A 57,671-nucleotide genomic window follows, 5' to 3' on the forward strand; every position below is an offset into this window, starting at 1 on the left:
CGCAATAAACCGTTATTATTTGCCTTATATTGATTGCCCCCTAAAAATGAACCTTGCACTACAGAAAATGTGCTATTGCTACCACCAGAAGCATTAACAATAATATTACCAGCATAAGCTCCGCTATCATTCCCAGAGGAGTCTTTTACTTGAAAATCAAGTGGTTGAGCCGTACAGGTAAGCTGTATACCTTGTAAGGGGGATAAAGATAAAGAGTAATCATTAGTGGGTGGAGGAGTGACATTACAAGTGTCTTCTGTTCTTTCTATCCCTGTACCATTCATATCTATAGTGTGCGCGGTTATAGAGCCATGTAGTACTGCGCCCCCCGTCAACGAAACCGTACCTCGACTAAAAATATTGGCATTAAACGAGGTATTTACTGATACCGTGACTTCAGCCGATTTATTTGATTCATCCTCCGCCCAAATAATTAAATCTTCAGCCTTACCACCGCCTGCTGATGTTATGCTAGAACTACCTAGAATAGTAAAGTTATTTACTTTAATAAATGTATCGGGTTGAACAATAAATTTCGCCGAACCTTGAATCAATAACGTATTAATTTCGTAATACTTACCTGTCATTGTATAGGTGTTATATCCACCACTATCTATGACATCATATCGCCCCTCGGGTATAGACAATGTTTGGTCAGTAACAAACGGTAAAAAAGGAGCATTCGATAACGGATTTACTGCGGGTTCTGCAATCAAAAGGCTGGGATCACTTTGACATCGATTTGAATCACAGGCTCTTTGCCAGCTACCCCCATTAGATACAGACGAAAATCCAACAAAACCTTTCCCGTCGGCCGTCCCCGTTATATACGCACCACCATTACTGACATTTAAAACTGAAGATGTCCCCCAAGACTGCACTACATTAGGAAACACATCACATTGATCTGGAGAGTCATCTGGCGGATCTATTGGCGGAAGTTCAACCGAATCCCCACACTGTAAATCACTAATACCTGTACCTGTCCCATCTAAGGCTCCATTATGCAAATGAACAGACTTGGTTTGTTTTAAAACCGTCACTCCATTCTCTACCCAATAATAGTGCGCTGTACTTAGCTTATTTCCTTGAGCACGGTCTATTTCAATTCTAATGGTATAAGTTTGACCTAATGTTAAACCTTGCTCATTAAATACAAAGTGGGCTAAGGATCTCTCTTGTTCTGTATACCATAAAATATCAGTTTCATTTCCTCCTGAAAGCGCTATTTGTTGATAGTTCGTTGATCCTACAACTTGAAACTGAACGACAAAATCATGATTACCCGTCACATTGCATGTAGTTGCGGCAAACACTGACTGAGATAGCATCGAAAGTACAAAAAATAAAAGTAAAAATAGCCGTCTATTCATCTTTAATGCCTCTCACCCATACTGTTTGCTCTCGCTCTACCTCAAAAACATTACCACTATCACAAACCGCTCGAGTTGAAATTTGAATATATTTCAACTCGACAGGCGTTGTGGTTGGCGACTCTGTACAGGTAATCTTTTTTATGTGACATGGAATATCAGCATTTTCAACCAACGCCTTACTGGCATCCACTGCACTTGATCCAAGTGAACCACACCGCGTAGATAAAGAAGCGTAGCCATCATCTTCATCAAGAGGAAATAAATACGTCACCGCCCACTCGTTACCTGAGCGTGCCAGTAGCGCGGCTTGTTTTCCAAGGACTTCACGGGTGAGAGTGTCTTGATTAGACCAAGATACTCTCGTTAAATTCATCGCAAGCATCCCCATCACTACAATGACGAAAATAGCGACAATATAGACGTTACCTTGCTGTGATTTTCTCGATGTATGATTATTACGGTACATTACTCACCTGTACATCATGCTTATATTGACTCTTCTCATCACCATTTTGAAACAACAAATCAAGATGAACTAAGCCACCTCGCTGTAATGAGGTTTGATCGTAGCTAAAACTGCTTTCATTAAATGCCACACCTGTGGCGACTACTACACCAACGTGAGTCTTTATATCTCCTAAGTAACGCAAAATTCTTGCGCTATTGTCATTGGTGTTAATGCGATTGATACAGTACGTCGTCACCCTGCTATCTTGATAAATAAAGTGACGATGTGCGCTAGATTCACTGGTTAAGTTCATCGCCACCGAAAAGTAATGACCATCTGTCGCAGTGGTCGTACTTTCTAAACCTACAGACTGACCGTCAGATTCTAAGTCTTCTATATGGCTAGGGTTGATGACTAAACGTGTACCTGCGGGAAAAGTATGTGGGTGTGTATAGTTTTCATTAGCAACAACAAATTCCACCTTTCCGGTAGATTCGTTTAAGGTGTAAAAACCGGAGTATTGAATAGGATAAAAAGCAATACACTTATTTGAAGCATCGTCAGTACTAACAAAGCTATTGGGCACGGCATATTGAATTTCTCGGCTCATTTTATCAATAGCAAAGCGAGCTTGATTTTGTAGTCTTTGTCTATCAATAGATTGGGTATACCCCTTAGTGCCAAATTCGACAAAGCCTGCAATACCTAAAAATATAACAGCGAGCACCACTATGGTGATAATCAGCTCGATAAGAGTAAAACCACGTTGTTTCATTAGTAGTTCCCCTTATGAGCCACAAAAGTAAAATCACCATATTGACTGGCCGTCACCGTCACTGTGACCTGTTTAAATAACTTATGACTAGCAGCACCAAGACGAGCGTCATGGTCGTAAACCACCTTCACTTCGGCTCTAAATCCTAAGTAATCTTTGCTAATGTCACTTCCAAAAATATCATTGAGCGGGCCACCATGTGTGGTGTCTATGCATTCTTGCTGAGATTGAGTGGTGGTGTACCAGCAACCTAGGTAATCATCCACATCATTAAAGAGTGCAGGAGGCTCACTGCTATCTGGGCCAAAATCACTCTGTTCAGTACACGCGATCGGATGACCACTACTATCTTTATACTCCACTTCCCCACAACGATATTTACCACCGTCATGGTCGCTGTTCTCATCAAAGTTTCGCGCTAGTATTTCAGTCATTAAGCTGTCAGCTAATGCTGATGCTCGCACTTCATAAAAAGGTTTTGCCGATTGAGCGATTTGTGGGAACAAAAAACTGCTTAGCATCATCAGAGCAATACCCAAAATCACTATGGCTATGATGCTTTCAATAAGGGTAAAGCCTATGCTTTTGTTACGCGCTCTGGGAGATGTTTTATTAACAGCCATACACATACCCCTGACTATTAATACAAATGCCTTGTTGCTGTTGAGAGCTATTTACTTGAATACGAATGGCTTGATCATCAACAGGTGTATTGCAGCCACCCTTACAAGTAGGGTTGCCCAACAAGTCAAAATCAACCGTCATGCTAGGGGAAAAACTCATCTCTTGATTTTCGATAATAACCTGATGGCTAAAAGGTTCATTCGTAGTGGAGTTACACGCTTGCTGTGACCCCAAACAATGTGGGGTGACGACTAATGTAAAACGGCTATTAAGAGGGTTTCCAGATTCGATATTCGATTGCATGCGCCCAAGCTGAATTTGCCTAATCACGGCAATAGCTTGTTGCTGCGCCGCCTGTGCGGAAAACTGTGACACACCAATATATTTACTGGCCGCATATAACGACAATATGGCCACCACAATAATCACCACAATCAACTCTACCAAGGTAAAGCCTTTGCGATACTTTAGAGAACGATGATTCAAATCCTATCCCTAGCGACTGAAAAAGGTGAGTATTTAGATTATATAGAATTGGCAGTGATTTCGCTGAGAAAATAATTAGGTTGCAGAATTAAAAAAGGCCAGCAAAGCTGGCCTTTAAGATTAGTTAAATGTTAATTAACACTTAGATTCGTCTGCAGCTACAATTGTTGGAGTTTCACCTTTTGCATTAGGCGCAGTATAAGTCACTACACATTCATCTGTTGCTGAACCAGAGTTAGCAAACTTGTATTTAATCTCATCGCCAGCGTTAGTACCACCAGTACCTGAAACTGCTACCCAATCACCACCAGTAGCTAAGCCCTCAACTGCTTTACCTATACCATCTACAGATGCCGTCGGATAACCAAAGACAATACCAATTGTATTTGTGCCATCAGAAATTGTCGTATTTGCAGCAGATGTAGTCTCTAGTCCAGCAATCGCAGCTTTACCATAAACGATAGAGCTTGCGCCAGCCATTGCACCTTTTAGGCCTTCAAGAGAAGATGCGCGAGCATCAGATTGTAGATTCAAAAAGCGAGGAGCAGCTGTTACGGCTAGGATACCTAGAATAACGATAACTACTACAAGCTCAATAAGTGTAAAACCGCCTTGCTTTTTCATATATATACCTTTCTATGGCTAAAATTATTTATTACTAAATAGTTTATTACTAATAAAGTTCGTCATTTAACATTTTGTTACTAACAATGTTAACTGGTCAGTTCAGATAAACAAGATCTGCATACTAATTTTTTGCATACATTTTTTGTTGATTTGTGATTCCTAACAACCTGTTTTACAACGGTAATATTGTCTGGGTAAGATAGACACTATTTTGTTGTAAATCGCCCTGCCTCACCAGTGTTTAACTCTTAAAATTGGCACAAAAGTGACAGTGAAACCTAGCTTATTCTACAGCGAGTCATCAGCCATCACTTTTTGCGAATTTAATTAATTTAGTGTTACCTGCACGCTACCTTTTGATACATCGTAGTCAAAGTAGTGGCCCGCAACGGCACCTTTACCGCCTGTAAGCTGAGTATAGCGACAGTTAACAACGTTATTTACGTTGACGATTTGAGCAGTATACTTAATAGAGCTATCATTACCTGCTTGGGCTACCGTGCCTACTTTAGGTGGGTTTTGCAGTAAGTTATTAAATAAATCAAGACAACGAGTTTCAGTTAACACAGTAGGAGAGGTTCCAGTTGGTTCTGTATTATCAGTAAATGCGATTGGGTAACCGTCTCGTAAACCTGAAGCTGCGTCATTGCTCAATACCGAAGAGGTTAATTGAAAATAACTGCCATCATAATCAACAAAATTACTGTTCTTATCGCTCGCAATAGCACGAGGTCGCGCTTCTGCTTCCCACTGCGCGCGAGCAGAGAGTACTGCGGTAGCAAAGCCACCTGCCACGCCTTCAACGCTGGCTTCTTTTGCTTTATCTGTCACATTTAAAAAACGTGGAAGTGCTGCCACGGCCAATAACCCCAATACAACAATAACAATTACTAACTCAATTAAAGAGAAACCTGAATTACGTTTCATAAAACACTCCTATGAGATACTACTTTTGACGGCAGATTATATCTGTATTGATTAAAAAATCTACCAAAATGTAAGCCTTTGTAATAAAAGCCATTAATACTGCTTTTGTACGGATAGGTTCCCTCCCATCATGTTGACTACTATGACATCTTCATTTTTAAAGGTGTAACTGCATGAATACCTATCACTTTTCTGTGATAACGCCACAGATACAGGGGCAAAATTGCGCCTTGGTTTTACCAGTAAAATCTTCTGCCAAGCGTCACAACTTTGCACGCCATTAAGCTGTGGTTTCACCCATCCTCTACCGTTAAAGGCGACTTCGGCACCATTTACTTCTGCATACAGGGGCTTATCTTGTAGTTCCCAGTACTGTCGTAAATAGTTGGCTCGCTCTAATGCTGTTTGGGCAATTAACGATACTGAGGTGCTTTCTGCTTGAATGGCAATGCGTTGCAAAGAAAACAACAACACCGCGATCAATATCAGCACTACAGCCCCCCAAGCGGCTAACTGGCTTAAATTGGGCTTTTTATAAGCGGTTTCCACGATTACCTCTGTATCGCATCCAGCATTCCCCACATTGGTAGGAAAATACCCAAGGCTAAGACCAACACCATGCCCGCCACAATCACCAATAATATAGGTTCAATGCGCGCGGTGAGGGTTTTCAGATCGTAATCTACTTCTCGGTCATAAAAGTCGGCCACTTCTATGAGTAATTCATCAATACGGCCCGTTTCTTCACCTACGGAAATCATTTGTTGCACCAAAGGGGTGAAGATACCGGTATTTTTGGCTGCCGCTGAAATGGCAGAGCCCGCTTCAATGGCAGATTTCATTTCTAGCAGTCTCGCTTCAAGATATTTGTTATCCATTGATTCTGCTGAAAGAGCCAAAGCGTTATTCAAAGGCACTCCCGACTGCAGCATCAATGAAAATGTTCGCGAAAAACGCGCCAATTGTGCGCGGTTCACTATGCTACCCACCACAGGGAATTTAAGGCGCAGGCTATCCCACTTTTCTCGCCCTTCTGCTCGGCTGATCCACGCTTGAAAGGCAAATAACAGCCCCACCATCACACCAATAATTAAGCTCCAATACTCAACAAAGAAATTAGAAGTGCCAATCAAAATTCGGGTGGGTAAAGGCAAATCCACCCCAAAGCGGCTAAACATGCTGGCAAACTGCGGGATGACTTTAATGTTGAGTACAAACATCGCCATGGTGATAAAGGACAACACCAAAATAGGGTAACGCATGGCGGTTTTTATCCGTTTGCGCGTTTCTAATTCTTGTTCGTAGTAGTTACTCAGTTGCAATAAGGCTTTATCGAGGCGACCGGTGCTTTCCCCTACCGAAATCATGGACACAAACAACGGGCTAAATACGCTGGAGTGCAACTGCATAGATGCCGATAGGCTACGACCATTGGTCAGTTCATTGCCCACCTCTACCAAGGCTTGTTTTAACTGCTTGTTAGTGGCGTCTGAAGTCAGCCCTCGAATGGCTCTTAACAGCGGGATACCCGCTTTGGTTAAACTGTACATTTGACGACAGAAGATAACGTACACTTCTAACGGCACAGCAGGAACAAACAGCCCTTTCCAGTCAAAACTACTTTTTGACGAGGACTTGCCAGTACGCAAAGAGATAGGAATGATGCCTTTTTCTATGAGCGCTTCTGCCGCCAACTCTTGAGTTGCAGCATCCACTAGGCCATGCACTTTCTGGCCTTCTAGGTTTCGTCCTTGGTACTTAAAGGTCGCCATAATTACCTACAAAATATACGCTTCTGACAGGCCAGAGCTATCACCCTCACCGAGGGTCATCACTTCATCTAAACTCACCACACCTTGCAAGGCTAATTCCATTGCTGACACCAACAAAGGTTTATACCCTTTGGTATGACGAGCTTGTTGAGCAAAGCCTACGGCATCGTTGGATCGCAATGCATCCATTAATTTTTGGTCAAATTCCAATAACTCAAACACACCCACTCGCCCTTTATAACCAGTTAAGTTACAACTTTGGCAGCCTCGGCCTTTAGTAAAGTTGGCATGTACTTGATTAGGGAAGCGCGCTTGTAACCAAGTGTGCTGACCTTCTCTTACATTGTGCGGTTCGGCGCACTCGGTACATACACGGCGAATCAAACGCTGAGCCAGTACCGCACGAACGGAACTGGCCACCAGGTAGCCCGGCGCGCCCATGTCCATCATCCGTAGTGCGCTGTCTACGGCATCATTGGTGTGCAGCGTACTTAATACTAAGTGACCGGTGAGTGCGGCGCGCAAGCCAATTTCTACTGTCTCTTGGTCACGCATCTCCCCCACTAAAATAATGTCGGGATCTTGTCTGAGGAAGGTACGCAGTATGGTTGAAAACTCTAGGTTAATTTTGCTGTTCACCTGCACCTGGTTCACCCTAGGCAAGCGATATTCAACAGGGTCTTCAACGGTAATGATTTTCTTCGCTGCTGAGTTCAACTCAGACAGTGCACCGTACAAAGTAGTGGTTTTACCTGAACCGGTTGGGCCGGTAACCAAAATCATGCCATGAGGGCGTTTTAGTTGGTAACGCACCCGCTTAAGTAAATCGTCTGGTAAGCCGGTTTCGTCTAATTGACGCACCCCTGCTGTTTGGTTAAGCAAGCGCATAACCACAGATTCCCCATGCTCAACGGGCATGGTGGACATACGAATATCTATAGACTGCCCTTTCACTTTTATGTGAAAACGGCCATCTTGCGGTAAACGTTTTTCAGAAATATCGAGATCGGCCATGAGCTTCAAGCGCAATACCAATGCCGATGAGATGTTCACTTCATTAAGAATGGTTTCATGTAAGATCCCATCTACACGTTGCCGCAAACGCAGTACGTTGTCGTCGGGTTCTATATGGATATCCGAAGCACCCACTTGCACCGCATCCTCAAACAAGGAGTTGATGAGTTTAACAACCGTCACCTCATCACTGTCGGCTTCACTGCTGACACTTATATCAAAGGTGTCAGGGGCTTGGTGCTCCGCATGTAATTGCTCGGCAAATGAAGCGATATCTTTGGTGCGGCGGTAGTAGCGATCAAAGCCTGTGATGAGTTGATCTTCTGCGGCAATCACAAACTCAACATCGTAGCTAGAAAGCAAGCGCAATACGGACTCTTGAGTAAAGAGGTCTGCGGGATCACTCATAGCCACACGAATCGTATTATCATCGCGGTCAATCACTAAGGCTCTTAAGCGACGTGCGTGTACTTCTGGTAACAGCAACACCGCGTCGACATCCACCTCAGCGAGGTTTAAATCGATCAGGGGCAAGTTAAGTTGCTGAGACAAAAACTCTAATAACTGCTTTTCTGATATGAAGCCAAGGTGAATGAGCGTATCACCCAGTTTTCGTCCCGTTTGTCTTTGCGCGCTCAGTGCCTGCTGAACTTGTTCCTCTGAAACAATCTCGTTTTCAACCAGCAAATCGCCTAAGCGTTTTAGCAGTTTAATTGCCACTGGCTTTACCCTCTAATGATTCAAGAAGTTGAATACGGCCTCGAATAAAAGATTGCGTATTTCTTGATACGCCCACTAGACCAAGGGCCTTAGTATAAGAGGCTTTCGCTTCTTCATAGTGCTGTTGGCGTTCTTGCTGAATACCTAAGCCTAGCCACCAGCGGGCATTGTCTGGCTCTTGCTCTGTTAATGCTTTATAGCTCTCTAATGCCATCTCTATTTTCTTGGCTTCCTGCGCTACGGCTGCACGTAAGGCTAGGTAGTCAATGCTGGCATTGTCAGGCAGGTACAGTAATGGGCTTAGGGCGGCTTCCGGTTGTTGCTCTTTAATGAGTAACTTGGCTAAAGCAAAACGCAGTTGTTCGCTTTTATCGTTTAGACGTATGCCATCTTGCAGTAAGGTAGCGGCTTTTCTGACATCTTTACGACCGTAATACAGAGCCGATAACTTTTGTCGTACATCTTCATCGCTCGGCATTAAACGTAATGCGCGGCTGTATTCGGCAAACGCGGTTTTTACATCGTTTGCATCTAGAGCTTTTTCTGCTCGAACAATGGATTTATTGGCCAGCTCTCGTGGGGTCAACTGCACCTGTTGTACTGTCATATTCGATGCACTTGCCGTATCGGCCTTAGCCAATAATATCGGTTTGTGTTGAGCGGTAGGTACAGGCTTAGAGGCAACCACTTTAGCGACGGTCGGCTTTTTCGCCACGGCGGTAGGCTTAGGTGCTGGCTTAGGTTTAGGGGCGACCTTAGCCACCACTGCAGGGGCTTTTTTGGTGCTTGCCACTGCTTGCGTTTTAACTGGCTTATGGAGCGGTTTATGCTCTGCTTTAGGAGAGGCTGTTTTGCTGGGCTCTGCCACCGGTGTTGATGCCGCTTTGGCTACCGTCACGGGTTTATCTTGAGCTATGGGTGTATCTTGAGGCTGTTGCTTCGCTGGCACCACAGGAGCGGCATGAATCGCCGCCGGTTCTAGCACCTTACTGTGCGTAGGGGAAGATGCGGTCGCTGTAGACTCAAGTTTAGCCGTAGATGACACAGCAGGGGCTTCTACTTGAGCTTGCTGTTGCGCTTGAGCAATGGTGACATCGCTAACCGATTCATTACTTACCGGCGGTTGCTGTTGAGACACGGCCCAACTGCCAATGGCCATACTAATAGCGACACCGCCAATCAGCCAAGCAATTGGTTTTGATTGTTTTATTTTTGGCACGTCAGCAGGCGTCAACGCTTGCCCTTGAGACTTATCTTTATCGGCCAGTTTAGATAAAGCACTGTTAACAACACTCATACTTGTTGCCACCCCCATAAAAATGGTGTTTTGTATTTTGGTTTTTGCATCACGTAGGTGTCTTTCATTGCATCAAATAGATGTCGATTAGCGACCGTTTGTTTGTCTGAGCTAAATGCCAACAATAAGGCCTTATGGCACAGTTGATTTATGATACGAGGTATACCTGAAGCGGAGCGCCAAATGGCTTTTTTCTGTCGCAAATTAAACAAGTTTTTGCTTCCTCCACACAAGGTGATGCGATGGTCTATATAGGCGGATGCTTCTTCCAATGTCAGAGGGCGCAATTGGGCATTAAAGGTGATGCGCTGGCGAAACTGTCGTAAGTGATGCTCAGACAATCGCTCATCTAACTCGGGTTGACCGATTAGTACAATCTGCAATAGTTTGCTATTGATAGTTTCAAGGTTGCCAAACAAGCGTATGGTTTCCAATGCTTCATCACTTAAGGCTTGCGCCTCATCCACCAGAGCAACAACTGGCTTACCCGCCTCTCTCATTGCCAATAATTTTTTCTGAATATTATCAACAATGGCTCGATGATCATCGGTATTCACTTGCAACTCTTTTGCTATGGCAAAGCGTATACCATCGCCATCTAGCACTGGATTCGGCAAATACACCAAAGTGTACTGGTCCTCAAGTTGCTCGATTAACATTCGGCACACCATGGTTTTTCCAGTACCCACTTCTCCGGTTAATTTTACAATCCCTTCCCCCATATTAACGGCTGACATCACGGTATGGATCGCCTCATAGTGCGGAGCCAAACCGTGAAAAAGTTCAGTGTTAGGAGTCAACCCAAATGGGGGTTGGTTAAAGCCAAATCTCGAAAAATACATTACTGCCCTTCAGGGAACCATTCATTCAACAAATTACGTGAACGTTCAATCTCTTGCTGCCAAGTATTGACACCTACAACGGTAGGTTTAAGCAAAATAACCAATTCTGTTTTATCTTTAGAAGTCACTGTATTGCGGAATAGATGTCCAATTCCGGGGATATCACCAAGGAATGGGACTTTAGACACTACTTCTTTATTGGCTGTTTTCATCAAACCACCAATCACCACCACATCGCCATCTGAGGCACGGATGATGGTATCGGACTCTCGAATGGAGCTTTTCGCTAACGGCAGTTGTATAACGCCAGCGGTATCACCAAGGTCGATTGATTTCATCTCAGTGGTCACATCAATAACCGCTGGGTGTACATGCAACAGCACATTACCTTGGTCATCAATTTGTGGCGTTACATCTAGAGAGATACCTGAGAAGAAAGGCGTCAATTCGACATCGGGGGCCACATTGGCGTTGTCGCCACTGCCAACCACACTGCTCACGTCGGTGACGAAGTATTCATCTTCACCCACTTTTATTAACGCTTTTTGGTTATTGGCAGCGGTTACTCTCGGGCTGGACAATACATTTAAGTCGCCCTGAGTTGCCATAAAGTTAAGGACCGCTTGGAAGTTACCATCTGAAACGGTTACTGCCGTTGAGCCTCCGAGTAAATCAGCTATCGGGTCTAATCCAGATAAGGTAGAGGCTGCGCGATTTACCACCACGTTAGCACCACCTAGTGAGGCACTCATGTTGCTCCACTCGATGCCTTGTTGGTAGCCGTCGCTTAACGTAACTTCAAGGATTTTAGTTTCCAGAATAACCTGACGTTGTAGGCGTTGTTTTGACACATCAAGATAACGACGGATCTCACGAATTTCATCGGGATAAGCACGCACTGTGATAACGCTCGCTTGTGGCGACACCACTACGCTACGTCCGCCACTGGCGCCAATTAATGTCGAAACCGACTGCTCTAGTTGCGCCCAAAAGTCGCTCTCACTGATGGTTTCTATATCTGTACCACCGGTTTTTTCGGTAGATGTGTTTGAAGAGCTTGAAGAGCTTGATGAACGGCTATCACTACTGCTGCTTCCATCATCTTTCGAGGATACTGAACCGTTTGTTATAGAAGTGAGTGAGCGGCCCATTCTTTTCAGTTGTAGGTAATCTACAGGAATGGTTTCGGTGCGCAGTCCTGCTGGATACACTTGAATTACTTTGCCATTTTTCACCACGTCATAACCGTAGATATCGCGAACAACATCCAGCACTTCGTCCATAGTGACGTCGGTTAGATTTACCGTAATACGTCCGGCAACGTCTGGGTGAATAGCAACGCTATATTCTGTGCCTTTCACTAAACTGGCAAAGAATGCTTTTGCTTGAACCCCATTGGCTTGCACTCGAAAACGTTTCAAAGTGGTTTGTTTAGTTGGTGATACACCATCTAAATCTGGCATAAGATCAGCTTGAACAGAGTCAGGCAGTTGTTCCAGACTTTTGCTATTTGCTTGGTTGGCAGCTTCATTTAAGGCCTGCTTAACCTCTACAGGATCTCTATGACCCATAGAGCATCCAGATAAAACCGCTATAACCATCCCTAGAAAAATAATACGCATGAAGATACTAAAACCTTATTGTCTAACGTCTGAATTAAAAAGTGCTAGGTGCCAAACTTTTCCATTACGAGCTAATGTCACTCGTTGCGAGGTTATTTTTTTGACGTGATAGCCCGCTATGGATTGCCCTTCGGACAAAATATTATCGTTGAGCATGGCAAAACATTGAGCGCCCTCATCACAGACAACGCTTTGCAATGTTGGTAAAGCGTATGTCTTTACCTTGGCCACACTGCTGGATTTTTTACTGTACCAACCTAATGGTGCTGTAGGGTCTTGTTGCGCATACGCAATTTGCCCAAAGCCCAAAGTTAGCAACAACATGATCACTCTAGCCACTAATGAACTCCTGTCTTGTACCTAAGGTGTACACCTCTAAGACTAATTCTGCTTTCGGGTACTTTTGTACTTTGTAGTTAAAACTGCGCCAAAAATACTTCACTGGCATTTTCTCAAGAGTGGCTAAGTAGTTTTGAATATCGAAATATTTACCCGAAATCGTTATTCTTACCGGATGCAAAAAGTATCCCGATTGGTCACTTTTATCCGTGATGGATTCCGCAGGAAGTGATTGTAATGATTCTAACTTTAGCTTACCGCCACTGCCTAATACTGTTTCTAATAATTGCGCCATTTGACTAGGGGCAATTAAGCTATCTACTACGTTGGATAACTGTTCAGCCAACTGCTGATTTTTTATGGTGAGCTGGGTCAGTTTTTTGTCGATCTCCGCATCTGGATCGCGTTTTAACTTCGCCTCTAACACATTGATATCCGCTTGCGTCATCACGACTATTTGACGCTCTTGTTGCAAGTTACTAGCAGCGCTGTTTTTTTGCTCCGTTGCAGGATCAAGTAGGAAAGTTAAACTAATTAAAATGATACCAATCCAACCGCCGATAGCGATCAGCCACTTTTCACGAAGGCTTAAGTCAGAAAAGCGGTCACATAGCCCTTGCCATTGTTCTTTCATTATTTGCGCCCTCCTTTCGCTTTTAGCTCAAATGTCACGACATTCTTTTTGTCTCGACCTATGTGCAAAGAGTCAAAAGTTCGTCCCACTAATGGCAGCTCTTTTTTAAACTGCTTAACCCAGCTAGGCACAGCCGCTGGGTTGCTTGCGATACCTGAAAGGTCTAAATGGGAACTGGTAATTACGATATGTTGCAATGAGATATCATTGCGCGCTTGCGCCGATAATGCTCCCATAATGCCTGAGTAACCCACTTTTTGTGAGTCGTCAAACTTACCTACCGCATCTAATGAGCTTCTTTTGGATTCAATATCTTGTTCAATTCGCTTGGCTGCATTGAGCTTAGCTTGCGTCGGTGTATGGGTGGCAAGTTGTTGCTGTAAACTGGTTCTTGCTCGATCAAGCTCATCGGCTTGGCTCTTCACGCTGACTAATTGCAGTTTAATTTGTTTGGTTTGCTGCGTTTGAAGATAAGTTAACCCTGCAATCACGATTAAGGTCAGTACCCATACTGATACGACTTTATTGAGTGTCAGTAACTCTTTCTGCGGGCGTAAATGCTCTGGGTATAAATTAATGCTAAATGAGGATAACCCAGCAACCGTTTTACAAAGAGTCACTCCGCTTGATACCTGCGGTTCCGATAGCGGGGAAATTTTAGGGTTAACCGTGTCTTGCAATCGCTCAATCAACTGTTGCGTGTTGTCTTCATCACAACAGACAAATAACTGTCTAAATGATGACTGAGGCATGGAGGTTTTCAAGTAATCGGCACTGCGCTGGATATCCAACGCTAGGGAGTCATACATGTCTAAAGTGCCATTTTCTCCTGTGATAGGAGCGGCTATGCCTCGCAAGCTACGATTAAAAACAGGAATGCCGTCAACATATGCGGCAAGTTTGTAGCCATCGTTAATCGTGCGTCTAAGCAATAAGAAGCTATCGGCCTCGGTTGTGCTGCGTCCCCAGATCTCGTCTTCGGTGATAACTCGATTAACATGCACATCATGAGCAAGGCCCACTTCAAGTAAGACTTGTAAAGTGCGCTTGGCAATAATATAAGCCTGCACTTTTTGCCCGTCGGGCATCAAACTGGCGTCTGCGACAATATCGGTAAATTTTTCTGTGATGAGATCTTTAAGTAAGAACGGAAGCGCCACAGACCACTCTTCTTTTGGCAGCTGTGGTTTATCGATTTGATAGCTTTGGTAGTGTTGCGCACTGAGCACAATACACGCCTTGCCTTTATAGTTCTTATTCGACAGTGCGTCTTTAAGGGCGCTCTCCCAATTGCCATGAGCAATGGGATATACCTCTGGGGCTTTTTCAGGTTGAGAGCGTTCCGACAAATAAACTGCATCTGCCTGTATTACTATGACTAATTGAAAACCATCATTCCTGGATAGTTTTAGTTTTTTCAATTTAGACAACCATGTCATGATAACTACCACTTCAAATGTTTAAGACTAATAAAACCCATTGCGCACGATTAATTCGCTTTATTCTTCCAACGATTCCTTTTACCTAGAATCGTGGCCGTCACTTTTGTTGTTGATACAGGAACAGCGGAGATAAAATCACTTTCTTTGGCAAAGAAGCGACCTTGTCCACCATCGATCCCTAATTCTTGTAATTGTTGCCACTCACGCTGGGTTTCTACACCGACTGCGATAACTTTTGTTTTGGTATTGGTACAAGCACCAATCAAACTGCGTATATATAGCTGATTTTCCGAGCGACCTTCTATGTTACGCACTAAACTGCGGTGTAGCTTTAAGTAATCTATTTTTGAATCTTTAATATAGTGCAAACTAAGGATTGTACGCCCTGCTTGATTGACGATCACTTTACACCCCAACCCTGAAATCATTCTTAGAACATTTCGCATGACATCTAGGTGAGTTACCATAGGCCCTTCCAGAAACTCGAAAGATAATCGCTTACGCTGATCGGGGGTCAGTTGCAAAAGTTCATCTCTGAACCAATTAAAGTGCGTTCGATACTTAAATGGCTGAGCATACAAATTAACAGAGTAGCATGATGATTGTTTATCCTGCTTTAAATACTTCACTAAATTAAATAAAACACTTCTATCTAACTGCTTCTCATATCCTACCTGTCTAACGGCAGGACTAAACTTAGACGCTTTAAGCACTAGCCTTTGCTCATCGATAATTCGGCTGAAAATTTCTTCATGTATTTGCTCTATTCCTCCTTGCTCATTGAGCAAAAAGCATGGCTGTTTTATTAGAATTAACTTATCAGGCGTTAATTGCTTATCGAACAACGTGCGCCAACGCACACTGCCTCGTTCCGAAGATGGTTTGCTTTTTTTATTAAAGCAGCTCCAGTTATTCGAGCCCTCTAGTTGCGCACTTTTTAACGCTGTTTCCACTTCGTTAAGGATATCACTTTTTCGCTCTCCTTGTCGGTATACGGTCATTCCTGCATGCAACCAATTCTCTGCGTCTAATCCTAGTAACGGTGTCAGTTTTCCGATCTGTTTTAATAATTGCGAGACCAAATTAGAGACATTTTCCAGTGACTGATTCGGCACTAAAATAGCAAAGGTATCCGTGAAATATCTAGCAAAAACAACATCTGGAAATCGGGAAACACAATTAGTAATCACCTCACCTAACATCACGATAAACCGATCTTGCTGTTCTTTGCTACATGCCTCTTTTATATCAATCCAATTATTAACTTGAACCATGATTATGCCACCGGCAGCATTACTCTCGGTTAAGGTTGATTCAAGTCTGTTATCAAAAGATAAGCGATTTACCGCACCGGTTAATTGATCCTGAAAAGCATGGGAGCGAATAAAAGTATCAAAACGACTTCGCTCCTGTCTGGCATCTTGCAATTCCGCGATTAATTTATCTAACGCTTCACTGGCGGTATAAGGCCACTCTAAATGATCGCCAACAGCATATTGCTCTACACGACCGGCAAGTATCATTCGACCTCGCTCTTCTAATAATTCGGAGCCCTGTAACTGCCCTTGTAACCAACGTAAGCCTTGCACTAAACAAATGGCTATCAAGGCAAAGGCCAAGGTAAGAGAAGATAATGCTCCGATGGAATAGTCGTAGCCAATATAAGGTGGTAATACTTTAACGCTTATCGTATACGATGGGTGTAGTGTTAGCTGATTTGAGATAGTAATTAAGCGTGCTACATCGTATGTTCGTTCGGTATCATGGTACTCAAACACTACAGAGTTATCCGTAGACAATTCAAGCTCGATAACATTGCTCGCCTTAATAATTTGAGGAATCCAACGACGAAATTCGCTGGTGTCTATATGTTCCAGTAACTGCTGATCAATGACCTTTACCATGCTCGAAACCGAGTACTTGGTATATTCCTGACCAAGTTGCTTTATCGATAGAGCCCCTCCAACAAAGAGAATAAAAACAGCACCTATAACTATCATGGTTACAAATGCCACTAGGCGGGTGCTAAGTTTTAATGACGGGGTCGTTCGCATGAAGATTCAATCCTTGAATTTCACCTATTGTTGATAGGATATACTGCTAAATGATGAATAAAACTATTTATTGTTAATAATTTAATACCACCGACAAAAACAAGTTGTTTCATATGGTTTTTGTTATAAATGTCGTTTTTTACAAATGACTAACCCAGCATTTCTGCTGGGCTAGTGGGTATCCATCTCGTTAAAAGCGTTTATTGTGGCGCTTTTAATCTACGTAAGATCTAAAACGGGATGTCGTCATCAAAATCCATTGGTGGCTCATTAAACTGCTGAGGAGCCTGTTGCGGTTTTTGCTGTTGCGCAGGTGCCGGTTGGTGAACCTGCGGTTGCTGAGGTTGACCCCAATTGCCACCTTGTTGCTGTTGACCTTGAGGTGCACCGTACTGGCCACCTTGGTTTTGATTTTGGTTTTGTTGACCACCTTGACGAGATCCTAGCAGTTGCATCTGACCGGTAGGCCATTGCACAACCACTTCTGTGGTATAACGATCTTGTCCTGACTGATCTTGCCATTTACGCGTTTGTAATTGGCCTTCAATATAAACTTGTGAACCTTTTTTCAGGTACTCACCAGCAATTTCTGCAGTTTTACCAAATAACACAACTCGGTGCCATTCCGTCTTCTCACGTTGTTCGCCACTGGCTTTATCACGCCAAGTTTCAGAAGTTGCAATGGTAATGTTTGCAATTGCATTGCCATTTGCGGCGAAACGAACCTCAGGATCTTGTCCTAAGTTACCCATAATAATTACTTTGTTGACGCCACGGCTAGCCATGTATCGCTCCATCTGTTTCTTACTGTTTCTAATACGCCAAGCATAGCATGCCTAACGGACTACTTAAATCACTAGAAAGTGTATTCGAGAACCCACGACATTGCACAAACTGTGCCCCTTACCTGAAACAAACACTTGCATTTTTTTCGATATATTCCGCACTTTTATGCAATAAGATAGGTAATAACACCCTTGTTATTGAATATTGTCGCAAAAGTCAGTACCTAGTTTCGCAAACCAAAAGGATGCAAAAGAAACTGGTTTTAGGTAAGAGAGAGGTAGATATATGTATTTTGATGAAATTAATTCTCAATTATTTTTGCATGAAAGCTGCGAGTTTGATGCACACACCATTCAACAAATTGAAAAACTGTCTTCTGTTCAGTTACATCCTCTTGATGATTGGCATCAACGCTACAAGCCGAGCATGAACCCAACCATACTGATCAATTTTAATGACACTAAGTTCAGCAGCGATGAGTTTGTCATCCCTCATTCAGCGAATAAAAAGGTCTATATTGTTTTAACTCAAGCTCCTATCAATATAAGGACAGCGGATCTTTTAAAGTTTGGGTGCGTGAGGGGGGTGTTCAATAAGCATCAGACGGTCAAAGAGATCGCTTATGGCGTTGAGGCATTAAGTAAAGGCTACTCATGGTTAAGCTATGCACTGACTGAACAGTTACTTTCTTATTACCAATCGGTACTGATGCGCTATGCCCCACCGCACACTATTAATCTTACTCGCAGAGAAATGGAGGTGCTTGAGGCGCTTAGGGCTGGAAAATCAAACTACGAATTAGCGGAGCAACTTTTTATTAGCGAACACACCATAAAATCACACTTATATAAAATATTTCGCAAAATTAAAGTAAAGAATCGCGAGGAAGCAGTGATCTGGGCCCATCATTTCTTGCCTTAATCTATCAAATAGATAGATTTAACCTAAGTGTATTTTATATCCATGAAATCTAGTGGTAGAGTTAGGCTCATAAACTTTACCACTATGATTCAGTTAGGTTGTTCCATGATAAAAAAATGTCTTTTTCCAGCAGCAGGTTACGGTACTCGATTCCTTCCTGCTACTAAATCTATGCCAAAAGAAATGATGCCAGTAGTGAATAAACCACTAATTGAGTACGGTGTTGAAGAAGCGATTCAAGCGGGCATGAACGCAATGTGCATTGTTACCGGCCGTGGTAAGCACTCTATTATGGATCACTTCGATAAAAACTATGAATTAGAACATCAAATTCAAGGCACCAACAAAGAAGACCTACTTATTGATATTCGTAATGTTATTGATTCTGCAAACTTTACCTATATCCGTCAGCGTGAAATGAAAGGCTTAGGTCATGCCATTCTAACCGGACGTGAGTTAGTTGGTGATGAACCTTTTGCTGTGGTTCTTGCCGATGACTTATGTGTTAACGAACAACAAGGCGTGCTGGCACAAATGGCGGCACTTTATAAGCAATTCCGTTGCTCTATCGTTGCAGTACAAGAAGTGCCTGAAGACGAAACTCACAAATACGGTGTCATCAAAGGTGAAGTGATCAAAGATGACATCATCCGTGTTGATGACATGGTAGAAAAACCTGAGCAAGGTACAGCGCCAAGTAACCTAGCGATCATTGGTCGTTACATTCTTACTCCTGATATCTTTGACCTCATTGAAGAAACAGAACCGGGTAAAGGTGGTGAGATTCAAATTACTGACGCATTGCTAAAACAAGCAAAAGCGGGCTGTGTTCTTGCCTATAAATTTAAGGGTCAACGTTTTGACTGCGGTAGTGTTGAAGGCTACATCGAAGCGACAAATTACTGCTTTGAAAACATCTATTTAAAAGATAAAAAAGCCACTGAGCTTGGCAAGCACTCCACCCTAAAAGAACCACTGGTTTAATCAACCCTTGATTCCCCTTTAAAACAGTGACCTAGTGTCACTGTTTTTTTATCCAGTATTTATTTGCAGCGCTACCAAGCTATGTAATACTTGAACAATGATTATGTAATGTAACGGAATCAGATGGACACTATTGACGTTCGTGGTGCAAGAACCCACAACCTAAAAAATATCAGCCTCACTATACCCAGAGATAAACTAACGGTGATTACTGGGCTATCTGGCTCAGGTAAATCCTCTTTGGCTTTTGATACTTTATATGCTGAGGGTCAACGTCGATATGTGGAGTCTTTATCCGCCTATGCACGCCAGTTTTTATCTTTGATGGAAAAACCTGACGTGGATCATATAGAGGGCTTATCTCCCGCTATCTCTATTGAGCAAAAGTCTACCTCGCATAACCCTCGCTCTACTGTCGGTACAATTACCGAAGTCTATGATTACCTTCGTCTTCTTTATGCTCGCGTGGGTGAACCGCGCTGTCCTGAGCACAAAGTTCCTTTATCTGCACAAACCATTAGTCAAATGGTCGATAAAGTATTGGAGCTGCCAGAAGGCTCTAAAATGATGCTGCTGGCTCCTATTGTTAAGGAGCGTAAAGGGGAACATGTAAAAACCTTTGAAAATTTAGCGGCTCAAGGCTTTATTCGTGCTCGAGTGGATGGGGATATTTGCGATCTTTCTGATCCACCACCTCTAGAGTTGCATAAAAAGCACACCATTGAAGTGGTAGTTGACCGCTTCAAAGTTCGCGCAGATCTGCAGCAACGCCTTGCGGAGTCTTTTGAAACCACTTTAGAACTGTCCGGTGGGATCGCGGTGGTCGCATCTATGGATAAATCCGATCAACCAGAGGTTATCTTCTCGGCTAACTTTGCTTGTCCATACTGTGGTTACAGCATGCAAGAGCTTGAGCCTAGATTGTTTTCATTCAATAACCCTGCCGGAGCTTGCCATAGTTGTGATGGTCTTGGCGTACAACAGTACTTTGATGAAAGCCGCGTTATTGTTGACGAAAACCTCAGTATTGCTGCAGGAGCGATTAAAGGCTGGGATCAAAAGAACTATTATTACTTTCAAATGCTTAATGCTCTTGCTGAACATTATGATTTTGACTTGTACGCCCCTTTCACCTCATTACCAAGCAAGATCAAACAGATCATTTTGCGAGGTTCAGGACGCACTGAGATCGAATTTAAATACATTAATGATCGGGGTGATATTCGCGTAAAAACCCACTCATTCGAAGGTATTCTCAATACTCTAGAGCGTCGATATCATGATACGGAATCGAACTCGGTACGTGAGGATCTTGCCAAATATATCTCCACGCGCTCTTGCACTAGCTGTGATGGAACGCGACTCAGAGAAGAAGCCCGTAACGTCTTTGTGCAAGACACCCCCTTACCTAGCATTGTTGAAATGAGCATCAGTGAAGCATTAGATTTCTTTCGCACGATGAACCTAGAAGGACAAAAAGCGCAAATTGCCGAAAAGATCATGAAAGAAATTAATGATCGTTTGAGCTTTTTAGTCAATGTGGGGCTCAACTACCTTAATTTATCCCGTAGTGCAGAAACCTTATCGGGAGGTGAAGCCCAGCGAATACGCCTTGCGAGCCAAATAGGGGCAGGGCTTGTTGGGGTAATGTATGTACTCGATGAGCCTTCCATTGGCCTCCATCAAAGAGACAATGAGCGCTTGCTAGGCACCTTAACTCACCTCCGTGATCTTGGAAATACCGTGCTTGTCGTTGAGCACGATGAGGATGCCATTCGCACCGCTGACCATATTATCGATATTGGCCCTGGAGCCGGTGTGCATGGCGGTCATGTGGTGGCCGAAGGGAGTTATGAAGAAATCATTAATAACCCTGATTCGCTAACTGGCCAATATCTCAATGGAAGCAAAAAAATTGAGATACCAAAAAAGCGCACCCCAATCAATAAAGAGAAACTATTGCAATTAAGTGGCGCAACTGGCAATAACCTGAAATCCGTTGACCTCACTATTCCATGCGGTCTCTTTACTTGTGTAACCGGTGTGTCTGGTTCGGGTAAATCGACCTTAATTAACGATACTTTCTTCAAAATTGCTCATCGCGAATTAAATGGCGCAACCACCAGCACGCCTAGCCCATATCGCTCTGTCGATGGCTTACAATACTTTGATAAAGTCATCGATATTGACCAAAGCCCTATCGGGCGCACCCCACGCTCAAACCCTGCAACCTACACTGGGATTTTCACGCCAATTCGAGAGCTGTTTGCGGGTACACAAGAGTCACGATCCCGCGGTTATAAACCCGGTCGATTCAGTTTTAATGTGCGTGGTGGACGCTGTGAAGCCTGCCAAGGTGATGGCGTGATTAAAGTCGAAATGCACTTTTTACCTGATGTGTATGTGCCTTGTGATTCCTGTAAAGGAAAACGCTACAATCGCGAGACATTAGAGGTAAAATATAAAGGCAAATCTATTGATGAAGTGCTCAATATGACGGTTGAAGATGCGCACGCCTTCTTTGAGCCGGTACCTGTTATTGCTAGAAAACTCAAAACACTCATTGATGTGGGGCTTTCTTATATTCGACTAGGGCAAGCCGCCACAACACTTTCCGGTGGTGAAGCTCAACGTGTCAAATTAGCTAGAGAGTTGTCTAAACGCGATACAGGTAAAACGCTATATATTCTTGATGAACCTACCACTGGCTTGCACTTTCATGATATACAACAATTACTTACTGTTTTACATCGACTGCGCGATAACGGCAATACTGTGGTCGTAATAGAGCATAATCTTGATGTTATCAAAACCGCAGACTGGATTGTGGATCTAGGCCCAGAAGGTGGGCAAGGTGGTGGTGACATCATAGCAACCGGCACTCCAGAACAAGTAGCTAAAGTTAAAGGCTCTCATACCGCCCACTTCTTAAAGCCGATGCTCAAATAATACCGAAGGAATACCTCATGGCGACCCTGCTTACCACAGGCACATCACTTGAAAAGAAAGCGATAAAAGTACCATTCAATCGACGTTACCTACTGACCATTGGCTGCATGTTCTTAATTGCGACACATTTTTTCTATCCAAACCCTGGTGGTGCTGGGCTAGCCCTTTCCTTTAACCCTCCGGTATGGGCGCTACTTAGTATTGCCTTGGGTATAACCTGCTACCAAGTGACCCTGAATCGAGTCATCAAGTACTCTAAAATGACCGCCGTTCTCGGGGTTAGCTGTCTGTTGATGACCATTCCCATTCTATTTAACAACGCCAATGTTGAAATAGCCTTGCCTCGAATTGTAGGCTTATGGGCGGGGTTTTTGTTGTTCTTATCCTTTCAGCAATTTAGATTTAGCAACGAAGAGAAGCAGCGCTTACTGTGGTTTATTCTCTTCGCTGTGGTCATTGAAGCTCTGTTTGGCTGGGTGCAATATACCTTGTTATCCGAGGGTAATCCGTTTGGTTACAATACAATAAGTAACCGCCCATACGGTATTTTTCAGCAACCGAATGTAATGGCCAGCTTTTTAGCAACCGGGCTTGTTTTATCGGGATATTTATTAGCTAGGCAGCCCTATAGCAAATACCTTCAATGGCGATATAAAGTGTTCTTTTTATATGCGGTGCCATTGCTCACTGTGCCACTGCTTGTGGTGTTAGCATCAAGAACCGGTTGGTTAGGTGCACTCATTGCCACGGTCATGATTTTTCCGCATCTATATCGCTTTGCGCTCAAATCCCGCGCTATTATTTGGTTGGTTTGTCTAGTGAGCGCTCTTGGGCTCGGTATAGGCATGGCTAGTATGGGGGATAGTTCCTCAATAATAGGCCAGAAATCAAACCTTGAAAGCGCACGGAGTTTTCACTTCCCGCAAGGCATCGATATGATGGTTGAGCGCCCTATTTCGGGGTATGGCTATGGCAACTTTGAATCGGCTTATATGCTGTATACCGCAAGGCAGCACCAGCTTAACCCGAACTATCACGTCGGTTTGCCCTCACTAGATCATCCGCACAATGAGCTACTGATGTGGGGTATTGAAGGGGGTGTGATTCCTATAGTGGGAATATTCCTCGCTATGGGGTTTGTGCTTTATCGCTTAAGAATGGCGCGACCGGGCACTCGTATTGGTATCCTCTCTCTCTTTATCCCTATCGTTTTACACACTCAATTGGAATACCCTTTCTATCACTCGGCTATTCATTGGGTTTCCTTTATTATTCTTTTGTATTGGGTCGATCAACGCACCGCTCGCTACCATCAGCTTAATTTTGGTCGTATCAGTCACCTTGGCTTACGCCTTTCAAGCCTACTTTTGCCTATATTAACCTGTGCTTACATGATAACCGCGCTGCACACCAACCATGTACTGACAAAGTTTGAACAGTCAAGGCCGAAAAACCCGGATATTTTGGACAGCGTGACAAACCCTTGGGCATGGAAAGATAGATATGAATGGGACATTAACAGCACACTGTTAAATATTGGCATCGCTACGCATGAAAAGCAGTATATTCAAACTTATGTGGATTGGTCACTGCCTTTCATAAAAAGCAAACCACGTCCGGCACTGTATAAGAATTTAATCTTGGCCTACCAAGCGCTAGACCAACAGCAAATGGCCAGCGCTATTCGTAGTGAAGCCCGATTTTTATTTCCCGAAATAGACTTTGAGTCGGTATCATTAACCAAGCTAAAGGTCAGTGATGCACAACATACGACCATCAGCGATGAGTAATCATTTTTTAGGATAGAACGTCTTTTAGTGCCTGTAAGCAAAGTGCGACATTTTCCTTGCGGGCACCATATCCCATTAAGCCAATACGCCACGCTTTGCCGGCTAAATCCCCTAACCCTGCGCCAATCTCTAAGTTGTAATCATTAAGTAAACGCTGACGTACCTGGCCATCATCCACTCCTTGCGGAACATAAATGGCATTCAATTGTGGCAACCTATATTGCTCATCCACCACAAATTGAATACCTAACTCAGTTAACCCTGCTTTCAGTTGTTGATGGGCAAGAGCGTGGCGTTGCCAAGCTTGCTCCAATCCTTCTTCTTGTAATAGTAATAAGGATTCATGCAAAGCATATAAGCTATTTACCGGCGCGGTATGATGATAAGCACGCTTACCTTCACCACTCCAATAGCCTAGTACTAAGCTTTGATCTAAAAACCAGCTCTGTACGGGATGAGTTCGTGACTTGATTTTTTCAATCGCTTTCTCTGAGAAGGTCAAAGGTGACAAACCCGGTGTACAAGATAAACATTTTTGACTACCAGAATAAACCGCATCTAACTGCCACTCATCTACTTTTAGTGGCACACCACCAAGTGAGGTGACGGCATCAACAATCACTAACATATTTTGCTGTTTAGCAATGTTGGCCAAAGCCTGAGCATCACTTAATGCACCGGTTGATGTCTCTGCATGCACAAAAGCCACGGCTACCGCATCTGGATGCTGCGTCACTGCTGCTTGCAATTTATCTTCAGTAACAGGACTTCCCCACTCATCATCCACCACCACGGCAATACCGCCACAGCGCTCAACATTTTGACGTATTCTTTCGCCAAACACCCCATTACGGCAAACAATCACTTTCTCACCGGGCTGAACAAGATTGACAAAGCACGCTTCCATGCCCGCACTGCCTGGGGCAGATAAAGCAATCGTAAACTCATTCTCTGTTTGAAAAGCGTACTTAATTAGTACTTTCAGTTCGTCCATCATCTCAATAAACAAAGGGTCTAAATGACCTATTGTAGGGCGAGATAACGCCTGCAAAACTTGAGGATAAATATCGGAAGGGCCCGGCCCCATTAATGTACGTTTAGGAGGGTTGAAACTGCGCATAATTAAGCCTTGTAAGTGAATGACTTGATCACCTTATTGCATAGCCGAATAACACTCAATGAGCATATAGCAGAAGTATGCGGCAGTTAAAAAACTAACGATACGCATTAAGCGTTGACATAATTTATACAAACCAGTTCAATGAAGCCTTGAGAGTTGATTATCAAACTAGGTAATCACACCAATCGCAGTAAGCTTTTGCTTCATTTTAGCGGGTTAACACTCTTGATAACCGAGCTATTTCTATGACGATTCTTACAGTGATTGGGGTAGGACAAACTCTCTTTATAAAGTGCGTGATGAGTAACAGCCACTTTGACTCGTATAGTTAATACGAGTATTTGCACATTTTGAAGGATTAATGGAGATAGACTGTGAGCACAATCAACGTCGCTAAATTTGGCGGCACCAGCGTAGCAAACTTTGAGGCAATGAATCGATGCGCGGCCATCGTAGAAAATAACCCACATACAAAAGTGGTGGTCATTAGCGCCTGCTCAGGCGTCACCAATATTTTGGTTGAGTTAGCAAACGGAGTTGCCGACCAAGTTCAACGTGAACAATTACTTAAGCAATTAGTCGATATTCACTTCTCCATTATTAATCAGTTAAAACAACCTCAAACCATTACTAATGACATTAATGAGATCCTTACTAAAGTGTCTCAATGTGCGGAAAAAGCCACCGTCGAACCTAGTGAACAATTGACTGACCAATTAGTCTCTTGTGGCGAATTAATGTCAACGCATATCTTATGTCAAATTATGTGTGAACGTGGTCATGCTACTCAACGTTTTGATATTCGCACAGTAATGAAAACTACATCGGTATTTGGTAATGCTGAACCTTTACTCGATGAAATTAGCATTGCGGCCAAAACCCATTTAGTCCCTATTTGCAAAGATTCTATTGTTGTGACACAAGGTTTTATTGGCTCAGATCTCAACAATAAAACCACCACTTTAGGACGAGGTGGCAGTGACTACAGTGCGGCATTAATTGCAGAGGCGATCTCAGCGTCTGGGCTTGAAATTTGGACGGATGTTCCGGGAATTTATACCACGGATCCTCGCATTGCACCAAAAGCGCACCCGATTAAAGAGATCAGCTTTGCCGAAGCATCTGAGATGGCTAATTTTGGTGCCAAAATCTTACATCCATCAACTCTAGTCCCTGCACTACGCCATAAAATCCCAGTATTTGTTGGGTCGTCAAAAGAGCCACAACTTGGCGGAACATGGGTAAAACAAGAAGTAGAAAGCGCGCCACTATTTAGAGCGGTGACACTGCGTGGCAATCAAACGCTAATTACTCTAAAAAGCCTAAATATGTTTCAAGCTAGTGGCTTTTTAGCCAAAGTGTTTACCATCTTGGCTCAACATAAGGTATCGGTTGATCTTATTACCACTTCGGAGATCAGTGTTTCACTCACCTTAGATCGCACGAATACGCAGGGTGGTTCACCTAAATTACCACCAGCGGCACAAAAGGAACTTGAAGAGTTGTGCTCTGTGGTGGTTGAACACAACCTTAGTTTAGTCGCTCTAATTGGTAACGAAATGGGACAAGCTAAAGGTACAGCAAAACAGATTTTTGGCACTCTAGAAGATTATAATTTAAGAATGATCTGCTATGGAGCAAGTTGCCATAACCTCTGTTTCTTACTGCACGAATCCTATGCTCGACATGCTGTTCAGCAATTACATAGAGAATTATTTGAACACGAATAACCTCCACCGCCTTTGGCAGTGCTTTTAGATGATTATTAAAAATGGGGCTAATAAGCCCCATTTTCTATGTTAAACCAATCACAGTAAGATCATTCTAACCCGTCAGGCTGAACAGAAATTTACTACGATTAGTATTAAGCGTTAAGGTTTGGCCCTAGCCACTTCTCAGCTTCCGACCACTCCCATCCTTTACGTTCAGCATAGTCTTTGGCTTGATCTTCTTGGATCTGCGCAATAGCAAAATAGCGACAATCTGGATGCGAGAAATACCAACCGGATACAGAAGCACCTGGCCACATGGCATAACTGGTGGTCAGTGACATGCCGATAGTTTCTTCGACATTCATTAACTCCCACAACGAACCTTTCTCAGTATGCTCAGGACAGGCAGGATACCCAGGCGCTGGGCGAATACCTTGGTATTTTTCACGGATAAGATCATCGTTACTCAATTGCTCATCGGCACTGTAACCCCAGATAGTGGTACGTACTTGCTGATGCAGATATTCAGCAAAAGCTTCGGCTAATCTATCCGACACAGCTTGAATCATAATCGCGTTATAGTCATCACCGGCGGCTTTAAAAGCATCGGCTATGTCTCTTTCACCAATACCACCGGTTACGGCAAAGCCACCAATCCAATCTTTTAAGCCACTGTCTTTAGGTGCGATATAATCACTCAAGCAGTAGTTAAAGCCTTTGGGTTTATTGGTTTGCTGTCTTAGGTGACATAGTGTTTTAGCCACCGTTGTTCGCGACTCATCGGTATACACTTCAATGTCATCGCCCACACTATTTGCCGGGAACATTTGGCACATTCCACTCGCTTTGATAATGCCTTCGGCTTCTATCCTATCCAACAGATCATTTGCGTCTTTAAATAGGCGTTGCGCTTCTTCTCCCACCACTTCATGCTGTAAAATCGTCGGGTATTTACCCATCAAACTCCAGGTCATGAAGAATGGTGTCCAGTCAATATACTCACGTAGCGCTGATATGCTCATATCTTTAATCACAACCGGAGCCAATTGCTTAGGCATTGGTGGAGTATACGTTTGCCAATCAATGGCGACTTTATTAGAGCGTGCTTTGTCTAATGTCACTGGCGCTGTCTTAGGGCGCTTTCTAGCATGTTGATCTCGAACCCGTTCGTAATCAAGATTCAGTTTTTCAGTAAATGCAGGTTTTTGCTCAGCGGAAAGCAGAGCAGAACACACCCCAACAGCACGTGATGCGTTGTTCACATACACCACAGGCTCTGAGTAGTTTTGCTCAATCTTAACTGCTGTATGGGCTTTAGAAGTGGTTGCACCACCGATAAGAAGCGGCAGTTTAAACCCTTGGCGCTCCATCTCTTTTGCCACATGAACCATTTCGTCTAGAGACGGAGTAATCAACCCAGATAGGCCGATAATATCTACGTTCTCTTCTTTGGCCACTTTTAATATTTTTTCACAAGGGACCATCACCCCAAGATCGATGATGTCGTAGTTATTACATTGCAGAACTACCCCTACGATGTTCTTACCAATATCGTGAACATCGCCTTTCACTGTGGCGAGTAGGATTTTACCGTTTGTTTGACCGGCTTGTTTTAACGCATCAATAAAAGGTTCAAGGTGCGCAACCGCTTGTTTCATCACTCGAGCTGATTTAACAACCTGAGGCAGAAACATTTTACCTTCACCAAATAAATCACCGACAACATTCATACCATCCATTAAAGGCCCTTCGATGACCTCTATTGGCTTGCTCGCATTTAAACGGGCTTCTTCTGTGTCTTCGATAATAAATTCGGTGATCCCTTTAACAAGAGCGTGTTCAAGACGTTTCTCTACAGGCCAAGTGCGCCACTCTAGTGCTGTTCCATCATCTTTAGGGCCGACACCGTTTTCTCGATAATCCCCAGCAATATCAAGCAATCGCTCAGTACTGTCCTCCCGACGGTTGAGGATGACGTCCTCTACTGCTTCACGAAGTTTCTCAGGGACATTATCGTAAACCTCTAACTGACCGGCGTTAACGATCCCCATGTCCATACCATTTCTAAAACAGTGGTATAGAAATACAGCATGAATAGCTTCACGCACGTAGTTATTACCACGGAATGAGAATGAAACGTTCGATACGCCCCCTGAAATCATAGCGTGAGGCAAAGTGCGCTTAATATCAGCAACGGCTTCTATAAAATCCACCGCGTAGTTGTTGTGCTCATCAATACCCGTCGCAACCGCAAAGATATTTGGGTCAAAAATAATATCTTCTGCAGGGAAACCCACTTCATCCACAAGGATATTATAAGCGTTGGTACAAATTTCCACTTTACGTTCACGAGTATCCGCTTGACCCTCTTCATCAAAGGCCATCACGATAACGGCTGCACCGTAGCGACGGATTAACTTAGCTTGTGCAACAAACTTTTCTTTGCCTTCCTTCATTGAAATTGAGTTAACAATCCCCTTGCCTTGAATGCATTTTAAGCCTGCTTCAATGACTTCCCACTTCGAGGAGTCAACCATGATAGGTACTTTAGATATTTCTGGCTCAGAGGCACACAGGTTAAGAAAACGAACCATACAAGCTTCGGCATCGAGCATCCCTTCATCCATATTGATATCGATGATCTGCGCGCCATTCTCAACTTGCTGTCTAGCAACATCTAACGCTTCTTCATAAAGCTCTTCTCTAATTAAGCGCTTAAAACGGGCAGAACCTGTAACGTTGGTTCTTTCACCAACGTTTAAAAATAGGGTTTCTTTTTCTATGGATAACGGCTCAAGCCCTGATAAACGACAAGCAGGCTTAATGTCTGGTAAAGCGCGAGGGGTGACGTTCTCAACAACTTCCGCCATCGCTTTGATATGCTCGGGCGTGGTACCACAACACCCCCCTACAAGGTTGAGGAAGCCTGAGTTCGCCCATTCTTGAATATGCTCCGCCATATCGTCTGGAGATAAGTCATACTCACCAAAGGCGTTAGGTAAACCTGCATTGGGGTGTACCGAAACAAACGTTTCTGAAATACGAGAAAGCTCGGCTACATAAGGGCGTAGCTCATCAGGCCCCAACGCACAGTTCAAGCCGAAAGAAATAGGATTAACATGGCGTAAGGCATTGTAGAATGCTTCTGTTGTTTGACCAGAAAGTGTTCGGCCTGATGCATCAGTAATTGTCCCTGAGATCATCACTGGAAGTGCTGATCCTAATTCGTCAAAAACCGTTTCGACAGCAAATGCACACGCTTTGGCATTTAAGGTATCAAAGATGGTTTCAATTAAAATAAAATCACATCCACCCTCGATTAATGCCAGTGTGGACTCTTTATAAGCGACCACCAGTTCATCAAAACTCACATTACGAAAACCTGGGTCGTTAACATCAGGAGAGATCGAACAGGTTCTGTTTGTTGGGCCTAAAACACCGGCTACATAACGAGGCTTGTGTGGTGTTTTTTGTGTCCATTCATCGGCAGCTTGCCGTGCTAATTTTGCTGCTGCAAAATTAATTTCGGCACTCAACTCCTCCATGTCATAATCCGCCATCGCTATGGTGGTTGAGTTGAAGGTGTTGGTTTCGAGTATATCTGCACCAGCAGCTAAATAGTCGCTATGAATTCTCTTAATAAGTTGAGGCTGAGTGAGGACCAGTAAATCGTTGTTACCTTTTAGATCGCAATGCCAATCGGAAAAGCGTTCTCCGCGATAATCATTCTCTTCTAATTTTTCATTTTGAATCATGGTGCCCATGCCACCATCAATCAAAAGGATTCTATTTTTTAGCTGTGCTGTTATTTGTTCTCTCATACTGCATCCTGCTCAGACTTACTTACTGTCACTCTATGGACTACATCCTAACATAGAAAAATTAGATTTCTAGACGTCTAAATGATGCTATTTAACGTTATGATGTTCACAAACAGAGTCATTAATTTGATCTCACAATTATTTTGTCTCACAGTATTAAGGCAAAATGAATCAAAGGAGAAGTGAATGGAAGCCTACCATACGCTATGTTTTATAGCTGCGGCAGCAGTGCTTATCGCATTTATTAACAATAAGCTTGGTAAGATGCAACCCACAATAGCCATCACCGCGAGTGCAATGTTACTGTCGCTCGCCATGATAATCGCAGGTCAATTTGGGTTATTTAAACTATCCCATGTGGCAATAGATACTATTTCGTCTATTAATTTCGAAGACTTCTTATTAAAAGGGATTCTTGGATTTTTGCTGTTTGCCGGCGGCCTTGGTATAAAACTGGATCACCTAAGAGACCAAAAGTGGGAGATCACAGCACTGGCGTTTGGTGCCACGCTTTTTTCGACATTTTTTATCGGTTTCTCTCTCTACGGACTATTCTCACTAATCGGCTTTAATTTAGACTTTGTTTATTGCTTGCTGTTTGGAGCATTAATTTCACCAACCGATCCGATTGCTGTTTTAGCCATAGTTAAAAAATTGAATGCACCCGCGCGGATCTCTACGCAAATAGAAGGGGAGTCATTATTTAACGATGGATTTGGGTTAGTGATTTTTGTCACCTTATACACCATCGCATTTGGTAGTGAAACACCGACATTTAACTCTGTGTCAGTATTATTTCTGCAAGAGGCTATCGGTGGCATCATCTACGGCTTTATCCTAGGTGCTACTTTCCACTGGCTAATCAGCTCTACCCGCGACCACTCCATGGAAATTCTGCTTACTCTACTGATCCCTTCGACGGGCTATGTTTTTGCTGAATTGCTCGGCGTTTCGGGTCCATTATCCATGGTTGTCTCCGGCATCTTAATTGGTAACTGGACACGTAGAAGTGGCTTTACTATTGAAAGTCACGAACACCTAGATCATTTCTGGGAGCTTATTGATGAGTTTTTGAATGGTGTGTTGTTCTTGCTTATCGGCATGTCAATGTTGCTATTTGAGTTCCACCATGAAGACTGGATAATGATGGTTATTGCCATTCCATTGGTGCTATTGGCTCGTTACTTAAGCGTCAAATTCACTTATGTCGGCTTTAATCGATTCAGAGATTATAACCCTATGTCAGTAAGGATTTTAACCTGGGGCGGATTGCGTGGAGGACTTGCTCTTGCCATGGCGATATCTATTCCTTCAGGGATTATGGTCATTCCTGAGAAAAATATTGATGTAAAAGAAATCATTATGGTCATGACTTATGCCGTAGTGATGTTCTCAATACTTGTGCAGGGTATGACTATCACACCACTAATAGAAAAGGCAAAGCAGTTGGAGTTACCAAACAAACCACCCGCTGAGTAATTCCCCAAAAAATAAAAAAGGTGTGCCACTGAATATGGCACACCTTTTTTTATGATTGCGACTACTCGTTAGTTGTAAAGTTCTCTTCTGAGAACTGCTCTAAATCATAAGGCGTCTGCTGATAAACACAATAATTAAGCCAATTACTAAACAATAAGTGCCCATGACTACGCCATGAAGCACTAGGCTCTAAATCTGGGTTATCCTCAGGATAATAATTAAGAGGTATTGTTGGCTGTAAACCTTCACCGCGATCTCGAATAAACTCTTTATGTAGAGTATGCGATTCATACTCTGGGTGACCGGTTACAAACACATTTCGTTTATCCGGCGTAGAGGCTAGATAAACACCTGCTTCTGGTGAGGTGGCTAAAATGTCGAGATCGGTACTCTCACTCAAGTACTGGGCAGAAAAGTCCGCATAACGGGAATGAGGGGCTAAGAAGTTATCATCGAACCCTCTAAGTAAAGGGTGGTAAGCATTATGAATTTCGTGATTATAAACACCAGAGAGTTTTTCTTTTCGAGTTTTCTTTGGCAAATCATACAGCAGTTTCAAAGCAGCTTGCGCAGCCCAACAAACATATAAAGTTGAAGTTACGTGTTCCTTCGCCCAAGACATTATGGATTTAAGATGATCCCAATAAATAACATCTTCAAATTGCACTAAACCTAATGGCGCACCGGTAATGATCAAACCATCAAAATTACGTTCTTTTACCGCTTCAAATTGACGATAGAAATTATCTAAGTGCTCGATAGGCGTATTCTTACTAGGTCTGTTATCAATACGCAAAAGTTCAATATCAACTTGCAGAGGACTATTTGATAACAGGCGTAAAAACTGGGTTTCTGTTTCTATCTTTTTCGGCATTAAATTGAGAATTAATACACGCAAAGGACGAATCATCTGTGTTGATGCTCGAGTCTCAGACATTACAAAAATGCTTTCACTTCTTAGTATATCTGTAGCGGGTAATTGATCGGGAACTCGAATAGGCAAAACTTTACTCCTTCAAACATCTAGACGTCTATACGTATACTTTTTCAGATTACTGTAATAGTCGGCGACTGTCGAGAGCGAAAACGGAAACTAACTTTCAATCACGAGACCACTGATACTTAGAAGGATCACCTATTTGATTATAGTAATCACTATGTAACTGTTTAAACTGATCTTTTTGAATATCAGCAAGATTCCATTCAGCAAAGTTAATCGCTAATAAATCCGAGTCAAAAACAACAACCGCTTTCTCTAGATGAACAGTAACCACACTAAAGGTCCACTCTTCTTTGTTTGCACAATGAAAGCGAATGGCTTTAGATTGTTGATTGTTTAATTGCAGCTGCCCCTCCATAACTCCCTCACAGGGCTCAAATCGAGATATATGAAGCAACAACTTATTATTCATCGTCGTATAAACAGATACTTCTAATGATTTTAAAGGATACAGTTTACGCAGGAGTAATTGGTGAGTATCTGTAGTACGAGCGATCTGGACGCCACTATCGAGCAATGGAAAGCCTAACCACTCCCAATCATAACCCTTGTCTTTATAACCTAATAGACCAACTAAACTCGCCACGGCCAACAGAAGAGAAAGGGAAAACAAACAAAATAGTAATATCAGTAATTTTTTCATTAATAACACTATCGACGCATTTTATTAAGAATATCACCGAACTGGACAGAATGAGAAATATAGATATGAGATTGAAAAAATCCTGAACTACCAAGACACTGCTCGGCTCTTTCCTAAAAATGCAAAAAGCCTTAACATTGCTGTTAAGGCTTTTTTTAATAAGTGGCGGAGTGGACGGGACTCGAACCCGCGACCCCCGGCGTGACAGGCCGGTATTCTAACCAACTGAACTACCACTCCGCAGTGGTCAACTCACTAAGTGAGCGTCCATACTTACAGGCTATAAAACCTATAAGCTTATTTCTTTATTCAAAGTCTTACATCAAGACTGCTTTGAACTTTAAATTGTTGTTGTAGCGCCGCAGATTTTGATTAGAGAAGCGCAGTGTACGTTAGTACATGAGCATCGCATAATCGAAAGATGCAAGTTACAGCAACAATTTATGTTTAAAGCCTGGCGATGTCCTACTCTCACATGGGGAAGCCCCACACTACCATCGGCGCTATTGTGTTTCACTTCTGAGTTCGGCATGGAATCAGGTGGGTCCACAATGCTATGGTCGCCAAGCAAATTTTGTAATACCCGCATAACGCAGATATTAATAATTCGGAAAACTGTTTTTTACCTTCATCTTTTCTAAAAAGATGAAAACAAAAGGTTAAAAGTTCATATACACATTCAACGTTCTTTCTTTGAGTCCATCAAAACCCCTTGGGTGTTGTATGGTTAAGCCTCACGGGCAATTAGTACAGGTTAGCTCAATGCCTCGCAGCACTTACACACCCTGCCTATCAACGTTCTAGTCTCGAACAACCCTTTAGGACACTTAAAGTGCCAGGGAAGACTCATCTCAGGGCTCGCTTCGCGCTTAGATGCTTTCAGCGCTTATCGATTCCGAACTTAGCTACCGGGCAATGCCATTGGCATGACAACCCGAACACCAGAGGTTCGTCCACTCCGGTCCTCTCGTACTAGGAGCAGCCCCCTTCAATCTTCCAACGCCCACGGCAGATAGGGACCGAACTGTCTCACGACGTTCTAAACCCAGCTCGCGTACCACTTTAAATGGCGAACAGCCATACCCTTGGGACCGACTTCAGCCCCAGGATGTGATGAGCCGACATCGAGGTGCCAAACACCGCCGTCGATATGAACTCTTGGGCGGTATCAGCCTGTTATCCCCGGAGTACCTTTTATCCGTTGAGCGATGGCCCTTCCATTCAGAACCACCGGATCACTATGACCTGCTTTCGCACCTGCTCGAATTGTCATTCTCGCAGTCAAGCGGGCTTATGCCATTGCACTAACCACACGATGTCCAACCGTGTTTAGCCCACCTTCGTGCTCCTCCGTTACTCTTTGGGAGGAGACCGCCCCAGTCAAACTACCCACCAGGCACTGTCCTCAACCCCGATTAGGGGTCTAAGTTAGAACATCAACACTACAAGGGTGGTATTTCAAGATTGCCTCCACCCCATCTAGCGACGAGGTTTCAAAGGCTCCCACCTATCCTACACATGTAGGGTCAATGTTCAGTGCCAAGCTGTAGTAAAGGTTCACGGGGTCTTTCCGTCTAGCCGCGGGTACACTGCATCTTCACAGCGATTTCAATTTCACTGAGTCTCGGGTGGAGACAGCGTGGCCATCATTACGCCATTCGTGCAGGTCGGAACTTACCCGACAAGGAATTTCGCTACCTTAGGACCGTTATAGTTACGGCCGCCGTTTACCGGGGCTTCGATCAAGAGCTTCGACCTAAGTCTAACCCCATCAATTAACCTTCCGGCACCGGGCAGGCGTCACACCGTATACGTCATCTTACGATTTTGCACAGTGCTGTGTTTTTAATAAACAGTTGCAGCCACCTGGTATCTGCGACTCCTAGTAGCTCCATCCGCAAGGGACTTCACCGCCAAGAGCGTACCTTCTCCCGAAGTTACGGTACCATTTTGCCTAGTTCCTTCACCCGAGTTCTCTCAAGCGCCTTGGTATTCTCTACCCGACCACCTGTGTCGGTTTGGAGTACGATTCCTTATAATCTGAAGCTTAGAGGCTTTTCCTGGAAGTATGGCATCAATGACTTCATCGCACGTAGCGACTCGACATCGTATCTCAGCGTTAACAGTGGTCCGGATTTACCTAAACCACCCGCCTACTTACTTGAACCTGGACAACCATCGCCAGGCCCACCTAGCCTTCTCCGTCCCCCCATCGCAATTATAAGAAGTACGGGAATATTAACCCGTTTCCCATCGACTACGCCTTTCGGCCTCGCCTTAGGGGTCGACTTACCCTGCCCCGATTAACGTTGGACAGGAACCCTTGGTCTTCCGGCGAGGGAGTTTTTCACTCCCTTTATCGTTACTCATGTCAGCATTCGCACTTCTGATACGTCCAGCAGCCCTTACAGACCACCTTCAACCGCTTACAGAACGCTCCCCTACCCCGCATACAAAGTATGCAGCCGCAGCTTCGGTGTATAGCTTAGCCCCGTTACATCTTCCGCGCAGGCCGACTCGACCAGTGAGCTATTACGCTTTCTTTAAATGATGGCTGCTTCTAAGCCAACATCCTGGCTGTCTAAGCCTTCCCACATCGTTTCCCACTTAGCTATACTTTGGGACCTTAGCTGGCGGTCTGGGTTGTTTCCCTCTCCACGACGGACGTTAGCACCCGCCGTGTGTCTCCCGGATAGTACTCAATGGTATTCGGAGTTTGCAAAGGGTTGGTAAGTCGGGATGACCCCCTAGCCTTAACAGTGCTCTACCCCCATTGGTATTCGTCCGAGGCGCTACCTAAATAGCTTTCGGGGAGAACCAGCTATCTCCAGGTTTGATTGGCCTTTCACCCCTAGCCACAAGTCATCCGCTAATTTTTCAACATTAGTCGGTTCGGTCCTCCAGTTGATGTTACTCAACCTTCAACCTGCCCATGGCTAGATCACCTGGTTTCGGGTCTAATCCTAGCAACTCGACGCCCAGTTAAGACTCGGTTTCCCTACGGCTCCCCTATTCGGTTAACCTTGCTACTAAAATTAAGTCGCTGACCCATTATACAAAAGGTACGCAGTCACGCTTCGAGGCGCTCCTACTGCTTGTACGTACACGGTTTCAGGTTCTATTTCACTCCCCTCACAGGGGTTCTTTTCGCCTTTCCCTCACGGTACTGGTTCACTATCGGTCAGTCAGTAGTATTTAGCCTTGGAGGATGGTCCCCCCATGTTCAAACAGGATATCACGTGTCCCGCCTTACTCGATTTCACTTAAAACAACATGTCGACTACGGGGCTATCACCCTTTATTGCGGCACTTTCCAGAGCCTTCGTCTGTGTCATTAAAAGCTTAAGGGCTAATCCAATTTCGCTCGCCGCTACTTTCGGAATCTCGGTTGATTTCTCTTCCTCCGGGTACTTAGATGTTTCAGTTCCCCGGGTTTGCCTCATTAACCTATGTATTCAGTTAATGATACCTGCTTATGCAGGTGGGTTTCCCCATTCAGAAATCCCAGACTCAAATGGTTATTACTACCTAATCTGGGCTTATCGCAAGTTATTACGTCTTTCATCGCCTCTGACTGCCAAGGCATCCACCGTGTACGCTTAGTCACTTAACCATACAACCCCAAAGGGTCTTGCTATCGCAATACGCTTGCTACGGCGTAGTATGACGTTTCCAAGGTGCGTCATCTCTTTATTATGAGCGAGATGACATTCGATTTTGCCGGACTCAAATTACACACCTACTTAAAGTAGATGTCCTTTTTTGTTCTACTTTTTTAAAAAAAGTGGAAATAAAAAGGCAAGAACACTTGAATGTGTGTTGGTACCTAAATCTTAAAGACTTAGGATTTGAGAACTTTTAAATTTGAATATTGTTAATCAAACAATATTCGTCAGCTTTCCAAATTGTTAAAGAGCATAAAGCAAAAAGCTTTAATCAATAACCGAAGTCATTAATTAAAGCTCTAATACTTTAACTAAATTAAACCATCAATCTGTGTGGACACTCATCGTGAGTAATCATCGTATAAGGAGGTGATCCAGCCCCAGGTTCCCCTAGGGCTACCTTGTTACGACTTCACCCCAGTCATGAACCACAAAGTGGTGAGCGTCCTCCCCGAAAGGTTAAACTACCCACTTCTTTTGCAGCCCACTCCCATGGTGTGACGGGCGGTGTGTACAAGGCCCGGGAACGTATTCACCGTGACATTCTGATTCACGATTACTAGCGATTCCGACTTCATGGAGTCGAGTTGCAGACTCCAATCCGGACTACGACGCACTTTTTGGGATTCGCTCACCATCGCTGGTTGGCCGCCCTCTGTATGCGCCATTGTAGCACGTGTGTAGCCCTACTCGTAAGGGCCATGATGACTTGACGTCGTCCCCACCTTCCTCCGGTTTATCACCGGCAGTCTCCCTGGAGTTCCCACCATTACGTGCTGGCAAACAAGGATAAGGGTTGCGCTCGTTGCGGGACTTAACCCAACATTTCACAACACGAGCTGACGACAGCCATGCAGCACCTGTCTCAGAGTTCCCGAAGGCACCAATTCATCTCTGAAAAGTTCTCTGGATGTCAAGAGTAGGTAAGGTTCTTCGCGTTGCATCGAATTAAACCACATGCTCCACCGCTTGTGCGGGCCCCCGTCAATTCATTTGAGTTTTAATCTTGCGACCGTACTCCCCAGGCGGTCTACTTAACGCGTTAGCTCCGAAAGCCACGGCTCAAGGCCACAACCTCCAAGTAGACATCGTTTACGGCGTGGACTACCAGGGTATCTAATCCTGTTTGCTCCCCACGCTTTCGCATCTGAGTGTCAGTATCTGTCCAGGGGGCCGCCTTCGCCACTGGTATTCCTTCAGATCTCTACGCATTTCACCGCTACACCTGAAATTCTACCCCCCTCTACAGTACTCTAGCCTGCCAGTTTCAAATGCGGTTCCGAGGTTGAGCCCCGGGCTTTCACATCTGACTTAACAAACCACCTGCATGCGCTTTACGCCCAGTAATTCCGATTAACGCTCGCACCCTCCGTATTACCGCGGCTGCTGGCACGGAGTTAGCCGGTGCTTCTTCTGTCGCTAACGTCAAACACATAAGCTATTAACTTATATGCCTTCCTCACGACTGAAAGTACTTTACAACCCGAAGGCCTTCTTCATACACGCGGCATGGCTGCATCAGGCTTGCGCCCATTGTGCAATATTCCCCACTGCTGCCTCCCGTAGGAGTCTGGACCGTGTCTCAGTTCCAGTGTGGCTGATCATCCTCTCAGACCAGCTAGGGATCGTCGCCTTGGTGAGCCATTACCTCACCAACTAGCTAATCCCACCTGGGCATATCCTGAAGCGAGAGGCCCGAAGGTCCCCCTCTTTGGTCCGTAGACGTCATGCGGTATTAGCTATCGTTTCCAATAGTTATCCCCCACATCAGGGCAATTTCCCAGGCATTACTCACCCGTCCGCCGCTCGACGCCCAACAAATCACCCGAAGGGTCAATGTTGTCGTTTCCGCTCGACTTGCATGTGTTAGGCCTGCCGCCAGCGTTCAATCTGAGCCATGATCAAACTCTTCAATTAAAGTTTTTGTGTTCCGAAGAACGGCTCAATGAATACTGACTTCAAAACTGTTCCTTACTCGAAAGTAAGAAGTAATTTTAAAGCTATTACTATTCCAACAGAATAGTAATGAATTGACTGTGCCAATGATTAAAAATCATTGTATTGGTCACTCAGTTCATTGATAAATCTTTTCGATTATCATCAACGAGTGCCCACACAGATTGATAGGTTTAAATTGTTAAAGAGCGTGCTTTTGATGCCTTAGCACCTAAGCAGGTCGCATATAATACGCGACTGACTGTTAAAGTCAACATAAAACTCTAAATAAATTAGAACTTTATGGTGACTCACCTCTTACGAGATAAGTCTTTATTTCTTCATTCAAAGTCTTACATCAAGACTGCTTTGAACTTTAAATTGTTGTTGTAGCGCCGCAGATTTTGATTAGAGAAGCGCAGTGTACGTTAGTACATGAGCATCGCATAATCGAAAGATGCAAGTTACAGCAACAATTTATACCTTTTGTCTTCACTTTTTAAAAAAGTGAAAATAAATAGGAGCCTGGCGATGTCCTACTCTCACATGGGGAAGCCCCACACTACCATCGGCGCTATTGTGTTTCACTTCTGAGTTCGGCATGGAATCAGGTGGGTCCACAATGCTATGGTCGCCAAGCAAATTTTGTAATACCCGCATAACGCAGATATTAATAATTCGGAAAACTGTTTTTTACCTTCATCTTTTCTAAAAAGATGAAAACAAAAGGTTAAAAGTTCATATACACATTCAACGTTCTTTCTTTGAGTCCATCAAAACCCCTTGGGTGTTGTATGGTTAAGCCTCACGGGCAATTAGTACAGGTTAGCTCAATGCCTCGCAGCACTTACACACCCTGCCTATCAACGTTCTAGTCTCGAACAACCCTTTAGGACACTTAAAGTGCCAGGGAAGACTCATCTCAGGGCTCGCTTCGCGCTTAGATGCTTTCAGCGCTTATCGATTCCGAACTTAGCTACCGGGCAATGCCATTGGCATGACAACCCGAACACCAGAGGTTCGTCCACTCCGGTCCTCTCGTACTAGGAGCAGCCCCCTTCAATCTTCCAACGCCCACGGCAGATAGGGACCGAACTGTCTCACGACGTTCTAAACCCAGCTCGCGTACCACTTTAAATGGCGAACAGCCATACCCTTGGGACCGACTTCAGCCCCAGGATGTGATGAGCCGACATCGAGGTGCCAAACACCGCCGTCGATATGAACTCTTGGGCGGTATCAGCCTGTTATCCCCGGAGTACCTTTTATCCGTTGAGCGATGGCCCTTCCATTCAGAACCACCGGATCACTATGACCTGCTTTCGCACCTGCTCGAATTGTCATTCTCGCAGTCAAGCGGGCTTATGCCATTGCACTAACCACACGATGTCCAACCGTGTTTAGCCCACCTTCGTGCTCCTCCGTTACTCTTTGGGAGGAGACCGCCCCAGTCAAACTACCCACCAGGCACTGTCCTCAACCCCGATTAGGGGTCTAAGTTAGAACATCAACACTACAAGGGTGGTATTTCAAGATTGCCTCCACCCCATCTAGCGACGAGGTTTCAAAGGCTCCCACCTATCCTACACATGTAGGGTCAATGTTCAGTGCCAAGCTGTAGTAAAGGTTCACGGGGTCTTTCCGTCTAGCCGCGGGTACACTGCATCTTCACAGCGATTTCAATTTCACTGAGTCTCGGGTGGAGACAGCGTGGCCATCATTACGCCATTCGTGCAGGTCGGAACTTACCCGACAAGGAATTTCGCTACCTTAGGACCGTTATAGTTACGGCCGCCGTTTACCGGGGCTTCGATCAAGAGCTTCGACCTAAGTCTAACCCCATCAATTAACCTTCCGGCACCGGGCAGGCGTCACACCGTATACGTCATCTTACGATTTTGCACAGTGCTGTGTTTTTAATAAACAGTTGCAGCCACCTGGTATCTGCGACTCCTAGTAGCTCCATCCGCAAGGGACTTCACCGCCAAGAGCGTACCTTCTCCCGAAGTTACGGTACCATTTTGCCTAGTTCCTTCACCCGAGTTCTCTCAAGCGCCTTGGTATTCTCTACCCGACCACCTGTGTCGGTTTGGAGTACGATTCCTTATAATCTGAAGCTTAGAGGCTTTTCCTGGAAGTATGGCATCAATGACTTCATCGCACGTAGCGACTCGACATCGTATCTCAGCGTTAACAGTGGTCCGGATTTACCTAAACCACCCGCCTACTTACTTGAACCTGGACAACCATCGCCAGGCCCACCTAGCCTTCTCCGTCCCCCCATCGCAATTATAAGAAGTACGGGAATATTAACCCGTTTCCCATCGACTACGCCTTTCGGCCTCGCCTTAGGGGTCGACTTACCCTGCCCCGATTAACGTTGGACAGGAACCCTTGGTCTTCCGGCGAGGGAGTTTTTCACTCCCTTTATCGTTACTCATGTCAGCATTCGCACTTCTGATACGTCCAGCAGCCCTTACAGACCACCTTCAACCGCTTACAGAACGCTCCCCTACCCCGCATACAAAGTATGCAGCCGCAGCTTCGGTGTATAGCTTAGCCCCGTTACATCTTCCGCGCAGGCCGACTCGACCAGTGAGCTATTACGCTTTCTTTAAATGATGGCTGCTTCTAAGCCAACATCCTGGCTGTCTAAGCCTTCCCACATCGTTTCCCACTTAGCTATACTTTGGGACCTTAGCTGGCGGTCTGGGTTGTTTCCCTCTCCACGACGGACGTTAGCACCCGCCGTGTGTCTCCCGGATAGTACTCAATGGTATTCGGAGTTTGCAAAGGGTTGGTAAGTCGGGATGACCCCCTAGCCTTAACAGTGCTCTACCCCCATTGGTATTCGTCCGAGGCGCTACCTAAATAGCTTTCGGGGAGAACCAGCTATCTCCAGGTTTGATTGGCCTTTCACCCCTAGCCACAAGTCATCCGCTAATTTTTCAACATTAGTCGGTTCGGTCCTCCAGTTGATGTTACTCAACCTTCAACCTGCCCATGGCTAGATCACCTGGTTTCGGGTCTAATCCTAGCAACTCGACGCCCAGTTAAGACTCGGTTTCCCTACGGCTCCCCTAATCGGTTAACCTTGCTACTAAAATTAAGTCGCTGACCCATTATACAAAAGGTACGCAGTCACGCTTCGAGGCGCTCCTACTGCTTGTACGTACACGGTTTCAGGTTCTATTTCACTCCCCTCACAGGGGTTCTTTTCGCCTTTCCCTCACGGTACTGGTTCACTATCGGTCAGTCAGTAGTATTTAGCCTTGGAGGATGGTCCCCCCATGTTCAAACAGGATATCACGTGTCCCGCCTTACTCGATTTCACTTTAAATCACATGTCGACTACGGGGCTATCACCCTTTATTGCGGCACTTTCCAGAGCCTTCGTCTGTGTCATTAAAAGCTTAAGGGCTAATCCAATTTCGCTCGCCGCTACTTTCGGAATCTCGGTTGATTTCTCTTCCTCCGGGTACTTAGATGTTTCAGTTCCCCGGGTTTGCCTCATTAACCTATGTATTCAGTTAATGATACCTGCTTATGCAGGTGGGTTTCCCCATTCAGAAATCCCAGACTCAAATGGTTATTACTACCTAATCTGGGCTTATCGCAAGTTATTACGTCTTTCATCGCCTCTGACTGCCAAGGCATCCACCGTGTACGCTTAGTCACTTAACCATACAACCCCAAAGGGTCTTGCTAACGCAATACGCTTGCTACGGCGTAGTATGACGTTTCCAAGGTGCGTTATCTCTTTATTATGAGCGAGATAACATTCGATTTTGCCGGACTCAAATTACACACCTACTTAAAGTAGATGTCCTTTTTTGTTCTACTTTTTTAAAAAAAGTGGAAATAAAAAGGCAAGAACACTTGAATGTGTGTTGGTACCTAACAATAAATTATTAGGATTTGAGAACTTTTAAATTTGAATATTGTTAATCAAACAATATTCGTCAGCTTTCCAAATTGTTAAAGAGCATAATTACCATTAAGTAACCATTTTTAAAGATTCTTCAAAAGAACACTTAAAGATGGTATCCCGTAGGGGAGTCGAACCCCTGTTACCGCCGTGAAAGGGCGGTGTCCTAGGCCTCTAGACGAACGGGACATAGGAATAACTCTCAACTTTCTAAACCATATCAATCTGTGTGGACACTCATCGTGAGTAATCATCGTATAAGGAGGTGATCCAGCCCCAGGTTCCCCTAGGGCTACCTTGTTACGACTTCACCCCAGTCATGAACCACAAAGTGGTGAGCGTCCTCCCGAAGGTTAAACTACCCACTTCTTTTGCAGCCCACTCCCATGGTGTGACGGGCGGTGTGTACAAGGCCCGGGAACGTATTCACCGTGACATTCTGATTCACGATTACTAGCGATTCCGACTTCATGGAGTCGAGTTGCAGACTCCAATCCGGACTACGACGCACTTTTTGGGATTCGCTCACCATCGCTGGTTGGCCGCCCTCTGTATGCGCCATTGTAGCACGTGTGTAGCCCTACTCGTAAGGGCCATGATGACTTGACGTCGTCCCCACCTTCCTCCGGTTTATCACCGGCAGTCTCCCTGGAGTTCCCACCATTACGTGCTGGCAAACAAGGATAAGGGTTGCGCTCGTTGCGGGACTTAACCCAACATTTCACAACACGAGCTGACGACAGCCATGCAGCACCTGTCTCAGAGTTCCCGAAGGCACCAATTCATCTCTGAAAAGTTCTCTGGATGTCAAGAGTAGGTAAGGTTCTTCGCGTTGCATCGAATTAAACCACATGCTCCACCGCTTGTGCGGGCCCCCGTCAATTCATTTGAGTTTTAATCTTGCGACCGTACTCCCCAGGCGGTCTACTTAACGCGTTAGCTCCGAAAGCCACGGCTCAAGGCCACAACCTCCAAGTAGACATCGTTTACGGCGTGGACTACCAGGGTATCTAATCCTGTTTGCTCCCCACGCTTTCGCATCTGAGTGTCAGTATCTGTCCAGGGGGCCGCCTTCGCCACTGGTATTCCTTCAGATCTCTACGCATTTCACCGCTACACCTGAAATTCTACCCCCCTCTACAGTACTCTAGCCTGCCAGTTTCAAATGCGGTTCCGAGGTTGAGCCCCGGGCTTTCACATCTGACTTAACAAACCACCTGCATGCGCTTTACGCCCAGTAATTCCGATTAACGCTCGCACCCTCCGTATTACCGCGGCTGCTGGCACGGAGTTAGCCGGTGCTTCTTCTGTCGCTAACGTCAAACACATAAGCTATTAACTTATATGCCTTCCTCACGACTGAAAGTACTTTACAACCCGAAGGCCTTCTTCATACACGCGGCATGGCTGCATCAGGCTTGCGCCCATTGTGCAATATTCCCCACTGCTGCCTCCCGTAGGAGTCTGGACCGTGTCTCAGTTCCAGTGTGGCTGATCATCCTCTCAGACCAGCTAGGGATCGTCGCCTTGGTGAGCCATTACCTCACCAACTAGCTAATCCCACCTGGGCATATCCTGAAGCGAGAGGCCCGAAGGTCCCCCTCTTTGGTCCGTAGACGTCATGCGGTATTAGCTATCGTTTCCAATAGTTATCCCCCACATCAGGGCAATTTCCCAGGCATTACTCACCCGTCCGCCGCTCGACGCCCAACAAATCACCCGAAGGGTCAATGTTGTCGTTTCCGCTCGACTTGCATGTGTTAGGCCTGCCGCCAGCGTTCAATCTGAGCCATGATCAAACTCTTCAATTAAAGTTTTTGTGTTCCGAAGAACGGCTCAATGAATACTGACTTCAAAACTCTTTCTTTATAAATAAAGAAGTAATTCTAAAGCTATTATCGTTCCAACAGAACGATAATGAATTGACTGTGCTCTTATTGGTTTTCACTTTTAAAAAAGTAAAATAAAACAGCTCAAGGCTGATTTCCAATTTGATTTTGGTCACTCAGTTCATTGATAAATCTTTTCGATTATCATCAACGAGTGCCCACACAGATTGATAGGTTTAAATTGTTAAAGAGCGTGCTTTTGATGTTTCCTTTGTGAGGTACATCTCAAAGCGGACGGCCATTCTAGCGTTTTGAACCTCAGTGTCAAACACTTTTTGAATTTATTTCTCAAAGAAAGTAAAACTCAAAAGGTTCGGCTAAATTGCCTACTAATTCACTGCGAAGCGTTGTGTGCTCTGCCGTGTCAGTGAGGCGCATTATAGAGAACATTGACGTATCGGCAAGGCTTTTTTTCAAAAAACTTAATAAAAATTCCTTTTCGTTCAAATATTGACTGAAAGCCTTATTTATCCATTTTTACCCCCCAACTAGGTACAGGTTATCCACAGAGTTATTCATAAACATAAAAAAACCGCCAAATTGGCGGCTTAACTTCGATAGCGTTATATATAGATAAGTTTAAATACCGGAGCCATTTTGCTCTCCACTATCTTCATGGAGTCCACACTCTCTCTTCAATCCAAAGAATCGAGTATCTTGCTCTTTCATTCCCTCTTTATATTTCACTGTGGTATGCACATCACCAATGGAGACATACCCCTGCTCTTTAAGTGGATGCTGAGGCAACTGGTGCTCTTCTATATATTTATTGATTTGTTCACTAGTCCAATCAACTATCGGTAAAAACTTAAACACACCATTTTGTATCGATAGGATCGGTAGGCCCTGCCTTGAGTCTGACTGGCTTCTTCTTAACCCTGAAAACCAAGTCCCAATATTTAATTCAGATAATGCACGCCTCATTGGCTCTACTTTATTAAGTTGGTTATATTGAGTCAGCCCTTCAACGCCTTTATTCCAAAGTTGGCCAAACCTTGCTTCTTGCCAAGCGGAGCTTAGTGAGCTTCTATAAACTTTAAGGTTTAAACCCAATAACAGTGTAAGCTCATCTATAAACTGGTAGGTTTCTGGGAATAGATACCCCGTATCCGTCAATATAACAGGAATGTTTTGTTGCTGTCGCGTCACCAAGTGAAGCATGACTGCGGCTTGAGCACCAAAACTTGAAGAAAGAGCGAAATTTCCCTGCAGGTTATCCAGAGCCCAAGCGATACGCTGTTCTGCACTAATATCTTCTAGTTCAGCGTTCAGTTTGGCTAACTGCAGTGATTGCTCTACCTTATTGAGTTGAGCTATCTCTTTTAAATTTAATGTTTGTTTAAGTTCAAGCATGAAAATCCCTCTTAGAAACTAAGACTTCTTTTACGATGCCATCTCTTATGACAAAGTCCCCGAATGCTTCTTGTGATTGGCGGTTTGTCGTCCATCGCTCCACCAGCGCATCAATTTGTTCCAATATCTGTGCTGAGCTTACATTCTCTTTATACAGTTTAGGTACGCGTGTGCCGGCTTTATTACCACCTAGATATAAGTTGTATCTATCTGGTGCTTTACCTACCAGACCAATTTCAGCCAGCATGGCTCGGCCACATCCATTAGGACAGCCGGTTACTCGTAATATGATGCTTTCTTTTTCATCTACGCCATGCTTTTTCAGTATACCTTCTACATTAGTAACGAACTGCGGAAGAAAACGCTCCGCTTCTGCCATTGCTAATGGGCAAGTGGGAAATGACACACATGCCATTGAGTCTTTGCGTTGCTGCGATGTCGCTGGATCTAAAAGGCCATGCTCATAAGCTATTTTTTCTATTTGTTCTTTATCGGCTAAAGGAACACCGGCAATTATCAAATTTTGATTTGCTGTCATGCGCAAATCACCTTTATGGATTTTAGCTATTTCAGCAACCCCAGTTTTTAATGGCTTGCCTGGGAAGTCTAGTAATCTACCATTTTCAATAAACAGGGTTAGGTGATGCTTACCATCTATACCTTCGAGCCAACCAAATTTATCGCCACGGTTAGTGAGTTCATACTCTTTAATTGGCTCAAAGGTCACTCCCGCTCTTTTCTCAACTTCTTGCTTAAATACGTCTATACCCACTCGGTCTAGTGTGTATTTTGTTTTAGCGTTCTTACGATTAGAGCGGTTACCCCAATCACGTTGAGTCGTCACCACAGCGGTTGCAATGTCTATTGTGTGTTCCAGTGCAATGTAACCAAATTCATCCGCTCTTCTAGGATAAGTAGAGGTATCGCCGTGAGTCATCGCCAATCCGCCGCCCACTAACACATTAAAACCGACTAATTTGCCCTCTTTGGCGATAGCGACAAAGTTAAGATCATTGGCGTGTAGATCGACATCGTTATCCGGCGGTACTACCACCGTAGTTTTAAACTTACGTGGTAAGTAGCTACTGCCTAAAATGGGCTCTTCATCTGTTGCTTCTACTTTTTCTCCATCTAACCAGATCTCGGCATACGCTCTGGTCTTCGGCAGTAGATGCTCACTGATCTTTGTTGCCCATTCATAAGCTTGTTGGTGCAACTCTGATTCAACAGGGTTACTTGAACAAAGCACATTACGGTTTACATCACCGGCTGTTGCAATTGAATCTATGCCTATTGAGTTTAAAGTTTGGTGCATCAGTTTAATATTTGGCTTTAATACCCCATGAAACTGAAACGTTTGACGAGTAGTGAGTCTGATGCTTCCGTACATTGAGCTTTCTGTAGCAAACTTATCAATTGCGACCCATTGCTTGGGGGTAATCACCCCTCCCGGCATACGTGCACGTAACATAACATTATGCAAAGGTTCGAGTTTTTGCTTTGCTCGTTCGTTTCGAATATCTCTATCGTCTTGCTGATACATGCCGTGGAAACGAATTAACTGAAAGTTATCGGCATCAAAACCACCCGTAATCTCATTTTTGAGGTCATTAGTAATGGTACCGCGCAAAAAGTTACTTTCTCGTTTTAGTCTTTCATTGTCAGAAAGTGGGCCTAGTTCTTCACCCAATACAACTTGCTTTTCCATTAATATACGTCCCTTTGGTATCGTTTCTGTTTACGAAGATCTTTTAGCCACTCTTCAGCGTTCTCTGGGGTTAATCCCCCTTGCTGTTGTGCAATATCCAATAACGTTGTTTGTACATCCTTCGCCATTCTTTCAGCATCACCACAAACATAGAGGTGTGCCCCCTCTTGCAACCATTGCCATAGTTGCTCGGCATTTTGTTTTAACTTGTCTTGTACATAAACTTTATTTGCGCCATCTCGGCTAAAGGCCACATCAAGTTGACTTAATAAGCCATCTTTTAAGTAACGCTGAAATTCCACCTGATATAAGAAGTCTTGAGCAAAAGTTCTATCACCAAACACAAGCCAGTTTTTACCTTGTGCTTGCCTTGCATCACGCTCTTGTAAGAAGCTTCTAAACGGTGCAATACCTGTACCGGGACCAATCATGATAACTGGTGTATTGTCATCACTAGGTAGTTTGAAGTTATTGTTATGTTCAATGAACACTTTAACCTCTTCACCTTCTTGTAAACCGCTCGACAAGAAGCCTGATGCACCACCAACTCTCTTACCTTTATTGGTGTCATATTCAACAACTCCTACCGTCAAATGTACTTCTTCATCTACTTCAGCTTGAGAAGAGGAGATGGAATATAAACGCGGAGTTAGGCGTCTTAGCATTGATATCAACTGTTGAGCGGTGAGTTTGGCTTTCTTCTCTGCTATCACATCAATGATTTGAGTTTTAGCAGCATACTCACGAAGCTTATTTTTATCTTCGACTAATTTAAGTAGCTTTTTACTATCAGAGTATTGTGCGTACTGAGTAACAAACTGAGGGTTAGACGAGGTGATTTCAAAGAACTCTAATAATGCCTGATTGATGGTGATGGTTTGATCATCAAGCTCAATGGTTTGCTCTTTATCAATGGAAGTAGTGGCTAGAATGCTATCCACCAGCTGCTGATCATTTTTATACCAAACTCCCAGAGCATCGCCTGGTTGGTAAGTTATGCCAGACTCTTCTAAATCAATTTCAATATGACGAACATCTTTAGTGGAATCACGGCCGGTGATTTTTTGGTTGGTTAGCAAGGTTGCTGTATAAGGCGATTGCTTACTGTATTGGGCCCCACTGCTTGATACCGATAAAGGTACGACGGCACTGGTCGCCTCAGTCGTTGACTCTTTGAAGAATTCAGCAATTTTATTCAGCGCTGTAGATTGCCACTGCGTCACGGATGTGTCGTAGTCAAGATCGCAATCAATTCTATCAATAAATGCTCGTGCTCCTAGTTTACTTAGAGCGGCATCAAAATCTTTGCCCGTTTGGCAGAAAAACTCATAACTAGAATCCCCGAGTCCCACCACGGCATATTGCAGATGATCAAGTTTGGGGGCTTTCTTAGAGTTGAGGTAGTCGTAAAACTCTATCGCATTATCTGGAACTTCTCCTTCACCATTGGTGGAGGCTACAATAATTAAGTGCGTTTCGTTTTTGAGGTTCTTAAGTTTGTAGTCTGCCGCATCATAGAGCTTGACCTGAAAGCCTTGCTCTTCAACCTTGGCATGTATCTGCTTAGCCACACCTTTGGCATTACCAGTTTGAGAAGCGAATATGATAGTGAGTTGTGTCGCTGGGCCTGTCGCCGTCACAGCATTAGGAGCAGAGACTGCTGTATTGTTTTGGCTGATACCGTAGAAATAGCCACTCACCCACGCCAATTGCTGTGGTGAGAGTTCTGCGGCAGCTTGTTTTAATTGGTTTGCTTGATTATCACTCAGTGGGGAAGCAAAGCCAGAAAGTTCCTTTAGCAACATGGTCACATTATCCCTGTATATTACGTGACCATAAGATTACCTACTAATTGTAATAGCAAGAAAGAATAAAGAAGCATGTTTAATAATCAAAAGGAATGAAGAAAGAATTTACTTATAGTTCTTCTACTCTAACTTGGTTGAATCCAACGGCCATTGCGCTCTTAGAGGCCGAATTAATGTCGCTATAATGGCGTTGTTCACCTTGAGGATCAGTTAAAGCCAGTATACCACCATGGCTATCTCTAAATTCCACCACCCATAAGCCACCCTGATCGGCCTGCTCTACAATGGCTTCAACTAAACGCTCTGAGCGGTACAAGACTCGAAGTTCATTAATTGTCATATACAGTATGCTCCCATCAACCTCTATTAAGGATGGACCAAACCTGTAAAAATGCGAATTGAGAACAACTATCAATTGGCTTAGTCAATTGCACCCAATGTGGTTATTCCCCCTTGATACCAATAGATCACCTCAGCTAAAAAGCGACTTGGGCCCCGACAAACCAGCCATCAACGAATCCATAGGCCTTACTGTCCACGTCCTTAAACGTATAATCTAGTACTCTATAGCCCCCACGCAGTATCACATCCGTTGCAGAAAACTCAATACTGTATTGCATACCTGCGGTGAGATCGGCAGATTTAAGCTTATCTGTTTCGCCAAAGTCAAACTCGCCAATGACAGCAAAATTGGTGTTCGGTACTTGAATCAGTGCATTGGCATACCAACTAAAAATGACACCATCAAAGTCTATAGTTGAGTTTGTTTCCTGATCATAAAACAAGCTATCTCTATAATCTGTTAGTGTAAAGCCAGCATCCAACTCCATATTTTCCGTTCTTAACGGGCGATAATAGAAAGTATAGTCAAATTTGTCGTGTTTAAGGGAAGTGGTATCTAAACCCGTATAACGGATTCTAAAATTAGGCAGGTAAGGCACGTCATGTTCGATTTGTGCCGAGAGAACAGGCAATTCATCGTCTTGTAAGCGAATTTCTCGTATTTTGCTGCTACCCCAAAACATATCTGCGGAGACTTTAGCGTGGATACCCGGTTCTAGCACTTTCGCTTGTACTGACCAAGAACTGGTTAATGCACCGACTCCCACAACAGCAATTAAGGTGTACCTGTTCATCCACTACTCCTAAAGATGCTAGATTTATCATTTTATATGCAAATACTAGCATAGATAGATTTTAGTTAAATCAATAACTAACACTATGAACAAGTCTGGATATACTTAATTGCCCCATATACGGCAAGACCAACTAAAACATAAGGAAGGAAGTTAAAAGCTATGCTTATCACAATAAAACCCAGTATAAGCACCCCGAAAATGGACACGAAAAAACCACAGATCATGAAAACTACATAGAAAAACACGCCCAGTGCTAAAAAAAACAATAAGAAACCTAACATAGTGACTCCCAAACAAACCTATTTCTATCACAGCAAATCTTTATCTTTAGGCAAACATAAAGCAATTATCTTGCCAAAGCTCTGAGCTATGTAACTATTTGATAAAATAAAATAAAAATCCCTTGATATTGACAAGGGATGATAGCGTTCGCTCAATTTAGTAAAAATAACCAATTGATGGTTATTACTACACTCCTAACTCTTTAGGGATTTTAGCCAGAGCAGCTTCGACCACCTCAATGCCAGAGCCAGGTTTATGAGCATTTTCACTAATGTAACGTCGCCATTGACGCGCTCCAGGCATACTTTGGAATAACCCGAGCATATGACGGGTGATGTGCCCTAGATAGGCACCATCAGATAGTTGTTGTTCAATATACGGGTACATCAACTCAACCACTTCACTGCGTTTAATAATGGGTTTATCTTGACCAAAAATAAGCTGATCCACCTCAGCCAATAAATAAGGATTCTGGTACGCCTCTCGCCCAATCATCACACCATCAAGATATTTTAGATGCTCAAGGGTTTCATCGATTGTTTTAACACCACCATTAACTCCGATATCTAGATGTGGAAAATCTTTCTTGATTTGGTAGGCGCGAGGATAGTCCAATGGTGGGATTTCGCGATTCTCTTTAGGGCTAAGGCCACTTAACCATGCTTTACGTGCGTGGATAGTAAAGTGCTCACAACCGCCTTTTTCATGAACGGTTGAAATAAAATCAGTTAAGAATTCATAAGAGTCTTGTTCATCAATACCAATACGCGTTTTTACTGTTACTGGAATATCAACTACGGATTTCATCTCAGCAACACAATCCGCCACCAATTGAGGATCGGCCATCAAACAGGCACCAAAGCGACCGTTTTGTACTCGGTCAGAAGGACAGCCAACATTTAGGTTAACTTCATCATAACCACGTTCCTGCGCCAACTTGGCACAATGGGCAAGGTCTTTAGCGTTAGAACCACCGAGCTGCAAAGCAATGGGATGTTCTTGCTCGCTAAAACGTAAAAAATCACCTTTACCATGAATGATGGCACCTGTCGTCACCATCTCTGTATACAAAAGAGTGTTCTGTGATAGCAGACGATGAAAGTAGCGACAATGACGATCTGTCCAATCGAGCATTGGGGCGACAGATAAGCGAGATGATGAGTGCATAGTTAAGACCTTATATTGAACCGTACAACACGAAACGCAATGATGATTATGTTCATGATGCTTAAGTTGAGATGACTCTCATCTCAACTTTGAACGGCGGATTATACGGCTTGGCTGAATCTTCATCAATCATAGACTTTGCCTATATACAACAAAGGCCATTTAGATATTATCCAAATGGCCTTTGTCAGCTATTTCTGTATTCATTTAGAATGCAGGTTCAATGGTGCCTTTAAAGGTTTTCTGTAAAAAATCACGTGTCGCTTGAGATTGGAAAATTTTCACTACCTTCTGATAGTCAGGGTTGTTCTTTTGATCTTCTTTAGCGGCAATCACCATCACGGCAAGAGGGGCGTCTTTTGCTTCTAAGTAGATACCTTGCTTTTTAGGATCTAAACCTGCAGACATCACGTAGTTCATGGTAATAGCAGCAGCGTCTACGTCATCTAGAGAACGAGGTAATTGTGCAGCATCCACTTCAACGAACTCAAAATGCTTAGGGTTAGCAATGACATCTTTTAGCGTCGCTTTCGAGCCTACCCCAGGTTTAAGGGTAATGAGTTTAGCCTGTTCCAATAGCAGTAAACCGCGTCCACCATTAGTAGGATCATTAGGAATAGCTACTCGAGCATTGTTTGGCAATGCGTCTACAGAAGAGTATTTATTAGAGTAAATACCCATACGCATTAATATTGAGCGTCCAATAGAAACTAAATGCGAGCCGTGCCCTTCATTGTAGTTATCTAAAAACGGCTGATGCTGGTAACTGTTTAAGTCAATACTGCCATCTTCTAGAGCCGCATTTGGGGTAATGTAGTCAGAAAATTGCACCACTTCAATCTTAATTCCCTGCTTGGCGGCCTGTTTCGCAACGGCTTCTACCACTTGAGCATGAGGCCCTACAGTTGCACCAATTTTGATAACTTTTGCTTCTTCTTTACCACAAGCTGTTAAGCCTAGTGCCAACACTGAGATAAATAGCAAATTGATTAACTGTTTTATTCCTTTCATCTTCACTCCATAAGGTATTTTAGACTTCTAGCCATCCAAAACTCAATATACGCTTATCTTATTGGATTGCAACTCTGCTCAATACACTTTTTTGAGAAGTTATAGATACAAAAAAGGTCAGCACTTGGCTGACCTTGATCACAAATTAACGTTTTAGGTATTAGCCACGCAATTGTTTAAACGCATTAATCAAACCATTGGTTGAACTATCATGAGAGTCCACAGTTTGGTTATCAGCCAGCTCAGGTAAAATTTGGCTTGCTAACTGTTTGCCAAGCTCTACGCCCCACTGATCAAAAGTAAAGATATTCCAAATAACACCTTGTACAAAGATCTTATGTTCGTACATCGCAATAAGGTTGCCTAAAGTGCGAGGCGTAATTTGCTTCACTAAGATGGAGTTAGTTGGACGGTTACCTTCAAACACTTTAAACGGTGCCAGTTCGGCAATTTCTTGCGCAGATTTACCCGCAGCAACTAATTCGGCTTCGACTACTTCACGAGATTTACCAAAGGCTAGTGCTTCTGTTTGAGCAAAGAAGTTAGACATTAGTTTTTGATGATGATCGCCCGTTGGGTTGTGGCTGTTCGCTGGAGCGATAAAGTCACAAGGAATCAGCTTTGTACCTTGGTGAATCAACTGATAGAAAGCGTGTTGACCGTTTGTACCCGGCTCGCCCCAAATAATTGGGCCTGTTTGGTAGTCCACAGCATCGCCATTACGGTCAGTGTATTTACCGTTTGATTCCATATTGCCTTGCTGGAAGTACGCGGCAAAACGGTGCATGTATTGATCGTATGGAAGTATGGTTTCTGACTCTGAACCATGGAAGTTGTTATACCAAATACCAATAAGCGCTAGAATGGTTGGGATGTTATTCTCAAGTTCAGTTGATTTGAAATGGTTATCCATATCATGCGCGCCCGCTAGCAACTCAATGAAGTTGTCATAACCCACGCCCAAAGCAATAGAAAGACCGATGGCTGACCATAAAGAATAGCGACCACCAACCCAATCCCAGAATTCAAACATGTTTGCAGTATCAATACCAAACTCAGAAACCGCATCGGCATTGGTAGATAACGCGGCAAAATGTTTCGCTACGTGCGCTTCATCTTGCGCTTCTGCTAGGAACCAATCGCGAGCACTGTGTGCGTTGGTCATTGTTTCTTGTGTAGTAAATGTTTTAGATGCCACCAAGAAAAGCGTTGTTTCTGGGTTCACTTTCTTTAATGTTTCTGCAATATGAGTGCCATCAACATTAGAAACAAAGTGTAGGTTGAGGTGGTTTTTATAAGGAGAAAGTGCCTCAGTCACCATATATGGACCAAGATCTGAACCACCGATACCAATGTTCACAACATCAGTAATAGCTTTACCTGTATACCCTTGCCACTCACCACCGATAACGCGCTCAGTGAATGATTTGATCTTTTCAAGCACAGCATTAACCGCTGGCATCACGTCTTCACCGTCAACGATAACCGGAGTGTTGCTGCGGTTACGTAAAGCCGTATGCAGTACCGAACGACCTTCTGTCTTATTAATTGCTTCGCCAGAGAACATGGCATCGATTGCAGACTTAAGTTCTGTTTGTTTAGCCAAATCAAACAGATGCTTCATTGTTTCTTTGTTGACTAAGTTCTTGGAATAGTCAACTAAGATGTCATCGCCAAATGCTTTAGAGAAATGAGTAAAACGCTGTGCATCTTGTGCAAAGAGATCTTTCATCTGCATATCTTGCGCTGATTCAAAATGAGCGGTTAAGGCTTTCCAAGCATCAGTATGCGTTGGATTGATGTTTTTCAACATTATGAGTTCCCATTATTTTAATTTTACGTTGTGCTTAACCTAAGGTAGAAAGCCTACCCTAACAATTAAACACCCCTGATTCTGACGTTGATGAAGGCAATATGAGCCTTCATCTAAATAATATTTCTAATTTAGCCTGTTATGGCTTGGATTTGGGATTATCACTGATGTATTTCGCGCAATTGTAGAGTTGCTTCACAGTTTATGCGCTAAATATGGTCTTTAATGTAAACAGGTATAACCCTAGATGTCAGCTTAGTCACTAATTCGTATGCGATTGTGCCAACGCATTGTGCGACCTCCTCCACTGGCAAAGACTCACCCCATAATACTGCCGTGTCACCCACGCTATCAGTCGCATCTGGACCTAAATCGACCGTAAGCATATCCATAGATACTCTCCCTGCTAACGGCACTTTACGACCATTCACCAATACCGGTGTTCCATTGGGCGCCATTCTAGGATAACCGTCACCATAACCCACGGCGATAACGCCAATCTTAGTATCTCGCTCGCAGGTCCAGTTGGCTCCATAGCCAATGCTTTCCCCTGCTTTGAGGTCATTCACAGCAATTAAGTGAGAGCTTAAGGTCATGACTGGGCGATAACCCAGTTGCTGCGCGTTATTATCACCAAAAGGCGAAACGCCATACATAATAATACCTGGACGCACCCAATCAAAATGACTGTCACTATGAGCAAGTATTCCCGCCGAGGCGGCCAGTGAGCGCTCGCCTTCACAATTTTCAGTCGTGGCTTTAAAAAGCTCAATTTGCTGGGCTGTTACTGGGTTATCACGCTCATCAGCACAGCCAAAATGACTGATATAACGCAAAGGATGCGCAACATTTTTACACTGATGAAGTCGTTGAATATATTCATCGTAGCGCTCTGGGCGCACACCTAAACGGTGCATTCCCGTGTCCATTTTCAGCCAAACAACAACCGGATTTTCAAGTTCAGCTTGCTCTAAAGCAACTAACTGTTCTTCGCAGTGAACAACCGTTTGAATGTTATTGGTGACTAATATCGGTAAATCACTATCAGAGTAAAAACCTTCCAGCAATAAAATAGGCTTAACAATGCCTCCCGCTCGAAGTTGTAATGCCTCTTCTACTCTGGCAACACCAAAAGCATCCGCATCTTCAGCATGTTTGGCGACTTTCAGTAAGCCATGACCATATCCATTTGCTTTTACCACGGCCAGCAAACGACTGTTCGGTGCTTGCTGATGGACTAGCTTAATATTATGACGTAACGCATCTGTGTTGATGGATGCTATAGCGGCTTTCAATCTACTCATATTAATTCTTACTCATCATCATAATCAAATGCAGGTCCAGCATAGTTATCAAACCGGGAAAACTGCCCTTGGAAAGTTAAGCGAACAGAACCAATAGGACCATTACGTTGTTTACCAAGAATAATTTCTGCCGTTCCCTTCATGGCACTGTCAGGGTTATAGACCTCATCACGATAGATAAACATGATCAAATCCGCATCCTGCTCTATCGCTCCTGATTCACGAAGATCAGAGTTAATTGGACGTTTGTCAGCTCGTTGCTCCAATGAACGGTTAAGCTGTGAAAGTGCAACAACCGGCACATTCAATTCTTTGGCTAAGGCTTTTAAAGAGCGAGAGATTTCTGAGATCTCCAAAGTACGATTATCTTGCATCCCAGGAACGCGCATCAACTGCAAGTAATCAACCATGATCAGGCTTAGCCCACCATTATCTCGGGCAATACGTCGAGCACGAGATCTCAGC

The 57,671-nt window shown here is 44.0% G+C and carries 38 protein-coding genes, 2 tRNA genes and 6 rRNA genes (2 of these 46 only partly in view); 6 read left to right on the forward strand and 40 right to left on the reverse strand.

Annotation, left to right across the window (positions count from 1 at the left end):
- From OCU56_RS11300 to OCU56_RS11385, 18 genes are all read right to left on the reverse strand, one after another.
- Positions 1-1,373 carry the 5' portion of a DUF6701 domain-containing protein gene (locus OCU56_RS11300; protein ID WP_261873314.1) on the reverse strand. It extends 2,026 nt beyond the left edge of the window, so only the first 1,373 of its 3,399 coding nucleotides appear in the window; it begins with the start codon at positions 1,371-1,373; its stop codon lies off the left edge, out of view.
- Positions 1,366-1,842, reverse strand: coding sequence for a hypothetical protein (locus OCU56_RS11305; protein ID WP_261873315.1), 477 nt, complete (start codon positions 1,840-1,842; stop codon positions 1,366-1,368). The genes OCU56_RS11300 and OCU56_RS11305 overlap by 8 nt, the downstream gene beginning before the upstream one ends.
- On the reverse strand, positions 1,832-2,599 hold the full coding sequence (locus OCU56_RS11310; protein WP_261873316.1) for a PilW family protein: 768 nt from the start codon (positions 2,597-2,599) through the stop codon (positions 1,832-1,834). Before OCU56_RS11310 ends, OCU56_RS11305 begins: the two co-directional genes overlap by 11 nt.
- Positions 2,599-3,222, reverse strand: a complete 624-nt coding sequence (locus OCU56_RS11315; protein ID WP_261873317.1) for a type IV pilus modification PilV family protein — start codon at positions 3,220-3,222, stop codon at positions 2,599-2,601. The genes OCU56_RS11310 and OCU56_RS11315 overlap by 1 nt, the downstream gene beginning before the upstream one ends.
- The gene (locus OCU56_RS11320) at positions 3,212-3,709 is read right to left on the reverse strand and encodes a prepilin-type N-terminal cleavage/methylation domain-containing protein (RefSeq protein ID WP_261873318.1); all 498 of its coding nucleotides are present in this window, start codon (positions 3,707-3,709) and stop codon (positions 3,212-3,214) included. Before OCU56_RS11320 ends, OCU56_RS11315 begins: the two co-directional genes overlap by 11 nt.
- A 135-nt stretch (positions 3,710-3,844) precedes the next feature.
- Complete coding sequence (locus OCU56_RS11325; protein ID WP_261873319.1) at positions 3,845-4,333, reverse strand: type II secretion system protein; 489 nt, start codon at positions 4,331-4,333, stop codon at positions 3,845-3,847.
- A gap of 330 nt (positions 4,334-4,663) precedes the next feature.
- On the reverse strand, positions 4,664-5,263 hold the full coding sequence (locus OCU56_RS11330; RefSeq protein ID WP_261873320.1) for a type II secretion system protein: 600 nt from the start codon (positions 5,261-5,263) through the stop codon (positions 4,664-4,666).
- A 93-nt stretch (positions 5,264-5,356) separates the two neighbouring features.
- Positions 5,357-5,812, reverse strand: a complete 456-nt coding sequence (locus OCU56_RS11335; protein WP_261873321.1) for a hypothetical protein — start codon at positions 5,810-5,812, stop codon at positions 5,357-5,359.
- 2 nt (positions 5,813-5,814) lie between these two features.
- Positions 5,815-7,035: a type II secretion system F family protein gene (locus OCU56_RS11340; protein ID WP_261873322.1), complete on the reverse strand. Its 1,221-nt coding sequence runs from the start codon at positions 7,033-7,035 to the stop codon at positions 5,815-5,817.
- A 6-nt stretch (positions 7,036-7,041) separates the two neighbouring features.
- Positions 7,042-8,769 carry a GspE/PulE family protein gene (locus OCU56_RS11345; RefSeq protein WP_261873323.1) on the reverse strand — a complete coding sequence of 576 codons (1,728 nt, stop codon included), beginning with the start codon at positions 8,767-8,769 and terminating at the stop codon, positions 7,042-7,044.
- Positions 8,759-10,066: a hypothetical protein gene (locus OCU56_RS11350; RefSeq protein WP_261873324.1), complete on the reverse strand. Its 1,308-nt coding sequence runs from the start codon at positions 10,064-10,066 to the stop codon at positions 8,759-8,761. Before OCU56_RS11350 ends, OCU56_RS11345 begins: the two co-directional genes overlap by 11 nt.
- Positions 10,063-10,908 carry an ExeA family protein gene (locus tag OCU56_RS11355; RefSeq protein ID WP_261873325.1) on the reverse strand — a complete coding sequence of 282 codons (846 nt, stop codon included), beginning with the start codon at positions 10,906-10,908 and terminating at the stop codon, positions 10,063-10,065. Before OCU56_RS11355 ends, OCU56_RS11350 begins: the two co-directional genes overlap by 4 nt.
- On the reverse strand, positions 10,908-12,530 hold the full coding sequence (mshL, locus tag OCU56_RS11360; protein ID WP_261873326.1) for a pilus (MSHA type) biogenesis protein MshL: 1,623 nt from the start codon (positions 12,528-12,530) through the stop codon (positions 10,908-10,910). Before mshL ends, OCU56_RS11355 begins: the two co-directional genes overlap by 1 nt.
- 15 nt (positions 12,531-12,545) lie before the next feature.
- Positions 12,546-12,869, reverse strand: a complete 324-nt coding sequence (locus OCU56_RS11365) for an MSHA biogenesis protein MshK (RefSeq protein ID WP_261873327.1) — start codon at positions 12,867-12,869, stop codon at positions 12,546-12,548.
- Positions 12,862-13,503 (reverse strand): type 4a pilus biogenesis protein PilO, encoded by a 642-nt coding sequence (gene pilO, locus OCU56_RS11370; RefSeq protein WP_261873328.1) that lies wholly within the window; start codon positions 13,501-13,503, stop codon positions 12,862-12,864. Before pilO ends, OCU56_RS11365 begins: the two co-directional genes overlap by 8 nt.
- On the reverse strand, positions 13,503-14,852 hold the full coding sequence (locus tag OCU56_RS11375) for a hypothetical protein (protein WP_261873329.1): 1,350 nt from the start codon (positions 14,850-14,852) through the stop codon (positions 13,503-13,505). The genes pilO and OCU56_RS11375 overlap by 1 nt, the downstream gene beginning before the upstream one ends.
- 140 nt (positions 14,853-14,992) lie before the next feature.
- A complete protein-coding gene (gene csrD, locus OCU56_RS11380; protein ID WP_261873330.1) occupies positions 14,993-16,999 on the reverse strand; it encodes an RNase E specificity factor CsrD in 2,007 nt (668 codons plus the stop codon).
- Positions 17,000-17,229: 230 nt separating this feature from the next.
- Positions 17,230-17,784, reverse strand: coding sequence for a single-stranded DNA-binding protein (locus tag OCU56_RS11385; RefSeq protein ID WP_261873331.1), 555 nt, complete (start codon positions 17,782-17,784; stop codon positions 17,230-17,232).
- Between the two features lie 286 nt (positions 17,785-18,070).
- Here OCU56_RS11385 and OCU56_RS11390 point away from each other — a divergent pair, with 286 nt between their 5' ends.
- The 4 genes from OCU56_RS11390 (at position 18,071) to OCU56_RS11405 (ending at position 24,429) form a co-directional block, all read left to right on the forward strand.
- Positions 18,071-18,706, forward strand: coding sequence for a response regulator transcription factor (locus tag OCU56_RS11390; protein WP_261873332.1), 636 nt, complete (start codon positions 18,071-18,073; stop codon positions 18,704-18,706).
- Positions 18,707-18,811: 105 nt separating this feature from the next.
- Complete coding sequence (gene galU / locus OCU56_RS11395) at positions 18,812-19,690, forward strand: UTP--glucose-1-phosphate uridylyltransferase GalU (protein ID WP_261873333.1); 879 nt, start codon at positions 18,812-18,814, stop codon at positions 19,688-19,690.
- A 123-nt stretch (positions 19,691-19,813) separates the two neighbouring features.
- Positions 19,814-22,639: an excinuclease ABC subunit UvrA gene (gene uvrA / locus OCU56_RS11400; RefSeq protein ID WP_261873334.1), complete on the forward strand. Its 2,826-nt coding sequence runs from the start codon at positions 19,814-19,816 to the stop codon at positions 22,637-22,639.
- Between the two features lie 17 nt (positions 22,640-22,656).
- Entirely contained in the window at positions 22,657-24,429 is a 1,773-nt protein-coding gene (locus OCU56_RS11405) for a PglL family O-oligosaccharyltransferase (RefSeq protein ID WP_261873335.1), read from the forward strand.
- Between the two features lie 7 nt (positions 24,430-24,436).
- Here the strand turns inward: OCU56_RS11405 and OCU56_RS11410 are convergent, their stop codons facing one another.
- Entirely contained in the window at positions 24,437-25,549 is a 1,113-nt protein-coding gene (locus OCU56_RS11410) for a pyridoxal-phosphate-dependent aminotransferase family protein (RefSeq protein ID WP_261873336.1), read from the reverse strand.
- Positions 25,550-25,923: 374 nt separating this feature from the next.
- On the opposite strand from OCU56_RS11410, the gene lysC reads away from it, so the two are divergent.
- Positions 25,924-27,279: a lysine-sensitive aspartokinase 3 gene (gene lysC / locus OCU56_RS11415; RefSeq protein ID WP_261873337.1), complete on the forward strand. Its 1,356-nt coding sequence runs from the start codon at positions 25,924-25,926 to the stop codon at positions 27,277-27,279.
- A 134-nt stretch (positions 27,280-27,413) separates the two neighbouring features.
- Here lysC and metH read toward each other — a convergent pair whose 3' ends face one another.
- A complete protein-coding gene (gene metH / locus OCU56_RS11420) occupies positions 27,414-31,082 on the reverse strand; it encodes a methionine synthase (RefSeq protein ID WP_261873338.1) in 3,669 nt (1,222 codons plus the stop codon).
- Positions 31,083-31,268: 186 nt separating this feature from the next.
- On the opposite strand from metH, the gene OCU56_RS11425 reads away from it, so the two are divergent.
- Entirely contained in the window at positions 31,269-32,561 is a 1,293-nt protein-coding gene (locus tag OCU56_RS11425; RefSeq protein WP_261873339.1) for a cation:proton antiporter, read from the forward strand.
- Between the two features lie 61 nt (positions 32,562-32,622).
- Here the strand turns inward: OCU56_RS11425 and metA are convergent, their stop codons facing one another.
- The 20 genes from metA to OCU56_RS11525 form a co-directional block, all read right to left on the reverse strand.
- Positions 32,623-33,564, reverse strand: coding sequence for a homoserine O-acetyltransferase MetA (metA, locus tag OCU56_RS11430; protein ID WP_261873340.1), 942 nt, complete (start codon positions 33,562-33,564; stop codon positions 32,623-32,625).
- 97 nt (positions 33,565-33,661) lie between these two features.
- Positions 33,662-34,204, reverse strand: a complete 543-nt coding sequence (locus OCU56_RS11435; RefSeq protein WP_261873341.1) for a hypothetical protein — start codon at positions 34,202-34,204, stop codon at positions 33,662-33,664.
- A gap of 163 nt (positions 34,205-34,367) precedes the next feature.
- Positions 34,368-34,444 (reverse strand) — tRNA-Asp (locus OCU56_RS11440).
- Between the two features lie 212 nt (positions 34,445-34,656).
- Positions 34,657-34,772, reverse strand: a 5S ribosomal RNA gene (rrf, locus tag OCU56_RS11445).
- A gap of 155 nt (positions 34,773-34,927) precedes the next feature.
- Positions 34,928-37,817 (reverse strand): 23S ribosomal RNA (locus OCU56_RS11450).
- Between the two features lie 414 nt (positions 37,818-38,231).
- Positions 38,232-39,786: ribosomal RNA gene (locus OCU56_RS11455) — 16S ribosomal RNA — on the reverse strand.
- Between the two features lie 541 nt (positions 39,787-40,327).
- A 5S ribosomal RNA gene (rrf, locus tag OCU56_RS11460) occupies positions 40,328-40,443 on the reverse strand.
- Between the two features lie 155 nt (positions 40,444-40,598).
- A 23S ribosomal RNA gene (locus OCU56_RS11465) occupies positions 40,599-43,488 on the reverse strand.
- A 357-nt stretch (positions 43,489-43,845) separates the two neighbouring features.
- Positions 43,846-43,921, reverse strand: a tRNA-Glu gene (locus OCU56_RS11470).
- A 69-nt stretch (positions 43,922-43,990) separates the two neighbouring features.
- Positions 43,991-45,543, reverse strand: a 16S ribosomal RNA gene (locus OCU56_RS11475).
- Together the 16S, 23S and 5S rRNA genes with 2 tRNA genes alongside form the textbook arrangement of a ribosomal RNA operon.
- A gap of 657 nt (positions 45,544-46,200) precedes the next feature.
- On the reverse strand, positions 46,201-46,974 hold the full coding sequence (locus OCU56_RS11480; protein ID WP_261873342.1) for a phosphoadenylyl-sulfate reductase: 774 nt from the start codon (positions 46,972-46,974) through the stop codon (positions 46,201-46,203).
- Positions 46,967-48,682, reverse strand: a complete 1,716-nt coding sequence (cysI, locus tag OCU56_RS11485; protein ID WP_261873343.1) for an assimilatory sulfite reductase (NADPH) hemoprotein subunit — start codon at positions 48,680-48,682, stop codon at positions 46,967-46,969. Before cysI ends, OCU56_RS11480 begins: the two co-directional genes overlap by 8 nt.
- Positions 48,682-50,487, reverse strand: a complete 1,806-nt coding sequence (locus OCU56_RS11490) for an assimilatory sulfite reductase (NADPH) flavoprotein subunit (RefSeq protein ID WP_261873344.1) — start codon at positions 50,485-50,487, stop codon at positions 48,682-48,684. The genes cysI and OCU56_RS11490 overlap by 1 nt, the downstream gene beginning before the upstream one ends.
- Positions 50,488-50,599: 112 nt before the next feature.
- Positions 50,600-50,830 carry a thymidylate kinase gene (locus OCU56_RS11495; protein ID WP_261873345.1) on the reverse strand — a complete coding sequence of 77 codons (231 nt, stop codon included), beginning with the start codon at positions 50,828-50,830 and terminating at the stop codon, positions 50,600-50,602.
- 136 nt (positions 50,831-50,966) lie between these two features.
- Positions 50,967-51,626 (reverse strand): TIGR04219 family outer membrane beta-barrel protein, encoded by a 660-nt coding sequence (locus OCU56_RS11500; protein WP_261873346.1) that lies wholly within the window; start codon positions 51,624-51,626, stop codon positions 50,967-50,969.
- Positions 51,627-52,097: 471 nt separating this feature from the next.
- Positions 52,098-53,078, reverse strand: a complete 981-nt coding sequence (dusA, locus tag OCU56_RS11505) for a tRNA dihydrouridine(20/20a) synthase DusA (RefSeq protein WP_261873347.1) — start codon at positions 53,076-53,078, stop codon at positions 52,098-52,100.
- A gap of 207 nt (positions 53,079-53,285) precedes the next feature.
- Positions 53,286-54,089: a MetQ/NlpA family ABC transporter substrate-binding protein gene (locus OCU56_RS11510; RefSeq protein ID WP_261873348.1), complete on the reverse strand. Its 804-nt coding sequence runs from the start codon at positions 54,087-54,089 to the stop codon at positions 53,286-53,288.
- A gap of 160 nt (positions 54,090-54,249) precedes the next feature.
- Positions 54,250-55,902 (reverse strand): glucose-6-phosphate isomerase, encoded by a 1,653-nt coding sequence (gene pgi, locus OCU56_RS11515; protein WP_261873349.1) that lies wholly within the window; start codon positions 55,900-55,902, stop codon positions 54,250-54,252.
- Positions 55,903-56,111: 209 nt separating this feature from the next.
- Positions 56,112-57,206, reverse strand: coding sequence for an alanine racemase (gene alr, locus OCU56_RS11520; protein WP_261873350.1), 1,095 nt, complete (start codon positions 57,204-57,206; stop codon positions 56,112-56,114).
- Positions 57,207-57,214: 8 nt separating this feature from the next.
- A protein-coding gene (locus OCU56_RS11525; protein WP_261873351.1) for a replicative DNA helicase crosses the window boundary here: on the reverse strand, positions 57,215-57,671 show its 3' end. The gene runs 944 nt beyond the window's last position; 457 of the gene's 1,401 nt are visible here — the last part of the coding sequence; the start codon falls outside the window, past its right edge — the gene reads right to left on this strand; it ends in the stop codon at positions 57,215-57,217.

Source organism: Vibrio rarus, assembly GCF_024347075.1.
In the GTDB taxonomy this organism is placed as follows: Bacteria; Pseudomonadota; Gammaproteobacteria; order Enterobacterales; family Vibrionaceae; genus Vibrio; species Vibrio rarus.

What these genes read in the sequence shown, in the direction of transcription:
- pgi (WP_261873349.1), bottom strand. Translation starts at nt 55,902, where the DNA reads ATGTTGAAAAACATCAATCCAACGCATACTGATGCTTGGAAAGCCTTA.
- OCU56_RS11355 (WP_261873325.1), bottom strand. Translation starts at nt 10,908, where the DNA reads ATGTATTTTTCGAGATTTGGCTTTAACCAACCCCCATTTGGGTTGACT.
- csrD (WP_261873330.1), bottom strand. Translation starts at nt 16,999, where the DNA reads ATGCGAACGACCCCGTCATTAAAACTTAGCACCCGCCTAGTGGCATTT.
- OCU56_RS11305 (WP_261873315.1), bottom strand. Translation starts at nt 1,842, where the DNA reads ATGTACCGTAATAATCATACATCGAGAAAATCACAGCAAGGTAACGTC.
- OCU56_RS11325 (WP_261873319.1), bottom strand. Translation starts at nt 4,333, where the DNA reads ATGAAAAAGCAAGGCGGTTTTACACTTATTGAGCTTGTAGTAGTTATC.
- galU (WP_261873333.1), top strand. Translation starts at nt 18,812, where the DNA reads ATGATAAAAAAATGTCTTTTTCCAGCAGCAGGTTACGGTACTCGATTC.
- OCU56_RS11330 (WP_261873320.1), bottom strand. Translation starts at nt 5,263, where the DNA reads ATGAAACGTAATTCAGGTTTCTCTTTAATTGAGTTAGTAATTGTTATT.
- OCU56_RS11390 (WP_261873332.1), top strand. Translation starts at nt 18,071, where the DNA reads ATGTATTTTGATGAAATTAATTCTCAATTATTTTTGCATGAAAGCTGC.
- OCU56_RS11500 (WP_261873346.1), bottom strand. Translation starts at nt 51,626, where the DNA reads ATGAACAGGTACACCTTAATTGCTGTTGTGGGAGTCGGTGCATTAACC.
- OCU56_RS11480 (WP_261873342.1), bottom strand. Translation starts at nt 46,974, where the DNA reads ATGCTTGAACTTAAACAAACATTAAATTTAAAAGAGATAGCTCAACTC.
- OCU56_RS11510 (WP_261873348.1), bottom strand. Translation starts at nt 54,089, where the DNA reads ATGAAAGGAATAAAACAGTTAATCAATTTGCTATTTATCTCAGTGTTG.
- metH (WP_261873338.1), bottom strand. Translation starts at nt 31,082, where the DNA reads ATGAGAGAACAAATAACAGCACAGCTAAAAAATAGAATCCTTTTGATT.
- pilO (WP_261873328.1), bottom strand. Translation starts at nt 13,503, where the DNA reads ATGAAAGAACAATGGCAAGGGCTATGTGACCGCTTTTCTGACTTAAGC.
- OCU56_RS11435 (WP_261873341.1), bottom strand. Translation starts at nt 34,204, where the DNA reads ATGAAAAAATTACTGATATTACTATTTTGTTTGTTTTCCCTTTCTCTT.
- OCU56_RS11425 (WP_261873339.1), top strand. Translation starts at nt 31,269, where the DNA reads ATGGAAGCCTACCATACGCTATGTTTTATAGCTGCGGCAGCAGTGCTT.
- OCU56_RS11340 (WP_261873322.1), bottom strand. Translation starts at nt 7,035, where the DNA reads ATGGCGACCTTTAAGTACCAAGGACGAAACCTAGAAGGCCAGAAAGTG.
- OCU56_RS11405 (WP_261873335.1), top strand. Translation starts at nt 22,657, where the DNA reads ATGGCGACCCTGCTTACCACAGGCACATCACTTGAAAAGAAAGCGATA.
- uvrA (WP_261873334.1), top strand. Translation starts at nt 19,814, where the DNA reads ATGGACACTATTGACGTTCGTGGTGCAAGAACCCACAACCTAAAAAAT.
- OCU56_RS11495 (WP_261873345.1), bottom strand. Translation starts at nt 50,830, where the DNA reads ATGACAATTAATGAACTTCGAGTCTTGTACCGCTCAGAGCGTTTAGTT.
- OCU56_RS11410 (WP_261873336.1), bottom strand. Translation starts at nt 25,549, where the DNA reads ATGCGCAGTTTCAACCCTCCTAAACGTACATTAATGGGGCCGGGCCCT.
- mshL (WP_261873326.1), bottom strand. Translation starts at nt 12,530, where the DNA reads ATGCGTATTATTTTTCTAGGGATGGTTATAGCGGTTTTATCTGGATGC.
- OCU56_RS11350 (WP_261873324.1), bottom strand. Translation starts at nt 10,066, where the DNA reads ATGAGTGTTGTTAACAGTGCTTTATCTAAACTGGCCGATAAAGATAAG.
- dusA (WP_261873347.1), bottom strand. Translation starts at nt 53,078, where the DNA reads ATGCACTCATCATCTCGCTTATCTGTCGCCCCAATGCTCGATTGGACA.
- cysI (WP_261873343.1), bottom strand. Translation starts at nt 48,682, where the DNA reads ATGGAAAAGCAAGTTGTATTGGGTGAAGAACTAGGCCCACTTTCTGAC.
- OCU56_RS11310 (WP_261873316.1), bottom strand. Translation starts at nt 2,599, where the DNA reads ATGAAACAACGTGGTTTTACTCTTATCGAGCTGATTATCACCATAGTG.
- OCU56_RS11315 (WP_261873317.1), bottom strand. Translation starts at nt 3,222, where the DNA reads ATGGCTGTTAATAAAACATCTCCCAGAGCGCGTAACAAAAGCATAGGC.
- alr (WP_261873350.1), bottom strand. Translation starts at nt 57,206, where the DNA reads ATGAGTAGATTGAAAGCCGCTATAGCATCCATCAACACAGATGCGTTA.
- OCU56_RS11385 (WP_261873331.1), bottom strand. Translation starts at nt 17,784, where the DNA reads ATGGCTAGCCGTGGCGTCAACAAAGTAATTATTATGGGTAACTTAGGA.
- OCU56_RS11490 (WP_261873344.1), bottom strand. Translation starts at nt 50,487, where the DNA reads ATGTTGCTAAAGGAACTTTCTGGCTTTGCTTCCCCACTGAGTGATAAT.